The organism is Paenibacillus sp. FSL E2-0178, from assembly GCF_038593005.1.
Lineage (GTDB): Bacteria > Bacillota > Bacilli > Paenibacillales > Paenibacillaceae > Paenibacillus_AQ > Paenibacillus_AQ phytohabitans.
In genome coordinates this window covers 1,095,759-1,153,429 of the sequence record NZ_CP151953.1, presented here as the reverse complement: position 1 = coordinate 1,153,429, position 57,671 = coordinate 1,095,759, and the positions used below count along the sequence as shown (strand labels likewise).

At 51.2% G+C, this 57,671-nt stretch carries 60 protein-coding genes; 42 read left to right on the top strand and 18 right to left on the bottom strand.

The window, feature by feature from the left end; translation table 11 throughout:
• Positions 1–53 precede the first annotated feature (53 nt).
• Positions 54–983 carry a C40 family peptidase gene (locus MHI42_RS05175; RefSeq protein ID WP_171716426.1) on the bottom strand — a complete coding sequence of 310 codons (930 nt, stop codon included), beginning with the start codon at positions 981–983 and terminating at the stop codon, positions 54–56.
• A gap of 326 nt (positions 984–1,309) precedes the next feature.
• Between MHI42_RS05175 and MHI42_RS05170 the strand changes: the two genes are divergently transcribed.
• The 3 genes from MHI42_RS05170 (at position 1,310) to MHI42_RS05160 (ending at position 4,159) form a co-directional block, all read left to right on the top strand.
• Positions 1,310–2,383: an ABC transporter substrate-binding protein gene (locus tag MHI42_RS05170; protein ID WP_342423012.1), complete on the top strand. Its 1,074-nt coding sequence runs from the start codon at positions 1,310–1,312 to the stop codon at positions 2,381–2,383.
• A 68-nt stretch (positions 2,384–2,451) separates the two neighbouring features.
• Positions 2,452–3,378: an ABC transporter permease gene (locus MHI42_RS05165; protein ID WP_342423011.1), complete on the top strand. Its 927-nt coding sequence runs from the start codon at positions 2,452–2,454 to the stop codon at positions 3,376–3,378.
• A complete protein-coding gene (locus MHI42_RS05160; protein ID WP_039298046.1) occupies positions 3,365–4,159 on the top strand; it encodes an ABC transporter ATP-binding protein in 795 nt (264 codons plus the stop codon). Before MHI42_RS05165 ends, MHI42_RS05160 begins: the two co-directional genes overlap by 14 nt.
• A 110-nt stretch (positions 4,160–4,269) precedes the next feature.
• Here MHI42_RS05160 and MHI42_RS05155 read toward each other — a convergent pair whose 3' ends face one another.
• On the bottom strand, positions 4,270–4,755 hold the full coding sequence (locus MHI42_RS05155; protein WP_342423010.1) for a DinB family protein: 486 nt from the start codon (positions 4,753–4,755) through the stop codon (positions 4,270–4,272).
• Positions 4,756–4,949: 194 nt separating this feature from the next.
• Here MHI42_RS05155 and MHI42_RS05150 point away from each other — a divergent pair, with 194 nt between their 5' ends.
• From MHI42_RS05150 to MHI42_RS05135, 4 genes are all read left to right on the top strand, one after another.
• A complete protein-coding gene (locus MHI42_RS05150; RefSeq protein ID WP_342423009.1) occupies positions 4,950–5,741 on the top strand; it encodes an SDR family NAD(P)-dependent oxidoreductase in 792 nt (263 codons plus the stop codon).
• A 224-nt stretch (positions 5,742–5,965) separates the two neighbouring features.
• Positions 5,966–6,691, top strand: coding sequence for an MgtC/SapB family protein (locus MHI42_RS05145; protein ID WP_042136622.1), 726 nt, complete (start codon positions 5,966–5,968; stop codon positions 6,689–6,691).
• 86 nt (positions 6,692–6,777) lie between these two features.
• On the top strand, positions 6,778–7,767 hold the full coding sequence (locus tag MHI42_RS05140) for an aldose 1-epimerase (RefSeq protein WP_042136624.1): 990 nt from the start codon (positions 6,778–6,780) through the stop codon (positions 7,765–7,767).
• A gap of 424 nt (positions 7,768–8,191) precedes the next feature.
• The gene (locus MHI42_RS05135; protein WP_342423008.1) at positions 8,192–10,003 is read left to right on the top strand and encodes an LTA synthase family protein; all 1,812 of its coding nucleotides are present in this window, start codon (positions 8,192–8,194) and stop codon (positions 10,001–10,003) included.
• 15 nt (positions 10,004–10,018) lie between these two features.
• Here MHI42_RS05135 and MHI42_RS05130 read toward each other — a convergent pair whose 3' ends face one another.
• The 4 genes from MHI42_RS05130 to MHI42_RS05115 form a co-directional block, all read right to left on the bottom strand.
• Positions 10,019–11,005: a hypothetical protein gene (locus tag MHI42_RS05130; protein WP_342423007.1), complete on the bottom strand. Its 987-nt coding sequence runs from the start codon at positions 11,003–11,005 to the stop codon at positions 10,019–10,021.
• Positions 11,002–11,994: a hypothetical protein gene (locus MHI42_RS05125; protein ID WP_342423006.1), complete on the bottom strand. Its 993-nt coding sequence runs from the start codon at positions 11,992–11,994 to the stop codon at positions 11,002–11,004. Before MHI42_RS05125 ends, MHI42_RS05130 begins: the two co-directional genes overlap by 4 nt.
• On the bottom strand, positions 11,984–12,904 hold the full coding sequence (locus MHI42_RS05120; RefSeq protein ID WP_342423005.1) for a WYL domain-containing protein: 921 nt from the start codon (positions 12,902–12,904) through the stop codon (positions 11,984–11,986). Before MHI42_RS05120 ends, MHI42_RS05125 begins: the two co-directional genes overlap by 11 nt.
• 126 nt (positions 12,905–13,030) lie before the next feature.
• Positions 13,031–13,219 (bottom strand): hypothetical protein, encoded by a 189-nt coding sequence (locus MHI42_RS05115; RefSeq protein WP_042136633.1) that lies wholly within the window; start codon positions 13,217–13,219, stop codon positions 13,031–13,033.
• Positions 13,220–13,487: 268 nt separating this feature from the next.
• On the opposite strand from MHI42_RS05115, the gene MHI42_RS05110 reads away from it, so the two are divergent.
• The 10 genes from MHI42_RS05110 to MHI42_RS05065 all read left to right on the top strand — a co-directional run bounded on the left by MHI42_RS05110 (position 13,488) and on the right by MHI42_RS05065 (position 24,992).
• The gene (locus tag MHI42_RS05110; protein ID WP_342423004.1) at positions 13,488–14,501 is read left to right on the top strand and encodes a substrate-binding domain-containing protein; all 1,014 of its coding nucleotides are present in this window, start codon (positions 13,488–13,490) and stop codon (positions 14,499–14,501) included.
• Positions 14,502–14,531: 30 nt separating this feature from the next.
• Entirely contained in the window at positions 14,532–16,397 is a 1,866-nt protein-coding gene (locus MHI42_RS05105; RefSeq protein WP_342423003.1) for a sensor histidine kinase, read from the top strand.
• Positions 16,398–16,418: 21 nt separating this feature from the next.
• Positions 16,419–17,654, top strand: coding sequence for a response regulator (locus tag MHI42_RS05100; protein ID WP_342423002.1), 1,236 nt, complete (start codon positions 16,419–16,421; stop codon positions 17,652–17,654).
• A 36-nt stretch (positions 17,655–17,690) separates the two neighbouring features.
• A complete protein-coding gene (locus MHI42_RS05095; protein ID WP_341068173.1) occupies positions 17,691–18,023 on the top strand; it encodes a hypothetical protein in 333 nt (110 codons plus the stop codon).
• 200 nt (positions 18,024–18,223) lie between these two features.
• Positions 18,224–19,312, top strand: coding sequence for a multiple monosaccharide ABC transporter substrate-binding protein (gene chvE, locus MHI42_RS05090; protein WP_342423001.1), 1,089 nt, complete (start codon positions 18,224–18,226; stop codon positions 19,310–19,312).
• 156 nt (positions 19,313–19,468) lie between these two features.
• Positions 19,469–20,998: a multiple monosaccharide ABC transporter ATP-binding protein gene (gene mmsA, locus MHI42_RS05085; protein ID WP_042136642.1), complete on the top strand. Its 1,530-nt coding sequence runs from the start codon at positions 19,469–19,471 to the stop codon at positions 20,996–20,998.
• A 6-nt stretch (positions 20,999–21,004) separates the two neighbouring features.
• The gene (mmsB, locus tag MHI42_RS05080; RefSeq protein ID WP_171716413.1) at positions 21,005–22,168 is read left to right on the top strand and encodes a multiple monosaccharide ABC transporter permease; all 1,164 of its coding nucleotides are present in this window, start codon (positions 21,005–21,007) and stop codon (positions 22,166–22,168) included.
• 151 nt (positions 22,169–22,319) lie between these two features.
• Entirely contained in the window at positions 22,320–22,988 is a 669-nt protein-coding gene (locus tag MHI42_RS05075; protein WP_342423000.1) for a TraX family protein, read from the top strand.
• Positions 22,989–23,081: 93 nt separating this feature from the next.
• A complete protein-coding gene (locus MHI42_RS05070) occupies positions 23,082–24,590 on the top strand; it encodes a copper amine oxidase N-terminal domain-containing protein (protein WP_171716411.1) in 1,509 nt (502 codons plus the stop codon).
• Positions 24,591–24,665: 75 nt separating this feature from the next.
• Positions 24,666–24,992, top strand: coding sequence for a hypothetical protein (locus tag MHI42_RS05065; protein ID WP_342422999.1), 327 nt, complete (start codon positions 24,666–24,668; stop codon positions 24,990–24,992).
• Positions 24,993–25,021: 29 nt separating this feature from the next.
• Here the strand turns inward: MHI42_RS05065 and MHI42_RS05060 are convergent, their stop codons facing one another.
• The gene (locus MHI42_RS05060) at positions 25,022–25,375 is read right to left on the bottom strand and encodes a DoxX family protein (RefSeq protein ID WP_342422998.1); all 354 of its coding nucleotides are present in this window, start codon (positions 25,373–25,375) and stop codon (positions 25,022–25,024) included.
• Positions 25,376–25,512: 137 nt separating this feature from the next.
• Here MHI42_RS05060 and MHI42_RS05055 point away from each other — a divergent pair, with 137 nt between their 5' ends.
• The 9 genes from MHI42_RS05055 to MHI42_RS05015 all read left to right on the top strand — a co-directional run bounded on the left by MHI42_RS05055 (position 25,513) and on the right by MHI42_RS05015 (position 31,441).
• Positions 25,513–25,857, top strand: coding sequence for a helix-turn-helix domain-containing protein (locus MHI42_RS05055; RefSeq protein ID WP_342422997.1), 345 nt, complete (start codon positions 25,513–25,515; stop codon positions 25,855–25,857).
• 137 nt (positions 25,858–25,994) lie between these two features.
• A complete protein-coding gene (locus MHI42_RS05050) occupies positions 25,995–26,495 on the top strand; it encodes a MerR family transcriptional regulator (RefSeq protein ID WP_342422996.1) in 501 nt (166 codons plus the stop codon).
• Positions 26,496–26,497: 2 nt separating this feature from the next.
• Positions 26,498–26,929 (top strand): SRPBCC domain-containing protein, encoded by a 432-nt coding sequence (locus MHI42_RS05045; protein WP_171716405.1) that lies wholly within the window; start codon positions 26,498–26,500, stop codon positions 26,927–26,929.
• An 11-nt stretch (positions 26,930–26,940) separates the two neighbouring features.
• A complete protein-coding gene (locus tag MHI42_RS05040; protein WP_342422995.1) occupies positions 26,941–27,387 on the top strand; it encodes an SRPBCC family protein in 447 nt (148 codons plus the stop codon).
• Positions 27,388–27,513: 126 nt separating this feature from the next.
• Complete coding sequence (locus MHI42_RS05035; RefSeq protein WP_342422994.1) at positions 27,514–28,653, top strand: 5-methyltetrahydropteroyltriglutamate--homocysteine S-methyltransferase; 1,140 nt, start codon at positions 27,514–27,516, stop codon at positions 28,651–28,653.
• A 95-nt stretch (positions 28,654–28,748) separates the two neighbouring features.
• The gene (locus tag MHI42_RS05030) at positions 28,749–29,069 is read left to right on the top strand and encodes a hypothetical protein (protein ID WP_342422993.1); all 321 of its coding nucleotides are present in this window, start codon (positions 28,749–28,751) and stop codon (positions 29,067–29,069) included.
• A gap of 201 nt (positions 29,070–29,270) precedes the next feature.
• Positions 29,271–30,245, top strand: a complete 975-nt coding sequence (locus MHI42_RS05025) for a phosphotransferase (protein ID WP_342422992.1) — start codon at positions 29,271–29,273, stop codon at positions 30,243–30,245.
• A gap of 102 nt (positions 30,246–30,347) precedes the next feature.
• Positions 30,348–30,500 carry a hypothetical protein gene (locus MHI42_RS05020; RefSeq protein WP_342422991.1) on the top strand — a complete coding sequence of 51 codons (153 nt, stop codon included), beginning with the start codon at positions 30,348–30,350 and terminating at the stop codon, positions 30,498–30,500.
• A gap of 146 nt (positions 30,501–30,646) precedes the next feature.
• Complete coding sequence (locus tag MHI42_RS05015) at positions 30,647–31,441, top strand: DUF5984 family protein (RefSeq protein ID WP_342422990.1); 795 nt, start codon at positions 30,647–30,649, stop codon at positions 31,439–31,441.
• Between the two features lie 388 nt (positions 31,442–31,829).
• Here the strand turns inward: MHI42_RS05015 and MHI42_RS05010 are convergent, their stop codons facing one another.
• Complete coding sequence (locus tag MHI42_RS05010) at positions 31,830–32,045, bottom strand: DNA-binding protein (protein ID WP_342422989.1); 216 nt, start codon at positions 32,043–32,045, stop codon at positions 31,830–31,832.
• A gap of 29 nt (positions 32,046–32,074) precedes the next feature.
• Positions 32,075–33,433: a metallophosphoesterase gene (locus tag MHI42_RS05005; RefSeq protein ID WP_342422988.1), complete on the bottom strand. Its 1,359-nt coding sequence runs from the start codon at positions 33,431–33,433 to the stop codon at positions 32,075–32,077.
• 331 nt (positions 33,434–33,764) lie between these two features.
• Here MHI42_RS05005 and MHI42_RS05000 point away from each other — a divergent pair, with 331 nt between their 5' ends.
• Both MHI42_RS05000 and MHI42_RS04995 read left to right on the top strand, forming a co-directional pair.
• Positions 33,765–34,364, top strand: a complete 600-nt coding sequence (locus MHI42_RS05000) for a nitroreductase family protein (protein ID WP_039298087.1) — start codon at positions 33,765–33,767, stop codon at positions 34,362–34,364.
• Between the two features lie 79 nt (positions 34,365–34,443).
• Entirely contained in the window at positions 34,444–34,638 is a 195-nt protein-coding gene (locus MHI42_RS04995; RefSeq protein ID WP_039298089.1) for a hypothetical protein, read from the top strand.
• A gap of 99 nt (positions 34,639–34,737) precedes the next feature.
• Here the strand turns inward: MHI42_RS04995 and MHI42_RS04990 are convergent, their stop codons facing one another.
• Entirely contained in the window at positions 34,738–35,979 is a 1,242-nt protein-coding gene (locus MHI42_RS04990) for a peptidylprolyl isomerase (protein WP_342422987.1), read from the bottom strand.
• A 253-nt stretch (positions 35,980–36,232) separates the two neighbouring features.
• Positions 36,233–36,568, bottom strand: a complete 336-nt coding sequence (locus MHI42_RS04985) for a LytTR family transcriptional regulator DNA-binding domain-containing protein (protein WP_039298093.1) — start codon at positions 36,566–36,568, stop codon at positions 36,233–36,235.
• A gap of 199 nt (positions 36,569–36,767) precedes the next feature.
• On the opposite strand from MHI42_RS04985, the gene MHI42_RS04980 reads away from it, so the two are divergent.
• Positions 36,768–37,874, top strand: coding sequence for a lactonase family protein (locus tag MHI42_RS04980; RefSeq protein ID WP_342422986.1), 1,107 nt, complete (start codon positions 36,768–36,770; stop codon positions 37,872–37,874).
• Between the two features lie 157 nt (positions 37,875–38,031).
• On the opposite strand, the gene hfq is transcribed toward MHI42_RS04980, so the two are convergent.
• The gene (gene hfq, locus MHI42_RS04975; protein ID WP_039298097.1) at positions 38,032–38,253 is read right to left on the bottom strand and encodes an RNA chaperone Hfq; all 222 of its coding nucleotides are present in this window, start codon (positions 38,251–38,253) and stop codon (positions 38,032–38,034) included.
• 162 nt (positions 38,254–38,415) lie between these two features.
• Between hfq and MHI42_RS04970 the strand changes: the two genes are divergently transcribed.
• The gene (locus MHI42_RS04970; RefSeq protein WP_342422985.1) at positions 38,416–39,045 is read left to right on the top strand and encodes a phosphatase PAP2 family protein; all 630 of its coding nucleotides are present in this window, start codon (positions 38,416–38,418) and stop codon (positions 39,043–39,045) included.
• Positions 39,046–39,077: 32 nt separating this feature from the next.
• Here the strand turns inward: MHI42_RS04970 and MHI42_RS04965 are convergent, their stop codons facing one another.
• The gene (locus MHI42_RS04965) at positions 39,078–39,578 is read right to left on the bottom strand and encodes a hypothetical protein (protein ID WP_342422984.1); all 501 of its coding nucleotides are present in this window, start codon (positions 39,576–39,578) and stop codon (positions 39,078–39,080) included.
• A 228-nt stretch (positions 39,579–39,806) separates the two neighbouring features.
• On the opposite strand from MHI42_RS04965, the gene MHI42_RS04960 reads away from it, so the two are divergent.
• Both MHI42_RS04960 and helD read left to right on the top strand, forming a co-directional pair.
• On the top strand, positions 39,807–40,862 hold the full coding sequence (locus MHI42_RS04960) for an aromatic acid exporter family protein (protein WP_342422983.1): 1,056 nt from the start codon (positions 39,807–39,809) through the stop codon (positions 40,860–40,862).
• A 236-nt stretch (positions 40,863–41,098) separates the two neighbouring features.
• A complete protein-coding gene (helD, locus tag MHI42_RS04955; RefSeq protein WP_342422982.1) occupies positions 41,099–43,456 on the top strand; it encodes an RNA polymerase recycling motor HelD in 2,358 nt (785 codons plus the stop codon).
• Positions 43,457–43,683: 227 nt separating this feature from the next.
• Here helD and MHI42_RS04950 read toward each other — a convergent pair whose 3' ends face one another.
• From MHI42_RS04950 to fsa, 3 genes are all read right to left on the bottom strand, one after another.
• Positions 43,684–44,895: an MFS transporter gene (locus MHI42_RS04950; protein ID WP_342422981.1), complete on the bottom strand. Its 1,212-nt coding sequence runs from the start codon at positions 44,893–44,895 to the stop codon at positions 43,684–43,686.
• Between the two features lie 12 nt (positions 44,896–44,907).
• The gene (locus MHI42_RS04945) at positions 44,908–45,345 is read right to left on the bottom strand and encodes a MarR family winged helix-turn-helix transcriptional regulator (protein WP_171716392.1); all 438 of its coding nucleotides are present in this window, start codon (positions 45,343–45,345) and stop codon (positions 44,908–44,910) included.
• A 146-nt stretch (positions 45,346–45,491) separates the two neighbouring features.
• The gene (gene fsa, locus MHI42_RS04940; protein ID WP_039298111.1) at positions 45,492–46,139 is read right to left on the bottom strand and encodes a fructose-6-phosphate aldolase; all 648 of its coding nucleotides are present in this window, start codon (positions 46,137–46,139) and stop codon (positions 45,492–45,494) included.
• A 208-nt stretch (positions 46,140–46,347) separates the two neighbouring features.
• Here fsa and MHI42_RS04935 point away from each other — a divergent pair, with 208 nt between their 5' ends.
• Both MHI42_RS04935 and MHI42_RS04930 read left to right on the top strand, forming a co-directional pair.
• Positions 46,348–46,821, top strand: a complete 474-nt coding sequence (locus MHI42_RS04935) for a hypothetical protein (RefSeq protein WP_342422980.1) — start codon at positions 46,348–46,350, stop codon at positions 46,819–46,821.
• Positions 46,805–47,359, top strand: coding sequence for a macro domain-containing protein (locus tag MHI42_RS04930; RefSeq protein ID WP_342422979.1), 555 nt, complete (start codon positions 46,805–46,807; stop codon positions 47,357–47,359). The genes MHI42_RS04935 and MHI42_RS04930 overlap by 17 nt, the downstream gene beginning before the upstream one ends.
• A gap of 61 nt (positions 47,360–47,420) precedes the next feature.
• Here the strand turns inward: MHI42_RS04930 and MHI42_RS04925 are convergent, their stop codons facing one another.
• Positions 47,421–47,618 (bottom strand): hypothetical protein, encoded by a 198-nt coding sequence (locus tag MHI42_RS04925; RefSeq protein ID WP_039298117.1) that lies wholly within the window; start codon positions 47,616–47,618, stop codon positions 47,421–47,423.
• A 72-nt stretch (positions 47,619–47,690) separates the two neighbouring features.
• On the opposite strand from MHI42_RS04925, the gene rpiA reads away from it, so the two are divergent.
• From rpiA to MHI42_RS04895, 6 genes are all read left to right on the top strand, one after another.
• Positions 47,691–48,371: a ribose-5-phosphate isomerase RpiA gene (rpiA, locus tag MHI42_RS04920; RefSeq protein WP_171716542.1), complete on the top strand. Its 681-nt coding sequence runs from the start codon at positions 47,691–47,693 to the stop codon at positions 48,369–48,371.
• Entirely contained in the window at positions 48,355–48,846 is a 492-nt protein-coding gene (locus MHI42_RS04915; protein ID WP_342422978.1) for a VanZ family protein, read from the top strand. Before rpiA ends, MHI42_RS04915 begins: the two co-directional genes overlap by 17 nt.
• Before the next feature lie 136 nt (positions 48,847–48,982).
• Positions 48,983–49,423, top strand: coding sequence for a GNAT family N-acetyltransferase (locus tag MHI42_RS04910; protein WP_342422977.1), 441 nt, complete (start codon positions 48,983–48,985; stop codon positions 49,421–49,423).
• Between the two features lie 211 nt (positions 49,424–49,634).
• Positions 49,635–50,087, top strand: a complete 453-nt coding sequence (locus MHI42_RS04905) for a MarR family transcriptional regulator (protein WP_042136684.1) — start codon at positions 49,635–49,637, stop codon at positions 50,085–50,087.
• Entirely contained in the window at positions 50,084–53,242 is a 3,159-nt protein-coding gene (locus tag MHI42_RS04900; protein ID WP_342422976.1) for an MMPL family transporter, read from the top strand. The genes MHI42_RS04905 and MHI42_RS04900 overlap by 4 nt, the downstream gene beginning before the upstream one ends.
• 266 nt (positions 53,243–53,508) lie before the next feature.
• A complete protein-coding gene (locus MHI42_RS04895) occupies positions 53,509–54,930 on the top strand; it encodes a sigma-70 family RNA polymerase sigma factor (protein WP_342422975.1) in 1,422 nt (473 codons plus the stop codon).
• Positions 54,931–55,013: 83 nt separating this feature from the next.
• Here MHI42_RS04895 and MHI42_RS04890 read toward each other — a convergent pair whose 3' ends face one another.
• Positions 55,014–55,688 (bottom strand): tetratricopeptide repeat protein, encoded by a 675-nt coding sequence (locus MHI42_RS04890; RefSeq protein ID WP_171716384.1) that lies wholly within the window; start codon positions 55,686–55,688, stop codon positions 55,014–55,016.
• 240 nt (positions 55,689–55,928) lie between these two features.
• Between MHI42_RS04890 and MHI42_RS04885 the strand changes: the two genes are divergently transcribed.
• Together MHI42_RS04885 and MHI42_RS04880 are read left to right on the top strand one after the other, a co-directional pair.
• The gene (locus MHI42_RS04885; RefSeq protein WP_042136690.1) at positions 55,929–56,930 is read left to right on the top strand and encodes an aldo/keto reductase; all 1,002 of its coding nucleotides are present in this window, start codon (positions 55,929–55,931) and stop codon (positions 56,928–56,930) included.
• 315 nt (positions 56,931–57,245) lie between these two features.
• The gene (locus MHI42_RS04880; RefSeq protein WP_342422974.1) at positions 57,246–57,608 is read left to right on the top strand and encodes a hypothetical protein; all 363 of its coding nucleotides are present in this window, start codon (positions 57,246–57,248) and stop codon (positions 57,606–57,608) included.
• The last annotated feature ends 63 nt before the right edge of the window (positions 57,609–57,671 follow it).

The window sequence follows — 57,671 nt, the reverse complement described above, 5'->3', positions numbered from 1 at the left end:
CGGCGCTTCTGCAGAAGCCCGTAACCTTCCTTGCATTTGTTATATTTAGGGGATTATAACACCCGCTGCATGTGCAGAATAACATTACTCCAGTACCCGCTGTCCAGGTCACTGATCTGTACTCCGGGATCGCCCCAAGTATGAATGAAACTGCCGCCCCCCATGTAGATGCCTACATGACCGGGAATGGCGTCGCTCTCGAACCGGCCGGGTACCGTGAAGAAAATTAAATCCCCGGGCTCCAGCTCGCTCCTTGATATGCGTCTGCCGATATTATCCTGATCTTTGGCCAGCCGCGGGAGATCTACGCCAAATTTCTTGAATACATGACGGGTGAAGGATGAGCAGTCAAACCGTTTGGTCTCCTCATAAGGTCCGGCACCGAAATCGTAGGGTACGCCGAGATACTTCTTGGCATAGGCGATCAGTTCACCGGTATCCACATTGGAGACGCTCTGGATCCGCAGCGGCTTGGCTGCTTCACCTGCACCTGTATTGGCGGTAGTATCCCTGTCAGAAGGGGCAGCAATATTGATCTCTCCGGTGCTCGGGTTCCAGCCAACCTCGGTCTGCAGCAGCTTGGATAATGAATTAGGCGTGATGTAGATCTGACCTTCGCGGCGGATGGGAACGTCCGGCAGGGTGATCTTCTCCCCCAGGGAGAAAACCTGGCTGGAATCCGGACGGAGCATGTACATTACATCGCTGTAGCCCAGCTTGGTATATCCTCCGCTCGAAGTGTCGTCTTTCATTCGGTATCCTATGGAGGCAGCGGCTGGCTTCAACGGAATCCAATACTTGCCTTCTTTGTCCGTGATGGAATTCTTCTCATAGTAGCTTCCGGCAAATGTTCCGGTTGGCGTAACCGAATTCACCTTCGGGGTAGTGTCCTTGCTGGAATAGCTGCAGGCGGTTGAGCCAAGAATGACGGCAGTAAGCACTGCGGCTGTGGCCGCAGTTTTGGATGAATTGATTATTGGCATTTGGCACGCTCCATCTTCAAACTTTAAGTAAAGTTTGTGCAGGGCGGCTTTTTTTATGTGGAAAAGGCTTTAGCAATCAATGTCAAGAGCAACAGGCTTGTTCTTGTCGAAACATCAGCCCATTGTGCGTTTTTTGTAAAATATGGAGCCGTGATAAATGATTGACGGAAAATCAACCTACATATAATATATGTTTAATAGATTGCGGCAGTGGATGCGGAAATGGTGCGGGCTTTTGCTTTAATGCTTTCAAAGATGAAAGCGATAATGCTGAACCGCTAACCCAGGTTCGCGCGCTGAATCCGTAAAAGAAGAGGGGTTATCTGATGAAGAGAAAGAACATTTGGCTTGGCCTGAGTATGTCCTTGATGCTGGTAGCAGCAGGTTGTGGTAACAATAATGCAGCCGTAAATAATGGAGCTAACGCAGGAAATACTCCGGCAAACGCAACCAGCGCTCCGGCAGACACCGGTTCTGCGGACACGAAATCCTATACGATTGCCATCTCACAGTATGTAGAACATCCGTCGCTGGATGCTACACGGGAAGGCTTCCTGGCGGCACTGAAGGATGCCGGAATCGTAGAAGGTGAGAACTTGAAGGTGGATCTGGAGAATGCCCAGGCGGATCAGGCGAACAACCTGTCCATTGCCCAGAAGATTGCGGGTGACAAGAATGATCTGGTGCTGGCGATCGCCACTCCGTCCGCACAATCCATTGTCCAGAAAGTGAAGGATACGCCGATTCTGTTCGCGGCAGTCACTGATCCGCTGGATGCCAAGCTCGTAAGCGACCTGGAACATCCCGGCGGCAATGTCTCCGGCGCATCCGATACGAACCCTGAGTCAATTACACGACTGATGAATTTCATCGCAACGCAGTTCCCGGATGTGAAGAAGCTGGGGCTTGTCATTAATGAAGGTGAACCTAACGCAGTAGTTATGGCGGATATCGCCAAGGAAGAATTGGACAAGCACGGGATTGAGCTGGTGAAGGCAGCCATCACGAATACGTCGGAAGTGAAGCAGGCGGCTGAATCCCTTATAGGACGTGTGGATGCCCTTTACATTACACTTGATAACTCCGTCGTAAGCGGTGTGGATACGATTATTCAGACAGCTAATGACAACAAGCTGCCGTTCTTCTCGGCAGACCGTGATACGGTTGAGAAGGGTGCTTTTGCCACTGTGGGCTTCAAATACTATGACCATGGCTACCAGGTTGGCGAAATGGCAGTGGAAGTACTTAAGAACGGCACAAGTCCAGGCGACATGAAAATAACGATGCAAGAGAAGCTGGATCTCATTCTTAACCTCAAAGCGGCAGCAGCACAAGGCATTGAAGTAACGGATGCTATGAAGGCTGAAGTTGCAGATCCTGACAATAACATTATTCAATAACATACAGTTATCATAACGGGGCGTTTCCAATGCGGGCGCCCTTTGCCGCTTGAAGGAGGAAGTCATCTATGTATAGTTCATTAATCGGCGCCCTGGAAATGGGCCTGTTGTACGCTTTTATGGCACTCGGGGTGTATATTACCTTTCGTATTCTTGATTTCCCGGATTTAACTGTGGATGGAAGCTTCACCACCGGCGGCGCGATTGCAGCGGTCATGATTACCCATGGTTATTCTCCGCTGCTTGCAACATTCTGTGCCCTGCTCGGAGGGATGGCTGCAGGCATGTGTACAGGTCTGCTGCACACAAAAGGGAAGATCAACGGCCTGCTATCCGGGATTCTCATGATGATTGCGCTATATTCCATCAATCTGCGGATTCTCGTGCGGCCGAATGTTTCCTTAATGGGTGAGGTATCCCTCTTCAGCTCTATTAATCCTTTGCTGGTTATGCCTTTTGTGGTTCTGCTGGTCAAGATTCTGATGGATCTGTTCCTGCGTACAGACCTTGGACTTGCCCTGCGTGCTACAGGAGATAATTCCCGGATGATCCGCAGCTTCGGTGTCAATACGGATACTACTACGATTCTCGGCATCAGTCTTGCGAACGGAATGGTGGCCCTCTCGGGTGCGCTGATCGCCCAATATTCTACGTTTGCCGATTCATCCATGGGTATAGGCATGATTGTTATCGGGCTTGCTTCGGTAATTATCGGGGAAGCGATATTCGGTGCGGGCAACGTCTTCCGTGCTACATTGGCCGTAGTGCTCGGCTCCATAGTCTACCGGATCGTTGTGGCGCTGGCTCTGCGGGTGCCATGGCTCAAGGCTTCGGATCTCAAGCTGATTACGGCTATTATCGTTATCATTGCCCTCGTCTTCCCGTCCGTTCAGCGGTTCCTGAAGCAGAAGACGATGGCCCGCAGACGGACTGAAGAGCTTGCGGAGCTGACGCGCAGCAGCAAGAAAGGAGGGGCAGCAGATGCTAAAGCTTGATAACGTATCCAAGCTGTTCAACCCGGGTTCACCTGACGAGAAGATCGCCCTGCTGGGCATAGATCTTGAGCTGAGTGCCGGAGATTTCGTGACCATTATCGGCAGCAACGGGGCCGGTAAATCGACACTGATGAATATTATTTCCGGTGTTATGAAGCCGGATCTCGGTGAAGCGCGCATTGAAGGCAGCTCGATCAGCAATCTGGCCGAATACCAGCGTGCACGCTGGATCGGCCGGGTCTTCCAGGACCCGATGGCCGGTACGGCGCCTCATATGACCATTGAGGAGAATCTGGCCATGGCTTATAAGCGGGGCCAGAGCCGCGGGCTGTCCTTCGGGGTGAATGCGGCCAGACGCACGCTGTTCCGGGAGCAGCTCAGCAAGCTGGGCATTGGCCTGGAGAACAGGCTGCGCGCTAAGGTAGGGCTGCTCTCCGGAGGCGAGCGGCAGGCGCTTAGCCTGCTGATGGCGACCTTCACCCAGCCGCAGATTCTGCTGCTGGATGAGCATACAGCTGCGCTGGACCCTTCGCGCGCTGAACTGATCACGAAGCTTACGGAATCCATTGTACGTGAGATGAAGCTGACTACACTGATGGTCACCCACAACATGGATCAGGCCATCCGTTTAGGCAACCGGCTGATTATGATGGACAAGGGGTCGATCATTCTCGATTTTGATGAATCCCGCAAGAAGGATCTGACGGTAGAACGGCTGCTTGGTGAGTTCGAAGCCATCAGCGGCCATAAGCTGGCGGATGACCGGATGATGCTGGGATAAGCAGGGATTGAACTGAAGAAGGCTTGAGTGCTGTCTGTTAGCTGGACAGCTGCTCAAGCCTTTATTGTTGTGTCTTTGTCTTTACATTTTTAATGGTGCAGAGAATGGGGTCAAATTCCATCCAGGGCTTCCTTCAGCTGAGCCAGATGACGTTCTTCATGAATGCCGATGAAATCCACCCACTGGGCGACATCCATCGGGCCGAACACCGGGTGGGGATACAGCTTGCGGTTCCACAGGCTCTCTTCACTCTGGCCCAGCACCGACTTCAGGTCAGAACGGGACTGGTCCAGCCGGGCCCGTACATCGCCAAGCGGGATGAATTCCTCGGACGGTACAAGATGGGGCGGGGCATCAATGAACCGGTTGCGGTCCAGCGTCAGCTGATAGGGCTTCGGCTCTGTGACAGCTTCTTCCGTGGCAGCAAGCGCCTGCATGATCCCGGCGGTGATCGCTTTTTCCATCAGATACAGATGCTCCAGCACTTGCACAGGTGACCATTTGCCTTCGGCTGGCTTCCGGTTCAGGGTCTCGGACGAGAGGCCGGAGACTGCAGCGCAGATCTGATCACGAATCTCTTCATTATGGTTCATCATGAGTAATAATCTCCTCTGTGTAGAAAATAAAGGCATGTCTAAAGTCAATTTCATTAATGCCTCTTAAATTATATCCCCAAATGAGGATGGGCAAAACAGCAGGGCAGCCGATTCACAACGCGGTATGAGAGGTAAAGTTTAAGGAGAGAACTTGACTTGAACAATAACAACGACCTTGGGAGGAGACTACACTTATGACCACTAAGAAACTGGAAGGCAAAGTAGCAATCGTAACCGGAGGCGGATCGGGGATCGGCCGGGCGTCGGTGCTGGAGTTCGCCAGAAACGGAGCCAAGGTGGCACTTCTGGACCGCACAGTGGAGAACGCAGAGAAGGTCGCACGTCAGGTGGTGCAGGAAGGCGGAGAAGCCGCTGTGTTCGAATGCGACATCGCAGAGCCGCAGCAGGTGGAGGAAGCCGTGAAGCTGGTTGTGGCCAAGTGGGGGCAGCTGGACATCGTGTTCGCGAATGCCGGAATTAATGGTGCGATGACACCGATTGAGACGATGGATATCGAGTCCTGGGACCAGACCATTCAGATCAATCTGCGCGGTACGTTCGCTACGGTTAAATATGCCATCCCCCATTTGAAGGAGCAGGGCGGCAGTATCCTGATCAACAGCTCCATCAACGGTAACCGGGTATTCTCCAACATCGGGTTCTCGGCATACAGCACCACGAAGGCCGGGCAGGTCGCTTTTATGAAAATGGCGGCGCTGGAGCTGGCCCAGTACAAAATCCGCGTAAACGCCATCTGTCCTGGTGCGATCACCACCAACATTGATGACAATACGTACCCTTCGGATGATCTTAAGGAAGTGCAAATCGAGGTTGAATTCCCGGATGGCGGACAGCCGCTGGAGAAGGGGCCCGGGCGACCTGATCAGGTAGCCAAGCTGGCGCTGTTCCTGGCTTCTGCGGATTCGGATCATATTACCGGAACGGAAATCTATTGTGACGGAGCAGAATCGCTGCTGCATGGCTGATTCTTCTAATCGTACTTTAACACTCATATAATGGGTGAAGTACAGCCTTTAACTGAAGCGGACGTTGTCCCTTTGCCGGAGCTCATCAGAAACCGTTTGATGACCGGCTGCAGAGGTGCAGGCGTCCGTTTATTCTTTTGAAATCAGCTTGCGAAAAATTACAGTAAAGCTTGCAGTGATTTTCAGGTATACTGTTTCTATCTGTCACGGAGAGGAGGACAACAATGAACATTGATTTACACACAGAATCGATTGTGAAGCTGCTTGTGGCCATGCTGTTCGGGCTGTTCATCGGGATTGACCGGCAATTGAAACAGAAACCGCTGGGAATCCGGACCAGTATGGTCATTAGTATCGCCAGCTGTCTGGTAACGCTGGTCTCGATTCATGCTTATGATAAATTCGGCGGGCCGGAGCATCCCAATATGGACCCGATGCGTCTGGCGGCGCAGATTGTCAGCGGGATCGGTTTTCTCGGGGCAGGCGTTATTCTGCGCAGAGGCGGAGATGCGATATCGGGACTGACATCAGCGGCGCTCATCTGGACGGCTTCCGGTATCGGAATTGCGGTCGGCGCGGGATTCTATGTAGAAGCGGGTTATGCAGTGGTGCTGCTTATGTTCGCGGTAAATGCGGTGCCCCTGCTAATTAAGGCCATCGGCCCGGAAGTGCTGAACAAACATGAGATATCGATTAAAATCATCATGGAACCGAACTATATTCTAACCGATGTGATCCAGAAAATTGAGCAGCGCCATATCATCGCCGAGCAGCGTAAAACGCGTAAAACCGGACGGACGATCCGGCGGATGAAGATCAAGGATCTCGAAGACGGGAGACAAATGATTGATATGGTGATCTCCGCACCGGACCGTGATTATGCTACGGAAATCTATTATGATGTGAAGAAAATTGAGCATGTCATGAGCGTCGAAGTGGAACAACTGTAAAAATGACATGTTGCCGATCCGGCAGATGTGGTACTCTATCTATGAGAGAGTCATTATGAGCTTATGGAAGGGAGATTAAAATTATTATGTCGATTACTGCATTTGAAGGACAATATGAGGGAGAAGCCGCAGTCTGGCTCAAGGCCGGACGTTATGAGGCAGCCGTTCTGCCGGGCATCGGAGGCAACCTGATCTGCTTCCGTGATACTGAGAGCGGTTACCGTTTCCTGCATGAGCCAGGCGCAGAGGAAATGGAAGCCTTCAAGGCAAGCCCCGGGATTCACGGTATCCCTGTACTGTTCCCGCCGAACCGTTATGAGGATGGAGAGTTCCCGTGGAATGGACAAACCTACCGTTTCCCTGTTAATGAAGCCAAGACTGGCAACCATTTGCACGGATTCCTACATACAGCGGCCTGGGAGGTCGAAGAATTCGGCAGCGGCAAAAGCGAAAGCTTCGTCACTGTAGCGATTAAGGTGGATGAGAATCATCCTTCTTATCAATATCTGCCGTTCAAATACACCGTCAAGCTGCGCTATACTCTGGGAGAAGGCGGCCTGTCCCAGCAGTTGCTGGTCCATAATGACGGTGCAGAGCTGATGCCTTGTCTGCTGGCGTTCCATACTGCCATTAATGCACCGTTCGCACCCGGCAGTACGCCGCAGGATTACCGCGTGAAGCTGACTATCGGCGAGCGCTGGGAGCTTAGCGACCGGATGCTGCCGACCGGCAAATTCCAGGAGCTGACTGCGGATGAAGTGGCACTGCGTGATGAGGGCTTGTATCCGTTCTATGCGCCAATGGACAACCACTATACCGCTGTAGCCCAGAACGGCCGCAACCGCATGGAGCTTACCGACAGCAAAGCTGGCGTTACGCTGGTGTATGATGTGGGAACCTCTTATAAGCAGTGGATGATCTGGAACAATGGAGCTACTGAAGGATTCTTCTGTCCGGAGCCGCAGATCAACCTGGTTAATGCACCGAAGGTAGATCTTCCTGCCGATGACATCGGATTGTTTGGTCTGGAGCCGGGAGAGTATTGGGAGGAGACTAGCCGCCTGTATGTGAAGTAGGGGGGTATAAACTGAATTTCAGAAGTTAACATAAAGCTTCGGCGTCACTGCGGTGAAGATTTGGACTTCCGGCCGCTGTTGTCCCCAGATTTCTTGATATATACCGCTGCCCGCGGTTGAAATCCGGTGACAAAGGCGGACGCTACCGCTCCTACAGTTCCAAATTTCCCCTCCGGTCCTTTTGCTTTTTGTTATTTCTTTTTTCAGTTTATATAGTTGTAGAGTTAGCAGAATGAAGAGCAGCGAAGTTCGCTGCTCTTTTTTGCGTGAAATACCATGCTGATAAACTCGTATCAGGGGATTATGGAAGAGGCTGTAAGGTGCATAATACGAAGATGTACTTCTTTTGGATACTGAATTTTAAGGCGGCTTTAAGCTAAAAGGCGTATACTACTCCTTTAATCAAGTATAGGAGTGAATCCATTTGTCGCGGTTATTGCCTTCCAAACGTTTGTCTTATTTGCTGTTAGTCCTGCTGGCCGGGGGATTTGTGCTGAATTATTTCCTGCAGGCGGCTTCCTTTAGTATGAATTTGACAGGTGCTCTGCAGTGGATCGGCAGGTACCCATGGCTGTATGGTGCAGGAAGCTTATTCATTTTCTTCATCCTGCTCTTAAGTTCAGTGATATTGCCTAATACATATGCGGGGCCAGCGGTTGTCAGTGTACTATGTCTGCTGCTGGGTATTGCCGATTATCAGAAGCTTGTTACGAGGGGCGAACCTCTTTTTCCATGGGATCTCATGCTGGTCAAAAATGCCGGCGAAATGAGCAAGATTACCAAAGGTATGATCTCACCACTAGCGGTAATAGCTGCGATATTAGTGGCTGTTGGTCTGACGTACATGATCCGCAAGCTGCCCAGGAACAGAATCAACCTGCCTTTACGCCTAAGTCTAGGCGGGATCTCTGTGGCGCTGAGCGCAGGGTTTCTTGTGCTTGTCTCGGGCCATTCATCTGTTGTTACGGCTATGAACTACCAGAACATCTTCTGGAACCAGAAGGTGAACTATACGCAGAACGGATTCATATTTGCTTTTGCCGGGAATTTGCGCCAGAGCCTGCTGGAGAAGCCGGAGGGGTACAGCCGTGAAGCGGTTGAAGCGGTGGCATCCAAGTATTCGGCATTGCCGGATGCACCGGCAGTAGCTATTCCAGGGGAAAAGCCGAATATTCTGTTTATGATGGACGAGGCTTTTTTTGATCCTACGCGTCTTCCGGGGTATACCTTAAGCGAAGATCCGCTGAAATTCATTCATGCGGCGGCGGGGGAGACTCCGTCTGGTTATTTGCTGTCACCGGAATTCGGCGGCAATACGGCCAATGTTGAATTCGAGGCCCTGACCGGGCTGTCGATGTATTTCCTTGGAGACGGAACCATTCCCTATCAACAGCGGATTGTCAAAATGTCCTCACTGCCGTCGATCGTCAGTATTCTGAAATCGCGGGGCTATCAGGCACTGGCGCTGCATCCGTTCGATGAGACCTTCTATAACCGCAACCGGGTCTATCCGGTACTGGGTTTCGACAGCTTCATCAGTGAAAAGGATCTGCCGGATGCTAACCGTATCACCCCGGATGGCTATATCTCCGACAAGGCTGCTGTACAGGAGGCTGTCCGCGAGCTTAAGTCGGCGTCCGGGCCGGCCTTCCTGCATCTGGTGACGATGCAGAATCATTTCCCCTTTACCAAAGGGGTGAACGGACCGAACACGATTACCGTAGAAGGCGGACAGCCGGCGCAGAAGGACGAGCTGGAGACCTATGTGCAGGATACTAAGCTGACTGATGAGGCACTGGCTTATCTGCAGCAGGAGCTGCTGACGATTGAACGTCCAACCATTGCTGTATTCTGGGGTGACCATCTGCCGGCGCTGACCGCCGGGATCTATACAGAGGCTGGCTGGGATCAGGAGCCTAGGCTGAAGCACGAGACACAGCTGCTGATTCTGGCTAACTATGAGATCGGGAATGAGACGCTGGGGACACTTAGCCCGGCTTTCCTTGGCCCGACCGTCTTTAGACTATCCGGCCAGCCGCTGCCTGCTTATTACAAGCTGCTGAAGCAGGTGCAGGAAGAAATCCCCGGTCTCAGCAAGAATGTGCTGGTCGGGTCCGGCAGCAGCGGAATCCTGAGGGGATTGACATCCGGGCAGCAGGAGCTGCTCAATGACTATCGCCTGATCGAGTATGATCTGCTGGAAGGGGAGAAGTACGCGGAAGGCTTAATGTTCTAACCGGAATGGCTAGAATCAGCGCAGCCCCACATCATGGAAGCGGTTCTCGATCGGCTCGCGCAGCAGCAGGCGGATGGACTGGATCGCTTCGGTCTCGGTATGCTTAGCCTCGCGGATGAGAGGAAGCAGCCTTTGTTGCCGTAGAGCTGGAGTGTGTGACGCGTCCGGGCTTAATAGAGCCGCAATTTCATGATAGACAGCAGAGAGACGCTCATAATGGCTGGCGGTAGACTCGAGCTCAGGCCAATATTCGCAGGCTGCTCTGGTGTAGCTGGACGCGTCTTTCTTAGAGGCAGCATAGAACACCAAGGTTTCATATGCACCGGCAGCATCATATGATCTGCCTGACAAGGCGTCCAGCATGGCATCATAAGCCTGCAGACCGCAGGCATACTGCGATTCCGGCAGCATCGGATCATGTACCTCTGCCTTGTATACAGCCTGGATGAAGGATTCTCTGATCACCTGCCGTATGTCCTTCTGGATCTGTCCTTCGAAGATCTGACAGTGCCAATAAGGGCCTACATTTCTTCCCAGCTGATCATAAGGCAGCTCCAGTTCTGCTCTTGAAGATATTTCGTTGTAGCAGAATACCTGCTTCTGATCATCGGAGCGGGTTATCACCACAAACTGATCTTTCCAGCAGATGACGCCTGTGCCTTGCTTAAGCGATTTGCGGATTGCCAGGATAGCCTGCTTCTGATAGAGCGGAAACGTAGGGGTGAAATGAAACCCTGCCGCTTGTGCAGAGACAATGCCGATTAAATCTGCTGCCACCGTGTGCTCAGCCATCCAGTTATAAGCCATTGGTGAGTCACGGTGAAGCTGTCTATGCAAGGACAGACGGAAGCAGGAGGCAGTCATTCCGGATAACATATATTTGGGCATTGTGAACCAGCCGTTAGCCGACAGAACCTGGTACATGGCATCTACATAAGAATGAGACAATTGCGGAGGATGCACGGCCGCCGGTACTGAATCCAATTCTGTTCTGTTCATCATCTGGCCGTATGCGCCCCCCATCTTGGAATAATTGAACGTTTCCGGTCCGGATACCGCCCGGAGATAATTCTAAGCTGCTGCATAGCGCGTTCCTCCAGCTCAAGCGCCTGCTGCAGGGTGGTACAGAGTGAGGGAAGCTGCTGGTGTACCAGCGCCCGGCTGCTGTTAGTCAACGGAAGTGCAACCTTCAACTGCCCGCGCACCATCTCTTCCAGCTCAGCATAAATACTGTGTACCTCGTTCAGGCCCGGCAATACGGACTCAACCTCCTGCAGATAACTCGTGATCTCTGAGCGCGCCGTCAGGTAAGATTCGAGAATATAGACGGCCCCGCTGCTGTCGAACTCTCCCTGCTGAAGAGCCCGGATCAGGAAGCTGTAAGCCAGTCTGCCTGATGCAATGCTCTGATCGGGCAGTGTTTTGTACGGAGTCTCCCAATCCTCAAGGGCGAGCCTCAGTGATTCCAGTACTGCGTCACGCAGCGGAATATCCACCTTATCTCCGATATACTGGCAATACCAGAACGGGGTAATGTTGAGGCCGAAATTATCATAGAGCACATAACGGGTCCCGATGGACGATCCATCCTGCACATAGAACACCCGGTCGTCCTCATCATAGCCGTGAATAACGCCGAACTCCGGTATCCAGTAGACACAGGCGAGTCCGCGGTCCAGACTATGCTTCACATCTTCAATGGCGGCCTGCTGATATACGGCGAACGAATCATGTCTTGTTCTGCCTCCGCTATGTCCGGTAAGGATGCCGAGATTATCGATGGCCGGTCCATGCTCTTTGCCCCACTGTCCATACGCAGTAACGGAGAAGGGGAAGAGCTTCTCATGTACAGAGAATTTGAAGGCCATACCACTGAGCCCGGAGAGCATGAATGTGGGTCCATGGAATAACCCGGAGGCAGTGAGAACGGCATAGAGGGCATCGGTAATAGATTTGGATTCGCGCTTCATTTGTATTCCGTTAATGATCACTCCGACCCTCCTGTTCATTCAGCAGATTCAGTACGTTCTGGCATCTGATTCTTACTTTCTCTTTCAGCCATTTGGGGGACAGGATTTCGGACCATTCCGAGCTGAACAGCTGCCCCACAAAGGCCTCCGTGTCAAAAAATTCGATTTCATAGACTTCTCCATCAGCGGATCGGATCGTATACCCTCCCCATGAGGAATCCGCAGGCATCCCGCTCAGCCGGATTCTGGCTGTGAACGGCTTCAGCTGTCTATTCTGTTCCGGCGGAGCGGCTGAGAATTCATCGTCCGCTGCGAAATATCTGTCCGTCAGCTTCAGCTGCAGGATCTCGGTCAAGTTAAAAAACTCTGTCCGGGAATTCCCTTCTATGGCAGCAAGCACATAATCTTCCTCCAGACGGCGGCTCAGCTTCATTGGACAGAGATATAATTCCCGGGGGTGATCCGGCTGCTTCCGGCAGAGGATGTGTACTACCCTGCGGGCTTGAATAGCTTGCTCTAAGAGTCCGATGACCTGCAGACGCCGGGCATTTACTTCAAATACAGGCAGCTTGAATTCCCCTGCCTGCAAGGGCTGGTCTGTGAACCGTTCCAGCAGGCCACCGACTCTCCGGATAGTCTGGCCGTTCTCATAATCATAATGGCTGTACCGGTAAGCCAGATATTTCAGTACCTGCTGCTCTTCGTCCGTGATGTACAGATGAGGCAGGACAAAGCTGTTATCCTCATACATATACCCGCGCTGGCTGGCCACGTAGCGGAGCGGAGCCCGCAGAGATTCCGCCATATATTCAATATCCCGCTGCGCCTGGCGCCTGGAGATTTCGAATTGCTCCGCAAGAATATTGCTGTTCGGATAACAGGCATTTCTGATTTGCTGGTCAAACCACTGAATACGGTGAATATGGCTCATGCGGCTCCGCTCCTTTCTGTCAGATTTCAGTATAGCGTCTGATGAACTTCCACCGCAACAAGGCAAAGATGCCGCCCTGGCATCCATGCATGAAGCATGAAGCCGGGCGGACATCCGGGTTGTGTTTTACTTGGCTACGGCATCTACTTTGGCTTGTGGCGCCTTGTCACAGCGCTTGCAGACCTTCAGGGTTCCCCCGTCAGACTTTACTTTTGTGTAGAGCAGCTTAATTCTGGTTGTTCCGCAGACCGGGCAGGTGCCGCGGCCATGGGAGGGCAGGGTCCAGAGTACCCGTCCGCGCTTTGTTTTTACCATTTGTGTAGTCCTCATTTCAGCAATTTGAATGTTACTGTTCCAGTATAAAACAGCTGGTACGACATAAAATGTCGTATCAGATTCATAAATCTAAGAGCAAGGCTTCCGGGTTGTCCAACCCGTGCTCCAACTGATGCTCCGGCCGTAGCAGATCAATCCAGCGGATCGTAATTGACGGGAAGCCTGCCGAGCCCTTAGACTAGACTGGACATCGGTCAGGGCAAGTGGACGGTGTCCTTTACTTCTTGTTTTGAAAGGGGTTACATACGTGAAAAAACTCTGGCTAGTCTATGTGCTGCTAATCGGTATCTTCCTGATCTATGTGCTGAATTATAAGCAGCAGGGGGATTCGGCGGACCCGTGGGAGACAGCCGGACTGCGCGGGAATATTGAAGATAAATATGTGATGGTCACATTCCAGATCGGCATCGACTACTGGAAAAGCGTGCTGAAGGGCTTCGAGGATGCGGCAGAGGAGCTTAATGTGTCCGTGGAATACCACGGCTCGACCCAGCATAATGCCAATGAACAGATGACCGTGCTGGAGCAGACCATCGCCAAGAAGCCGGCGGGGATTGCGATTTCGGCGGTGAATTCCAAGCTGCTCACGGCGACGATCAACAAGGCGGTGGAGGCCGGCATTCCGGTGGTATTATTTGATTCGGGAGCGCCGGACAGCAAGGCTTATTCCTTCCTGGGAACGGATAATTACAATGCCGGGACCCAGGCCGCACACAAGATGGCTGAGCTGACCGGCAACAAAGGCGAAGTGGCCATCATCACCACACCGGATCAGCATAATCATCAAGAGCGGACCGATGGCTTCCGGGATACTATCCGAAACGAGTATCCGCAAATGAAGCTTGTAGCCGTCAAGGATGGCCGGGGAGACCAGGTGGCCTCGCGGGAAGCTGCCGAGCAGCTGCTGGCCGGGTATCCGCAGCTAGCCGGGATTTTTGCCACGGAATCCAATGGCGGGATCGGTGTGGCAGAGGCGGTGGATGCTGCTCAAGGCAGCGGCCTTGCACCGCAGATTATTAGCTTCGATACCGATAAGGGCACGCTCGATCTGGTGAAGGAAGGCAAGATTGCGGCAACCATGGCACAGGGGACCTGGAATATGGGCTATTGGTCGCTGACAGAGCTGTTTCATCTGCATCGTGATCTTGAAGCGGACCCTGAAGTGTATGCGAACAATAAGCCCGTACCCGTGCCGGATACGGTTGATACAGGGATAGACGTGGTCACACGGGTGAACGTGGATAACTATTATGCCAAGTAGGCTGCTGCTGCGGCAGAGGGGGAGCATGTGATGCGCAAGGGCAGCCTGAACATGGAGAAGCTGAAGCTGAATAATATGCCGATCCGCTACAAGCTGATTATTCATTTTTTGCTGATCAGCATTCTGCCCTCCATCGGGCTGGGGCTGCTGATTGGCTGGACGGTTGACCGGATCGTGGAGGAACAGAGCAACGAGAACACGGTGCAGCTGATCGGCAAGGTGAATACGGCCATAGAGAGCGATGTAGAGAATCTGCAGAAGATCACCTATCTGATTTCGTTTGACCCCGGTGTGCAGAAATTTCTGAAGGGGAATGTGACGGGTAACGGGCAGCGAGGCAGTACTGAGGACAACGGGGAGTCGGCGGAATATAACATCCGCAAGTTTCTGCAGGGCTTCACTACACTCAGCTCCGAGATTGCCGGGATTATGCTGGTCAATAGTGAAGGCGATTTCATCAGCAATGAGATGTATACCCGTTCCGGTACCCGGCTGACGGAGGAGGCCTGGTACAAGCAAGCAGCGGAGAATAAGGGGATCTTCAAAATTGTCGGGCATCCTTACGGCCGCGCTGTAATGTCCCATGTGGATTATAAGGAGAGCGAGGTGGTCTCCGCCGTAAGGGCAATTGTTGATCCTGAAACGCAGGTTGTGCAGGGAGTGGTGCTGGTCGACCTGAAGCTGCGGGTCATTGCCGAGACAGCCAGAGATGTCACACTGGGCAAGACGGGCTACCTGACGGTGGTGGACGACAACGGGGAGATGATCTACGCGCCGCAGCACCCTTTTATGCAAAAGATTCCGGCAGGCCTGTTCACCGAGTCTTCGGGCATCACCTCGGAAATCGTGGACGGCCGCCATTTGCAGCTGATCTACCGGACCTCTCCCTTTACAGGCTGGACAACGATGGGCGTGTTTCCGATGGATGAGTCAGCCTTTGGGGTGCGCGAGATTACCTTCAATGTCGTAACCTTCGTGTTTGTAGTCTGTATGCTGGGGATGACGGCTTCCTTCTACCTCGCGTATTCCATTTCACGTCCGATCGGACAACTGGCTTCCTTCATGAGCAAGGCGCAGTCGGGCGATCTGACGATCCGCTACTGGGGGAACCGTTCTGATGAGATCGGACTGCTCGGGCGCAGCTTCAATACCATGCTGGCCCAGATTGGCCGGCTCTTGTCCCTGACAGAACTGCAGGCGCGGCAAAAGAGGGAAGCGGAGCTGCGCAGTCTGCAGGCGCATATCAAACCGCATTTTCTCTACAATACACTGGATACAATCCACTGGATGGCCCGCAGCAAGGGGGCGGAGGATATTGCCGAGGTGGTGCAGTCCCTGTCCAAGCTGTTCCGGCTGGGCTTAAGCAAAGGGAGCGATATGATCCCGCTCTCCGATGAGCTGGAGCATATCGTCAGCTATCTGAAGATCCAGCATGTCCGCTACAGCAGCAAGCTGACATATTCCATCGAAGTGGAGCCGCAGCTTCAGGAGCTGTATGTGCTTAAGCTGCTGCTGCAGCCGATGGTGGAGAATGCGATTTATCACGGCATTAAGGAACGTCGCGGTCCCGGACATCTATCTATTGTGGTCGTGGAAAGGGAGAATGAGCTATACCTTACAGTTCGTGATGACGGTGCAGGGATCACTCCGCAGCGGCTGAGTCTGCTGAAGCAGCGGCTTGAGGCTGTAGGAACACAGGACAGCGGGCATATGGAGACAGAAGCGCCGCTGCCGGACAGCGCGGGAAGCGGCTACGGAATTCTGAACGTGCAGGCACGGATTAGACTGACCTATGGGAAGCCGTATGGAATTACACTTGAGAGTGAACCCGGAAGCGGAACGGTCGTAACCGTCCGGCATCCGGTGGTCCGTGACAGTTATCCTGCGAAGGATTAAGGAAGAGGAGGATATCCGAACATGCTGGACAAATGGAAAGTAATGATTGCCGATGATGAGGGGATCATCCGCGAAGGCATCCGGCAATGTGTGGACTGGGACGGTCTGGGGATGACTGTGGTTGCCGAGGCAGAAGACGGGGAAGAGGCGCTGGAGCTGGCGGTACAGCATTCCATTCATATTGCGCTGGTGGATCTTAATATGCCGATTATGCATGGCATGGAGCTGATGAAGCGGCTGAGGGAACAGCTGCCCGGCTGCAAAATCATCGTCATCACAGGCCATGATGAATTCTCATATGCCCAGGAGTCGATCCGTCTGCAGGTGAATGACTATATTCTGAAGCCAGCCGAGCCGAAGCAGCTGATGCAGGTGCTCCGGGGTGTCAGGGATGAGCTGGAATCGGAGAAGCAGCAGAGCCAGCATCTGCAGCAGGCCTCCCGGCAGCTGCAGAAGAATTTCCCGCTGCTGCGCGAGCGCTTCTGCCAGGAATGGCTGGACGGGAATCTGAGCCAGGCGGAGATCAGGGAGCAGCTGCAATTCCTGCAGCTGCCGCCGGAGCGGCCGGAGCGGATCGGCATTATCCGCTGGAGATGGGAGGGCCAGCATCCGGGGATGAAGGAGAACGAACGCCAGCTGTTCCTGTTCGCGATCGAGAATATCATCACGGAGCTGCTGGAGCCGTATACCAAGGTGATCTTCCGGGACACCGCCGGACTGGTCGTTGCACTGCTGTGGGATGACGCAGGCGAGCAGGTGTTTGCCGGGGTAGAAGGTGCTGTGCGCAGCAATCTCAAAATTGCTGTTGAAGTCGGCACCCGGCTTGTACTGGGGGAGATTACCGAGCTGGCTTCAGCCTACCGGAGCTGCCGGGTGGCGCTGGCCAAAGAGCAGCCGCTGTCACCGCTCGTCCGCCGGGCGAAGCAGTATATACAGGAGCATTACAGCGAATACGGGCTTACCCTGGAGGGGATGGCCGGCCAGCTTCTGGCGTCACCTGTATATCTCAGCCGCCTGTTCAAGCAGGAGCTGGGCGAATCCTTCGGCATGTATTTGACGCAAATACGAATCCGCCGGGCCGCCCAGCTGCTGCATTCAACAGAGCTGAGCATCCATGAGGTGGCTGAGCAGTCGGGGTATGAGACACAGCATTATTTCAGCACAGCTTTCAAGAGGCAGACCGGCGTGTCGCCCCTGCAGTTCCGCAAAGGGGTGCAGCCTGAGAATGGAAGTGACGGCAGGCGCAGAAAAGAGTAGGATGTTCATATATACATACCGCAAGGGGTGCGCAATTTGGAAGAAGTCAATGCTGTGAGCAATACCGGAACGGCCGGAGAATATAGGCAAGCTGCACTGGGCAGCATCGTAGTTCTGGAGTCGTGTCTGGAGAAATTTGCGTTCACCGAGCTGACCAGACAGCAGATGAATCAATTTTTCAGGCTGTCCTCAGGGCCTGCGGAAGCGGAGAATATCACCAGAAGAATCTCGGGTGTTTATATGGCTTTCTTAAGCAAGACCAATTTCAAACACAAGACTGCAGAGAGTAACCGTCTCCTGTTCACCCAATTGAAGCAGGAGCTGGAAGAGATCAAGCAGGCGTTAAGCGATTTGAATCAGCCCGTATAACTCCATTGCTTCACCCTTAACCGTGTGCGCCTCCGGGCTGCATGCGGTTTTTTGTTGTACCCTCCGATTACAAAAGTTGGAATTTTATAAAAACAGTAGTCTGAGTGTAAATACGCCCCATGGCCTCCGTTGCTATACTCAACATGTCACACGGGAGCACCCGTGGAAGACAACAGAATAGTCCAGGGGGTAGTGCAGGAATGAAAAAATATTCAGTGATCACATTGCTACTAACACTCGTACTCATCTTATCCGCATGCGGCAACAGCGGGAATTCCGCAAGCGGCGGAGACTCTTCCAAAGGCAAGGTCGGTATCGCCATGCCGACAAAATCCTCCGAACGCTGGGTGAATGACGGCAACAACATGGTGAAGGAGTTCGAGAAGCTGGGTTACGGCACTGATCTGCAGTATGCAGAGGATGTCGTGGAGAACCAGGTATCCCAGATTGAGAATATGATCACCAAAGGCGTGAATGCGATTGTAATCGCTTCAATTGACGGAGAGGCCCTGACGGATGTGCTGCAGAAGGCGCATGATGCGGATGTCAAAGTCATCGCTTATGACCGTCTGATCAAAAAAAGTGAATATGTAGACTACTATGCAACCTTCGATAATTTCAAGGTGGGCGTGCTGCAAGGCTCTTACATTGAAGAGAAGCTGGGCCTGAAAGACGGCAAAGGCCCATTCAATATCGAGCTGTTTGGCGGATCGCCGGATGACAACAATGCCTACTTCTTCTTCGATGGTGCGATGTCCATCCTGAAGCCATATATCGATTCCGGCAAGCTGGTCGTCCGCAGCAAGCAGCTTACGATGGATCAGGTCGCCACGCTGCGCTGGGACGGTGCTGCTGCCCAGGCGCGGATGGATAACCTGCTGAGCGCCAACTATGCCAGCGATAATCTCGACGCTGTACTCTCTCCTTATGATGGCATTAGCATCGGCATTCTCTCCTCCCTGAAGGGCGTGGGCTACGGCTCGGGCGACAAGCAGCTTCCGGTAGTTACCGGACAGGATGCCGAGCTGGCTTCCGTGAAATCCATTCTGGCCGGAGAGCAGACGCAGACGGTATTCAAGGATACCCGTGAGCTGGCCAAGAAGGCGGTGGAGATGACTGAAAGCGTGCTGAAGGGTACGGAAGCCGAAGTCAACGATACCACAACCTACGACAATGGTGTCAAAATCGTTCCGTCCTACCTGCTGGAACCAGTGTCTGTGGATGCAAGCAACGTAGACAAGGTGCTGGTAGACGGCGGCTACTATACCAAAGATCAGCTGGGAGAGTAACCGGCTGCACAGAGTGAACTTAAGAAGCAGGCAGAGATCCTTCTTAAGTTCAGCTTATATGGCAGTTATTAGCAGCGGTAAACCGGCGGCAGCCAGGATTCAGGACAGCCGCTGGCAGCCGCTGCACAGTCACAAGGAAAGCTGGGTGAGAGACACTTGAGTGAATATATCTTGGAGATGAAAGGCATTACGAAGACATTCCCCGGCGTCAAAGCGCTCGCGAATGTCAATCTGCAGGTTAAGGCAGGCGAGATCCACGCCCTCTGCGGGGAGAACGGGGCCGGTAAGTCCACGCTGATGAAGGTGCTTAGTGGAGTGTATCCGCATGGCACCTACGAAGGGGATATTTTGTATCAGGGGCAGGTATGCCAGTTCAAGGATATTAAGGACAGTGAGGGCCTGGGTATCGTCATTATCCATCAGGAGCTGGCGCTGATTCCGTATTTGTCGATTTCGGAGAACATCTTCCTCGGCAATGAGCAAGCGCGGCGCGGGGTGATCAACTGGAACGAAACGACGGTGAAGACCAAGGAGCTGCTTACAACCGTCGGCCTCAAGGAATCGCCGTTTACCGGAGTATCAACGATCGGCGTCGGCAAGCAGCAGCTCGTAGAGATCGCCAAGGCGCTCTCCAAGGAAGTGAAGCTGCTCATTCTCGATGAACCGACGGCGGCGCTGAACGAGGATGATAGCGAGAACCTGCTGCTGCTCATTCTGGAGCTGAAGAAGCGGGGGATTTCCTCGATTATCATTTCCCACAAATTGAACGAAATCGAGAAGATAGCGGATTCTGTAACGATTCTGCGGGATGGGCAGACCATTAAGACGCTGGATATGAAGCGCGATGCAGTCACTGAAGATGTGATTATTAAGGGCATGGTCGGGCGCGATCTGACGAACCGTTATCCGGAGCGGACGCCGGAGCTGGGGGAAACCATCTTCGAGATCCGTAACTGGGAAGTATATCATCCCACCCAGCAGGACCGCAAAATGCTGGATCAGATCAATCTGCACATCCGGCGCGGCGAGGTTGTCGGCATTGCCGGGCTGATGGGCGCTGGACGAACGGAGCTGGCCATGAGCGTGTTCGGGAAGTCTTACGGCAAGAGGATCAGCGGACAGACCTTTATGCACGGCAGAGAGGTACACCTTAACAATATTACCCAGGCAATAGAAAGCGGGCTAGCCTACGTCACTGAAGACCGCAAGCAATACGGCCTCATTCTGATTGACGATATCAAACGTAACATATCACTCAGCAATCTGAAGAAGCTCTCCCGCCGCGGGGTGATCAATGAGAATGAGGAAGTGCTGGTCGCCGAGGAATACCGGAAGAAGCTGAACATCAAGACGCCGAGCATTCTGCAAAAGACCGTCAATCTCAGCGGCGGCAACCAGCAGAAGGTGGTGCTCAGCAAATGGATCTATGCCCAGCCGGATATTCTGATCCTGGATGAGCCTACACGCGGGATTGATGTGGGCGCCAAATACGAAATCTACTCGATTATTAACGGTCTGGCGGCAGAAGGTAAGGGCGTGCTGGTTATCTCGTCCGAGCTGCCGGAAATTATCGGGATGTGTGACCGGATCTACACGATGTGCGAAGGGCGCATCAGCGGGGAAGTGGAGCGGAAGGATGCATCGCAGGAGCTGTTGATGAAATTTATGACACGAAGCAGGGGGTAACACCGCATGGGAGCCATTACTGAACTTTTCAAAAAGAATATCCGCCAATATGGCATGATTATTGCGTTGATCTTTATTTCTATTTTCTTTCAAATTATGACGGACGGCATTCTGCTGAAGCCGCTGAACGTAACCAATCTGATTCTGCAGAACAGCTATATTCTGGTGCTCGCCATCGGGATGGTACTCGTCATTATCACCGGGCACATTGATCTGTCAGTAGGTTCGGTGGCCGCCTTCATCGGCGCACTCTCGGCCATTATGATGGTCGATATGAAGATGAATCCTGTGCTAGCTGTGATTCTTTCGCTCTTGATGGGCGCTCTGGTCGGTGCCTGGCAGGGCTTCTGGGTCGCTTATATCAAAATCCCCGCGTTTATCGTCACCCTGGCAGGGATGCTGCTGTTCCGGGGCCTAACGATGATCGTGCTTAATGGACAATCCATTGCACCGTTTCCCAAGGCTTTTCAGAAGATCAGCTCGGGGTTCCTCCCTGATATCGCCGGCGGCAGTTCGCTGAATGTGCTGACCCTGGTCATCGGAGTCCTCCTGTCGGTTCTGGTTGTCTATCAGGAATACCGCAGCCGCAAAATTACCCTCAAATACGGATTTGAACAATCCCCGGTGTGGATTTCGGTTGGCAAGGCGGCGGCACTGGTCATTGTAATCAACCTGTTCACTTATGTCATTGCCCAATATAACGGGATTCCGAACATCCTCGTCATTCTGCTGGTGCTGATCGCGATTTATTCATTCGTCATGAATCACATGACGATGGGCCGGCATATCTACGCACTTGGCGGCAACGAGAAGGCGGCAAGCCTCTCCGGGGTCAAAACCAAACGTGTCACCTTCTGGGTATTCGTCAACATGGGTGTACTGGCCGCATTGTCCGGCTTGGTGTTCGCTGCACGGCTCAACTCGGCTACACCCAAAGCAGGCACCAACTTCGAGCTGGATGCCATTGCCGCCTGCTTCATCGGCGGAGCTTCCGCTTCCGGCGGGATCGGGACCGTGGTCGGCGCAATCATCGGCGGTCTGGTCATGGGGGTCATGAACAACGGGATGTCGCTCGTTGGCCTCGGCGTAGACTGGCAGCAGGGCATTAAAGGTCTGGTGCTGCTGCTGGCAGTTGGCTTTGATATTTATAATAAGTCGAAGACGGCTTAGGCTTGAAATGCCGCCAGAATTGCTCCCAGGCAGGGGGCAATTCTGGTTTTTTGACATAAAGATCCCATGCAACACTTGCAGCAACCCGTCCGGCCATGGATAATAGCATCTAAGGCGTAAACTAATACATAACTGTGACAGGAGGCCACAGATGCAGATTATTGCCATGCTGACCATGCTGATCGACCACATCGGCTATATTTTTTTCCCGGGCGAGCTTGCCTGGAGGTTTGTCGGGAGAATTGCTTTTCCGATTTACTGCTACGCGCTGGTGCAAGGGCATATACATACTTCATCGAGACCCCGCTATCTGCGGCGGCTGCTGGTGATCGCTCTGCTTGCCCAGATTCCGTACAATTTGGCACTGGACCCCGGCGGATGGAATGTGGTGTGCACCCTCCTGCTGTCTGCTGCCGTGCTGACGCTGCTCGATAAGCTGCCGAAGCTGTGGTACGGGATTCCGGTAGTTATCCTTGCGGTGCTGCTCATGGATCTTCTGCCGCTGGACTATAATGCGTACGGGCTGCTTCTGGTCCTGATTTTCCGTTATACCCGCTCGTATTGGCTTGTGCTGGCACATTTTGCACTGAATGTATTCTATTTGTTCTATTATAACTGGCTGGTGCAGATGGCTAGTATTGTGCCTACCCTTCTCATTGCGCTGACTCCGGGCTTCTGGATATTACTGGAGCGGAAACGGCTGCCGCGCTGGGTCTGGTGGTCATTTTATCCCGCACATTTAGCGGTACTTGCGTTGGTAAAGATTCTCTTTTTCCAAGATTGGGTATCTATAGAGTGGCGGAGTTTATTTACCCTATGAAGGGATAATAGAATCCGACCTCTACATTTACAAATCCTTCCTCCTTTGAGATGATGGATACGTTACCACATTATGAGCTAGAGGAGACATGCTATGAAGAAAATGAAAGCAAGAACTAAATGGCTGGTGCCGTTTCTTGCACTGCTGCTGATCCTGGCAGGCTGCCAAACCGTCGGTGGATTTGATGTCAACAAGGCATTGCTTGGGGATTTAGATGTGAAATCCTCAGAATCAAGCACAACGCTTAGCTTAAGCGCTGTTCCGGCAGTAGGCATCCGTGCAGAGGATCAGGAGATTGTTGATCTTATTAATTCATTATCCCTTACGCTTGGAAGTGTGAAGCTGCAGGACAACGGCAATGTCTCGGCATCGGGTATTGTCGGGTATAAGCAATCCAAAATTCCGTTCTCCTTCTTCATGGATCAGGCGAATATTGTATTTACGGCTGAAGGTGCGAAGCAGCCGTTCTACTTCCCGATTCAGGGATATGAAGACACACTCGGCATAGAAGGTCTGGATCAGACGAAGACACTGGAGCTTTCCAAGCTGATCTCCCAGTTCGTGGTGAAGAACCTGCCGAATCCTGGAGCAATTACAGTTGCCTCAGTATCGGAATCTGTATATGGCCAGCAGACCAGCTTGACGAAGCTACATACCGAAATTACGGGTGAAGAGCTTCCAGTCCTGCTGAAGAGCTTCCTGAGATCGATCTCCAAAGACACTGAAGGCTTCACTGCCCTGATCAGCGGCCTCTATGATTATCTGTATCCGCTGCTGGAGGCTTCAGGTGAAGATCTGAATAGTCTCGGCTTCGGAGAGATCCCGCTGGATGACAAAGAAGGCGTAGTCACTGTAGCGCATGATGCTGCCAAGCTGGCAGTGGATGCTCTCCTGTTGGTCTACGACAAGCAGCTCGAGAGTCTCTACGAGAGTACTCCTGAACTTAAGACTGTTCTCGGCAAAGACACGAAGCTGACCGTGGACCTGTTCGTGGACAGCGGCTTCCATGTCCGTAAGCAGAATATTGATCTCAAGGTTGCTCTTCCGGCCAGTGAAGATCTGCCGCTGCAGAGTATCAATGTGAAGCTGGTTTCAGAGACCTGGAACGTGAATGGTCCTGTAACTGCTGATCCGATCAGCACAACCGGCGGCATTGATTACTCGTCAGCGCAGCTTACACCGGGTGAGACGCTGAGAAGCTTTGAACAGGGTTCTGCGGTCTATAACCTGCTCAAGGATGATATGGGAATTACGTATAAGAGCCTGATGATCGCACCGGATGATGATTACTATTATCCTATCGTGGACAATGGCACCACTTATGTTCCGCTGCGCTATATTGCAGAGGACCTGGATGCTTCTGTTGAGTGGGATGCGGCTAATCGTGCGATTAATGTAACCGATGATGTCTACGGCGATCTGCTGGTATTCAAAATCGGCTCCGCACAGGCACAGATTGCCGGCGCTACCGTTAAGCTTCCACAGCCTGTATTCGTGGATGAATACGGAGATGCTTACGTGCCGCTGCGTGTTCTGGCACAAGGTCTCCATGCTACCGTTGAAGTGGATGAAGACGGATATATCTGGATTGACCGTCCGTAAGGTTTAAAGAGGTAAGCATGAAGCCGGAACCCCTAAGAAATTAGGTGGTTCCGGTTTTTTTTATATTCAGGTATAGTGAAATTAAAGAAAAGGATAAAATTTCAGATAAATGAAAGGGCGGCTAGGATGCAGCGGATCATTCTAATCTACAAACAATTCTTAACAGAACCTATGTGGTTTAAGATTCTTATTATTACCACATTGCTTGCGGCCGTTATATTTAGCAGCTCCTCTTTTCCGCAAAATGGTTATTATCAGCTAACCTCTAAATTAGCAGCAGCAATCTTTTTTACAGCCTATGGCGTTAATTTCCGTTCAAACACCCGGGTTTCTGCTGTTTTTTTTGTAATGGCGGCGGTATGCATTTTTCTGTCCTGGAATATCTGGACGGGCCAACTGTAAGCTGAGTAGGACTATCTTGATATTCTCGTTCAGAACCGTCCAACCGCGACAATTAGAGCCAACACGATAAAGATTATGTTCACGCCGATCTCCCGGTATTCCTTGCGTTTGATATGGAAAAGGGCGCCGCCTAGGACAGTCACTGCAAGAGCTGCTGCGGCAACCGGCGTTAACACAGGTACAATATTCAGCGAATAAGGAAGTATCAATCCGCCTGCGCCTAATAGTTCGGCTACCCCTATAAAGACCACTAATGCCTTGGGAACATCCGATACCCATCCCCAGGATTTTTTCGCCTGCCCGTACCGGAATGCCTTAAGCCAGCCCGAATATACAAAACCTGCTGCTGCAATTCCCTGTACAATCCACAATGCAATATTCATGAATGACTCCTCCAGATTACTTATTTGCCGTTCGTTACTGGTATAATAGCCCCAATGAAGCAGTACGCGAAAGTAGGCACTTTTAATAAACATAGTTAAGAAAAAGTAACCATACGCAGGATAAGGAGCTGGAGGCTGTGGAATCGTATTGTAAGTTTGAATCGGCACTGGACATTCTGATCGGCAAATGGAAGCCTGTTATTCTGCTGCAGCTAATGAACAAAGGCACCATGCGATTCGGAGAACTGCAGAAATCCATTCCGGATAATAACAAGAAGATGCTCACCCAGCAATTAAGAGAACTTGAGTATAACGATATCGTGCACCGTGAAGTGTACAATCAGATCCCGCCAAAGGTTGAATATTCAATCTCGGAATATGGGAAAGGATTAAGTTCTGTGCTGCAGGTATTGAATGATTGGGGAGTTTCTCATATGGAGCATATGACGAAGCTGTATGAAGCGGATCGTTCAGGGAGTTAAACGGGATTTTATCGGTGACCAACCGGTGCAGCCGCTAAAAGATATTTTTTAGTAGATATTTTCGCTTGCATCTTACGTTACGTCATCTTTTATACTAAAAACACCGGTAAACCGTTAACGTTAACGAAGGAGTAACTATGGAACGACACTGGAAAGTGGGGGGATTGGCCAAGCTGACTGGCTTGACTGTCCGGACGCTGCGGTTCTACGATCAGACCGGCTTGTTCTCGCCATCCGGCCGGACCGATTCCGGTCACAGGCTGTACAATGAAGCCGACCTGTCACAGCTGCAGCAGATTGTTTCACTTAAGGAATTGGGTTTATCCCTTGAGGAGATTAAGTCCATACTGGGCGGTGAACAAATCAGCGCACTAGAGATCGTAAACCTGCAGACGGGCCGGGTGAAAGAGCAGATCAGGCAGCAGCAGATTCTATTGGAGCAGTTGCAGCATGTATCTAAGCTAATGCAGGGCAAGACAGCGCTAGCGGTCGAAGATTTCACCCGGCTACTGCAGGCGATGAAAATAAGCCATGAGAAGCTGGTTGTTGAACGGCATACAAGCTGGGTGTACCGGCTGGATTCACTCGGGGATTTTCTTGCCGGAGCAAATAATGGATTGGAGTCAGAGGAGGACTAACCGTGACAGAACGTTTTGTTAAACATGCTACTTTTGTAGTCGAGCGGACATACGCCGCATCACCAGAGAGGGTCTACCAGGCTTGGGCTGACCCGGCTGCCAAGTCAAAATGGTTCTCCAAACCAGAAATTTTTGATTTTCGCGTCGGAGGTCGCGAATTCAGCAGAGGAGGTCCGCCGGACGGGCCGGTCTTTACCTTCGATGTATGCTACCAGGAGATAGTCCCACAGCAGCGGATTGTCTATACGTATACTCTGGATTCGGATGGGACTCGAATCTCCGTTTCAATTACAACGGTTGAGCTCATCCCGGTTGATGGCGGCACTACGCTGATATTCACTGAGCAGGGAGCGTTCTTCGACGGCTACGATACTCCAGAAGTGCGCGAGCATGGAACGAAGGAAATGCTTGATACTTTAGGCACTATACTCTAGGAGGCCGTGTTATGACAGGTGATATAGAGGAGAACGAAGTTATCAATTCACGCCGGTTCAATTATCCGCGGGAGGCCGTCTTCGGGGCTTGGACAAACCCTGAGCAGCTGGCCCGCTGGTGGGGGCCGGAGGGTTTCAGCAATACGTTTCATGAATTTGACTTGAGACCTGGAGGCGAGTGGCGGTTTGTTATGCATGGACCGGATGGGAAGAATTATCCCAATCACAGTGCTTTTGAAGAGATCGAACCTTTTGAGCGCATCGTCATCCATCATCTAAATGAACCTGAATTTCAGGTTACAGCAATATTTCAAGACAGTAACGGCGGGACAACTGTGATATTCCGTCAAGTATTTGTGAACCCGACATTCCTCGCAGGGGCCAGGCCGTTCCTGATGGAAGCTAATGAACAGAATTTCGACCGGCTGAATGAACTGTTGATAGAATTACATGGCTAATGAGGGCAAATAATCTACCCTGGCTATAACAAATAATTATAACCAATCATAACGGATGAGTAGAACGGTATAGCTGACCTTCTATGCTATATTGATTGTATAATTATTCAGCGAGGAGATTACCTAATGAGCACTCAAACCGAACCTTTGAAACGTACCACTACCCCTTTCCGATATGATATCGTTGGCAGCTTCCTGCGCCCTGCCGCGCTTAAGGATGCCAGATTACAATACAAGAACGGTGAAATCATCGCCAGCCAGCTTACAGAAGTTGAGAATGCTGAGATTGTTAAGCTCGTGCAGAAACAAAAGGAGGTAGGACTTCAAGCGGTTACCGATGGTGAATTCCGCCGCTCCTGGTGGCATCTGGACTTTTTCTGGGGCTTCGATGGTGTAGCACGTACAATCATTGATCAAGGCTATAATTTTAATGGTGCCGAATCGAGACCTGAAACAGCCCGCCTAACCGGTAAAATAGGCTATAGCGGCCATCCATTTGTCGCGCATTATGCTTTTCTGAAAGGAATTGCTGGTGATGACGTGGTTGCACGCCAATCGATTCCTGCAGCTGCGCAGTTCCTGTTCGAGCTGGACCGGGCGGAAAATAAGGAAAGTACAAGCGCCCTATATCCTGACCGCAGAGAGCTTGTTGCCGATATTGCCAAGGCGTACCGTGCAGCGATTATGGATATCTATGCAGCGGGTTGCCGCAGTATTCAAATTGACGATTGCACATGGGGAGCCCTGTGTGACGAGCGATTTGTGGCTGTCATGGAGCAGATTGGTGTGAATGTTGCTGAGTATGCGAATGAATTTGCAGAATTGAACAAAGCGGTTGTAGCCGGTCTGCCGGAGGATCTGATTGTGACTACACATGTATGCCGCGGCAATTATGTATCCACCTATGCAGGTGTAGGCGGAGGTTATGAGCCGATCGTACAAACATTGCTCGGCATCGATAACTACTCGGGATACTATCTGGAGTTTGATACCGAACGTGCTGGGGACTTCAAGCCGCTCCGCTTCCTGAAGGATAACCAGCAGGTTGTGCTTGGCGTATTCTCTTCCAAGTTCGGTGAGCTTGAGATCAAGGAAGATATTCTGAAGCGGATTGAGGAAGCGAAGCAATACGTTGATCTGAACCGGATATGCCTGAGCCCGCAATGCGGATTCGCCTCGACCGAAGAAGGCAACCACCTGACAGAGGAACAGCAATGGCGCAAGCTTGCTTTCATCAAAGAGATTGCCGATGAGATCTGGAAGTAAGCGTTAGGCATCTAGTATAATAAAATTGACTAATAACCGTACGGATGCTATCCGTACGGTTATTAGCGTCTGATGGGGCGGAGGGGAGACGGGTAATGAAATTACATATCGAAGGTGTATACCGCGCGTGGGTAGGGCCAATTTTACTGGCTGCGGACAAGGTCATCGTGCTTATGACACCTTTATCCGTACAAGAAGAGCGGATATGTAAGAGGCATGAAGAACGCGTATCCGGAGCGGCCGTATCTAACAAGCGTGAGACTATTGAAAGTGTCCGGGAGCTGATAGAGTGGAACAGAGATTATAATCTCGTGAAGCTTCCCCGGTTTATTGAGAGCAGTGAGTATAAGGATAAGCTGATTATCGTAAACAATAACCTGGATATTCTGGAGCTGCTCGCAGTCCAAACGGAGTAAGAGAACAGGGGCTATATCCGGGGAAATACAGCAAATACAAAACAGTCTTTGGAAGGATTCCAAGGACTGTTTTGTATGCCGATTTTATTCAAGACCTAATTCAACATAATAACAGAACTGAAAGAAACAGTCTATATTTTTTCCGGTAAATATAATACAGTGGGGTAGCCGGCAATAAATGAAGAAGCGGAGTGTTGTTCCTTGGAAAATTATTGTCATCTCGATCCTGCTGCCTTACAGGCGTATGTAGAGAAGGTCTTTGGCACAGGTTATTTTGTTGCAATGGTTACAAAGATGCATGGAGGCGCACAAAAGGTGGTCTATAAGATAGATTGCACTAATGGATTTTCTTGCGTGCTGTATGTGTGGGATATAACCATGAATTATTTTCAGCAAGAAATTGCCGGTCAGAATACCAATGTACAATCTTACGGCAGCGAACAATTTGAGATAAACAACAGATACTTACTCGAACATTCTATCCGGACGCCTGCCCTCTATGATATGAATAAGGACAGGAATCCTTATGATTTTGATTATGCGCTTGTTGAGTATGTAGCCGGGCAAGCTGCCGAGGCCTATTTCAGTCATTCCGATTCCAGGGTTAAGGATACTATCTTTCAACGCCTGGGAGACATGATTACGGGCATGCATGCGGGGGAAAGCAAAATTTACGGAAAACCTGATCAGACCGAGCACGACACGGGACAATGTCATCTTATCCAATTGCAAAATGCTATAATTCAGTTGACTTATGCCTCTGAATATATTGATGTAATCCGCAGGAATCAGGGTAAGCTGCTCGATATGCTGTACAAACTTGAATCAAGAGTAGAACCCAGAAGCCGTTTTGGATATATCCATGGAGAGCTCGGTCCTAACCATGTGCTGGTTACGGATCAGCTTGAACCCTGTTTAATTGATATTGAAGGAGCCGGATTCTACGATATTGAGCACGAGCACAGTTTTATGGAATTCCGTTTTGGCGATTTCTACCGGTATCTGAAGAATGATAATCTCGATGTAAACAGGAAGCTGTTCTATCAATATCATCATCATCTTTCCTTGATCTCGGCTGGCTTAAAGCTGGTCCAGAGATGTTATCCGGATCAGCAGACTGCAAAGGGAATCTCTGATTATCATACCAGACGTGCTTTGCAGTTTATAGAATCTTGAGGGGAATCATAGATGTAACCGCGAAATAAAAAATACCGCGGACTCCTAACAGAAGTCTCTCTCCACGATGTGGATGAGAGACTTCTGTTAGGAGTTTAGAACATGGACAAAGCAAAAAGAGAACTTTTAATGAATATCTGCCTCATCTCGCCAGTGTTAAGTGTGTTATACGGCATAATGGTCACGGGCATCGATAATTCATTAGTGTCGCATATCCTGCTTAGTATCGCTGGTAAAGCGGCTTGTTATCTGTAATGCAACAGGGCTTGTGGTTGTCGGAGCCATTTATTATATTACACAAGAAATTGAAGCGCTCTGCCTGATTTTCTCTCTGACGGTTTTCTCTATGGTAACGAATACATCTACTAATTTCTAAATTACTATATCATCGAGGTGATATTTTGTTAAAGTTTATACTAAAGAATATTGAAGACATAGCCCCATGGAGTTACAATGGAAAATCAACGCTAAGCTGGTTCGCTTTAACCGATTCTTATTACTGGTTTGATTTCGCTGGAGTTCAGTTTCCCCAGTACAATGAAGAGTTATTGAAGAATCATAATAAGGATAAAATAGTACCTTTTATAGACTATCCGTTTGCCCGAATATTCAGTGACATTTGTGATATTCTTCCTTATATCGCATTTCCCGTACCTGATGAAGTTTTCGAATATGTGAATTCAATTGAAAAAATAGAAGATTACCGAAAATCGTTACAGCAGTGGTTAATGAATACTTGGGATGAGAGTGACGAGCAATATGATCTATTCATGGAATCTGCCCAAGGATGGTTGTTCTCCAGAAAGCTGGATTTTGGATATCTAGTAGGCGGACCGGATCTTTTTATAATAAGAAATAAAAATGAAATCCATTTTTACTGGACAGCTGATTTTATAGATGAGAATGGAATATATTTTTGGAATACTAAACGAGGTAAGTATAGCTGTGGGTATAATGAGTTTGTTGGGGAGCTGCTACAATGTTTCCGGTCATTCGGCTATGAAATGCAAAAGCAAATATTGCAGTGTGCTAAGAAACCTCTTGGTGTAGAGATCAACTTAGATCAATTACAACAAAATCAAATTCAATATGAAGATATAATCAGCTCAACTGAAAGTGGGACAATCCTGCTTGCAGATGAACCTGATTGGAAGAATATTTTGGAAAAGATTGAGAGTATAAGGAATTACATATAGATCAACTTGAGAATCGTGGTAATAACTGTAGATGCTTATATTACAAGGTCAGATCTGAAGTAGGAAATGAGGAGCGCATGGCAGATAACTGCATTTTGTACAATTAAAAGACGGCGAAAGCCCGTTTATGCAGGAATAGCTGTATTCTGTACAATTAAAATTGAGCAAAGTATTCTTCTTCGGCAAAAATGAATTATATAAGTGTACAGAGTGCAATTAAAACTCCTTCTGAGGCATATGGGCAAGCTTTAGTTGTACAAAATACAGTTAAAGCTGGCTCATGTCTCCGGCTAAGCCAGTACAAACATAACAGCGGCAGCTCAGGACTTCATTCCGTCCATGGCTGCCGCTGTTTGATGTATCACGTTGAGCGTCACACTAGCCCCGCTTACTTGGCAAAATCAAGCCCTTTGTCTGCAAGCGCCTGCCGGAGGATCCGGATGCCCTTGGGACCCATACCGTGCAGCTTCAGCAGCTCTGCTTCGGTAATTGTGGTTAGCTTCTCGAGATTTACAATACCGGCTCCGGCCAGCGCCCGGTGCGCCGGCTTGGAGATGATCTCAGGCAGGCTGCTGCCTGGCGGGGATTCATGAGTATCTGTCACTAAGCATGCTCCTCTCAAAATAATGTCGGTTACTGTGTAGTCAGAACCATCTCCAGCGACACATTGCTCTGTTCTGAATGCTCGGCCATACTGCGGATATACCCGGACATGAATCCGCCCTCCATACTCTCCCACAGTTTATATCCCGGCATGGCTTGGATCTCGTCCAGTGAGTCAGCGGCGGTGCCGGCGAAATATTTCACGTTCAGCTTGGACATGACCTCGGCCATTGACTGCTTCTGAGCTTCTGTAAAGGTGCTATCCTTCAGTCTGGTCATTGCCTTCTCATAAGATTCACCTGCAAAGGTCTCCTCAGCATACGATTTGAAGTTCAGCAGATGAGGATCGGTAATATCCTTCGCTTGAGCCCAGCCCTCCACGTCGACTGCGGCCGTATTATAGGTAAAAGCCCGGGAGACCGGATCAAACGTCATCGCGCCGTACTGATGGGGATTAACCGCCATTGCGCTTGTAGCAATATCGTATACAGGCATGGCCGGATCAATAGAATCCTCGGCAGGGTCCCGGCGGATATCCTGCATATGGATATGCCCGGATAAGACCAGATTGAGGCCATCCTTGCGGAGCGTCTTCATGGTTTCCTGGCTGTTGTTAAGCTTGAAGCCGGATACCGCCATGGAGGTGTGGCTTAACAGGTTATGATGCATTACAGTAATGATCGAGGCATGCTCCTGTGCGGCCAGCTTCACGTTCTCATCCATCCACGACAAGGTTGAAGGTAAGATCCGTCCGTCCGTCTGCGGGAAATTATATTCTTCATTATGCGCATACTGGGCGCTGTCAATCATCAGAAGCCAGAGGCCTGGGGCGGCCTTAACCACATAGCTTAGGCTGTCAGCATCCCGGGATAGCGCCTCATGGTAACCGAAATCCTCATAGGTCGCGAGGAAATCCTCCACATTAATATGCTCTGCAACTACCTGCTTGTCACCGTCAAAGGATCTGGCCCAAGGGTTATTGATATCGTGGTTGCCGGGAATAACATATACGCTGGTGCCCATTGCCTCAATCCGGTGCAGCTTCGCGGCTAACTCTTTATGGCTGCTTGCTTCACCATTGTTGGTGAGATCGCCGCTGAGAATGAGGAATTCAGGTTTCTTTTGTTCCACATCATAGACAAGAGCCTCAGTTAATTCATCACTGTAGGGAAGCATCTTACCGTCTCCGCCTGTGACATAGGCCTGGAAGGCTTGACCGCCATCCTCAAGCGCTTTATCCAGATAATGTGTATCGGTAGCGACCCAGAAGGACACAGGTGCAGTGGAATCTATAGCTGTCTCAGGTTCTGCAACCGCGGCCGCTGTATTTAATGATGTCGAAGCTGTGTCTTTGCAGCCGCTTAGAATCAAGGCAGAACTTAGCAGCATTAATAATGTGAATTTCATTGTTCGTTTAGTTCCATCCTTAAGAGGGGAGCTCATAAATGACCTTCTTTCTGCACTTTTGCTGAATCATTGTAGCGTATTTATTGACAGGTTGTATATACGAAAAGTTAGTGCCATGTTTCTAAACGTGAAGATCAGCTTATAGAAAATAGTGGAAGGCGCATAATTACTGCGAATACAGCGACACTAAGAGCTGATATATAAGCATAAGTAAGCAGACAGGAAAAAGTTGTGAATAAGAGTTGTATTCCGGTAGGAAAAGTGTTAAGATTTATAAAAGTAAGTTACTTAATTAAATGGAGGTAGTTATTTTATGTCTAAGAACTTTTTCGAAGCGGTAAAAGGCAGACGTTCCGTATATGCAATCAGCAAAGAATCCCCAATCTCTGATGAACAGATCCAGAAGATCGTTGAAGAGGCAGTATTACATAGCCCGACTTCCTTCAACTCCCAGAGCTCCAGAGCCGTGGTTCTGCTGGGTGAACAACATGATAAACTGTGGGATATCACTGCAGAAACCTTGCGTAAAATCGTTCCGACTGAACAATTCGAAGGCACTGCCCAGAAATTAGCTTCTTTCAAAGCCGGTTACGGCTCCGTGCTCTTCTTCGAAGACCAGGCGGTAGTGAAGCATCTTCAGGAAAACTTCGCGCTGTATGCAGAGAATTTCCCGATCTGGGCCAACCAGTCCTCAGGGATTCTGCAGTTCGTAGTGTGGACAGCTTTCGCAGAACAGGGTCTGGGCGCTTCGCTTCAGCATTATAACCCGCTGATTGACGATGAAGTCAAAGAAACATTCGGTATTCCGGCAGAGTGGAAGCTGATTGCACAGCTGCCATTCGGTACAACTGTAACCCCTCCGGGAGAGAAAGAATTCCAGCCGATCGAAGAGCGTGTGAAAGTCATTAAATAAGGAAACATTACAATAAGTGGTTTAGAACCTCCCTGATCCGGCTAAGTATGAGTATAGTCAGATCAAGGAGGTTTTTGTTATGCCATGGAATAAGGGAGACTATCCGGATTCTCTGAAGAACTTCACTGCACCTGTGCGCAACAAGGCTGTGGAAATTGCCAATGCGCTGCTTGAGGATGGTTATGAGGAGGGGCGGGCGATTGCCATTGCCACCGCACAGGCCAAGGAGTGGGGCGAGAATCACGACAAACAGATCCGTAAAAAGAATCATTGACGGCTGCGTCCGGGCCTAAGGCCGGACAAGCAAAGAGGACAGGCGGGGGAATCCGCCTGTCCTCTTTAGGTATGTGTGTATTATGCAGGAATGAATAGATTACTTGGCTGGAGCTTCTGTTGCAGCAGCTGCAGGGTCTGCACTGGCATCTGGTGCGGCAGATGCTGCCGGAGTAGCGGATGCATCAGGAGTATCGGTCAAAGTATTGGTGATGGTGGCATTCTTGGTCAAATCAGCCAGCCAGGTAGAAGACATTTCCGAGACTTTCTGCGCTTTCAGAGTCTTGGTGATTTCCTCTTTCTTCTCAGCAAGCGTGTATTCATGTGCTTCTTTACGGTCAGTAACCTTGATAATGTGGTAACCGTAATCGGTCTTCACAGCGCCGCTGGTTTCACCAACCTTCAGGTTGAAGGCCGCATCGGAGAATTCAGCAACCATATCGGCACGTTTGAAGAAGTCGAGGTCTCCGCCATTGTCTTTGGAACCGGTATCTGCAGATTTCTCTTTAGCCAGTGTGGCGAAGTCTGCTCCGTCTTTCAGCTGTTTGACGATGGCATCAGCTTCTTCTTTGGTTTCAACGAGGATGTGGGAAGCGCGAACTTCTTCTTCCTGATTGAAGGTAGCTTTGTTCTCGTCGTAATATTTGGTGATGTCCTCATCCGTAATGGTAACCTTCGGTTCAACCAGCTTGCGGATCTCAACCTGCAGAGGCATTTGCTTCTTCAGGTCATCCAGAGTCATGGAGCTCTGCTGCAGAGCAGAATTCAGAGCTTCCTCACCTCCGAACTGGGTGGTCAGATCTGCGATCTCCTGATTAATATCTTCATCGGTTACGGTAATGTTGGCTTTCTTCGCTTCCTGATCCACGAGAGTGGTAGTAATCAGGTTCTGCAGCGTGGATTCGCCGCCTGCTTCAACCAATTTATCGTAGAGCTGTGCTTTCGTTATATCCGTTCCGTTAACGGTAGCAACAGCGATCTTGCTGTCGTCTTTCTTGAAAGGCTGCACAATCAGGACTACGATTAATGCCGCTGCCAAAATGATGGAGGCAATCATCCAGCCTTTGCCGCCTGCAGGTGCTGCCGGCTTGGACGGAGGAGTACCGTCGCCTACCTTGTTCATTACGGGAACGCTTTCTTCAATTTTCGGAGAGTGTACGCTGCCGGAGCTTTCTGTTGCAGCTTGTACAGGTGCTGCCGGAATAATTACTTCAGCCTGAGGTTCAGATACAGCCTCCGCAGGTTCAATTCCATCTTCCGGGGTAACTACAGAAGTGTCGTTCTCTTCCGGCGTTCCGCCGTTTTCAAGCTGTCCATTTTCGTTGAAATCTTTTTTGTCCATTATAATTAATGACTCCCTTCAATATAGGTGGTGCCTGTCTTTCTACAACTTTACCAGAAAACAGAATTCCAAACCTTAAGAAAGTATAAAAAAGCATAATAACTTTTTAATATTCCATTAAGAAACAGGAAAAAGCCGGAGCAGCAATAGGTTTCCCCATGCGCGCTCCGGCCAGATGAGAGAGACATTGAATGCGTAAAAATGATTCCATGCTGTATTCTACGGATTAGCAGGCAGCGGATATGTATCCGCCTTAGGAGCTAAGTCCTCTCAGCAGATGGCGGATGCTTTCCTGTTTGCGTCTGGGAACGCGTACAGATTTCGCATACAAGCCCATTTCACCGAAATAGATACAGTCATCTTCGATGGAGCTGATCTTGTTCAGGTTAACGTAGCAGCCCCCGTACACATGATAATAGCTGTTGCTTGACAATAAGCGGTTCAGTTGCTCGGCAGTCATTCTCTTTTTAATGTTGTAGTTTCTGCCGTGAAAAATGACAAGGTCATGGTCCCCGACCTTAAAGAACAGAATGTCTGTCTCCACCTCGAAGTCCTCATATACATTTCTGGCTTCCAGCAGGCTGCTCATTCGTGTTCCCCCTTTATACATAATTAACATTGATGTTAGCGCTTTCATTATAGCATACTCTTTTTGCTTTGAGAAGTCTTATTTTTGAAATGTTTTTTGTCATTTTTTCCGTTGCATTTGTCATACCTCACGAAAAACTGTAAATTATATAGATGGCTGATATGCATCCATAACCACAAGTTGGAGGAGGATTACCCAGATGAATGAGAATACGAAGCTGCTGTTGTTTACCGGCTCTTATGCAACGGCTGAGGAGAGCGGAGTTCAGGTGTTTGCTTTTGACGGTGAAGCCGGAGGTACACTTGAACGGCTGGATACAGCTGATGGCATAACGAACCCGACGTTCGTAAATGTGGACCCTTCCGGGCTGAAGCTGTATGCGATTGGCGAGAAGCCAAGTGGGGAGGGCGGCAAAGAGGGAGAGATTGTAACCTTCGCGATTGAGCCGAAGACCGGCAAGCTGACTGAATTGAAGCGGACTCCGACGATGCCTGCCGCAGGCACGGGTCAAACCACGACCTGTAATATCAATAGAGATGCTGAAAGCGAACATATTGTAGTATGCAGCTATCACGGGGGAACGGTAGGACTGCTCACCCTGGATGCAGACGGGATACCCGAAGCCCTGACGGATATTGCAGTACATACCGGACATAGTGATCTTCCGGGCCACGACCGGCCGCATCCGCATTCGGCCATCTTCAGTCCGGATGAGCGCTTCCTGTTTGTGTCTGATCTGGGGCTGGATCTGATCCGGACCTACCGGATTAACAAAGAAGCGAAGAAGCTTGAAGCGCTTGGAGATACTGCACTGCATGTAGGAGCGGGACCACGCCATTTCGTGTTCCATCCGGATGGCAAATCCGCTTATGTGATCAATGAGCTGGATTCCACCGTAACTTCCTTCCTATATGATGCTGCTGCAGGGACTCTACAGACGGCATTTACGGTATCGACACTTCCTGAAGGTTACCCGTCAGAGAAAAACAGCTGTGCCGAAATTGCATTTTCCAAGGATGGCAGATATCTGTACGGCTCTAACCGCGGCCACGACAGTATTGTGGTCTACGCTGTAAATCCGGCATCGGCTGAGCTTACATTGGTGGAGCATGTATCCACAAGAGGGGGGCATCCGCGCCACTTCACGGTCACGCCGGACGGAGCCTATCTGATTGTAGCCAACCGGGACGGCAATAATCTGGTGGTCTTCTCACTGGATGCTGCCGGCGGGCGGTTAACCTTCACAGGAAATACGGCGGAATTGTCCAAGCCGGTCTGTGTCATGCCTGCAGTATTTGCCGGATAATTATTTCGGACCGGTTACTAACTGCAAAGTGTAATGCTTGTCCTGCCAGGCAACAATGGCAAAAGGAACACCGGAATGGCTTGCTCCGGTGTTCCTTTTGAATTCGGGACGGTTAATTTGTAGGTGTTAGGCCCAGAGATGCGCCGGGCGGGACTGCTTATTTGAGTGAGACGGGCTTCAGCGGCACTACCGTGGAGACTGCCGATTTGAAGAGTACGTTCTGTCTGCCGTCACCTTGACCCTGCAAGGTGATAGTATAAGCGTCATAAGAGGTTACGAGTCCCTGCATTTTGACTCCGTTAGTTGTAAAAATGGTCACGGGCACTTTTGTTGAGATACACTGGTTCAACAATCGTTCCTGTAATTTTAGACTTTCCACTTTGGCAGCACTCCATCTTTAGTATGAATTAACTTCTTAGGCAATTATAACACGGGAGAGACTCTTCCAGGAAATCTGTCATCAGGCGCGGAAATAGACAAGGGGGTAGTTATGCTTTATTATCATTACTGGTCCGGCGGATTTCGCCGTTTTATATGGTTTTTGCTGGGATTTATCCTGATCGCTGTATTGGTTAAGCAGGGCGGAGCTGCTGGCTTTGACCGTGCCGTTATACATATCGTGCAATCTATGGAGTCGCCGCCGCTCACTGCGCTGGCCAAAAGCTTATCGCTCGTCGGCTCCTCGAGGCTGGCTATCGGGATTTCGCTGCTCACGATGACTATATTATTCTTCGCCTTGAAGCACCGGATGGAGCTGGCATTGTTTCTGTGGGTGGGCTTAGGCTCGCAATTGCTGAATACACTGCTGAAGCTGTGGTTCCACCGCGAACGTCCCACTATACACAGACTCATTGAACAGGCCGGGTACAGCTTTCCGAGCGGACATTCTATGGCTGCCTTCTCTTTATACGGAGTGATTGCCTATCTTCTCTGGAGGCATATGCACAACAGACGTGAGCGATTCATCCTGATTCTGTTCACCGTACTGATGACCGGCGGGATCGGCTGGAGCCGGATATATCTGGGCGTGCATTATCCCAGTGATGTGATCGGCGGATACGCAGCCAGCGGCGCATGGCTGATGCTGTCTGCCGCCTGCTTCGAGGCTTACCGGAACTCCAGGGAGCGCAAAGGGGCAGGCCCGCACGGCAAAAAGGATGCCCGCAAATAATCTGCAGGGCATCCGCATTATTGACTGGTGCTTTAGCGTGTCTTCGGCGCAGCAGGCTGCTGTGAAGGCTTGGCCTGATGAAACTGAGCCGCACGGCTAAGGCTCAGCTTGATCATAACAGGCAGCCCGGCCTTTAGCTTGTCGGCGTCCTCTTTCGTAATCCGGCCGTCCTTGACCGACTCGTCGACCTTGAGGCTGGCGGCTTCACTCAGCTTCTGGATGTACTGATCTTCGCTCCAGCCCTTTTTCTCCTGGGCGAGGGCAGAGAGTGTCTTGCCTGCCTTCAGGCTGTCTATGAGCTCTGAGCGGTCCATCTCAAGCAGCTTAGCCGTTTCATTGATAATGAAATGGCCTCCGGCCCGGAAGTTCTTGTTCCCGCTGTGAGGATGCCCATGCTCCTTGCCGGCGTGTATGGAATCCGGTGCGGAAGTGGGTGTGCCGGCAGACGGATTCTCTGCATAAGCGGCAACCGGTGCCATAGTGAGCATTACGGCTGCAGTGAATGCAGTAATTCTTTGGATAGGGTTGTTCATGATTCACCTCTTCTGAGTTGTGTGTTGGCTGACATGTATCCAGTATTCCCCGAAAGCTGAAAGAATCCTTAAACCCGGCTTAAGCCATACTAAAATTCGCCAGCGTGCTTCATGGGTAATAATGTGTGTGCAATTATTAGAGATTTACCGAATACCTTCAGGATATACATAAATTTTTAATCACAGCATCTATATTGAAATAGATCAAGCTCTTTAGGAGGGATGGATTTGGCTTTTGGTGCCCGCATACTCAAAACAGGAATGGCAGTCACGCTCGCACTTTATCTGTCCGTTCTATTTAATTTCGCCTCCCCTGTCGGTGCGGCTATAGCGGCTATTTTTGCCATGCAGCCATCCATATACAGATCATGGAGGTATTTCCTCGATCAGATTCAGACCAGCACCATGGGAGCGGTGATAGCACTGCTGGGCGGAATGCTGCTGTCCAATGAACCGATTGCGGTCGGGCTGGTATGTATTCTGGTGATTATGATCAGCATGAAAATGAACCGCGCCGATACGATCGGCCTGACACTGGTTACCGTGATCTCCGTAATGGAGGCTTCCGGGCAGTGGCAATTTGCGCTCACCCGCTTTCTGCTGACGCTGACCGGTATTCTGTCGGCATTCATTATTAATATCGCAGTCTTTCCGCCGAAGCCGCGCAAGCAGTACATCCAGCAGATTGAGAATGTATTCACCAGCCTGTCACTGCTGCTAAGGACTGCAGTATCGCATGAAATGAAGGAAAGTGTATTCCGGGATGAGAAGAATAGTCTGGAGGGTTCCATTAAGGCGCTGGCTGACAAGTATGCATTGTTCGAAGAGGAGCAGAAGCAGCTAAGAAGGGCGAAATACAGTCAGACAAGGCAGATGGTGGTGTATAAGAATCTGCTCAATTCTCTGCAGAAGGGGTTTCAGGTGCTGGAGGCTATAGACCGGCATTACTTCCAGGCCGAGCGGACAGATCGTACCGATGAGCTGTTTGACCGGCATCTGGAGCAGCTGATTAAATATCATGAGTACATCCTGCTGAAATTCGAGGATAAGCTGAAGCCGGGTGCGAATGATTCTGAACTTCTGGCAGAGGACAACGACCGTTTTCTGGAGGCGGCTATCCACGGATATGATCCTGAGAAATCCGGGCAGCTGCGGTTGTCCGTGGTGGCAGCGGCAATATATGATTACGGCTATCAGCTGGATCGTCTGGATAGGGTGGCTGATCAGATTAACCGGATGAACACGGACGAGAAGGACACTGCCGATATGACGGGGAAAATATAAAGAACAAAAAATCCGGTCCCAGAGGGGCCGGATGAATATATACATCATAAGGTTATGTATTGCGTGAAGCAATTCTTATCTTATAAAAAAATTGTGCCGGAAACTTGTAAAAGCGCTAAAGAGTTGGTAATATAAAAAGATATCAAATAAAGTTTAATTCAAAAAAACATAGTTATTCAATTTAATTATAACATGTAGAATAATGAATGTCAACCTTCTGAAGGGGATGAAATGCATTGGATAAACATGATCACGAGTGGCAAGAGGAGCAGGAGCGGGTAACCGGAATTACCAGGCAGTTATCTACCCACATCCGGCTGCTGTCGGAGGAGCTTGGACTCCACCGTACGGATGTCGTGGATATGCGTAAGGACTTCTGGGAAGAAGTTACCGTGAACTTCAGCAGTCCTGACGATCTGGGCGAGACCTCAACAAGCCTGCGGCAGCAGGCGCAGATCCTGAACGAACGCGAACGCCATCATCTGCAGTCCAGTAAAGCACTCAAAAAATATAAAAAGCTGGTTGTATCCCCCTACTTTGGCCGGATTGATTTCTCGGAATCCGCTGATGCTGCGGCAGATAAAATCTATCTGGGCATCGGTTCACTGATGGAGGATAACGGAACCTTCCTAATCTACGACTGGCGGGCCCCGATATCGAGCCTGTATTATGACGGTGCGCCGGGTCCGGCGTCCTATGACACGCCGGGCGGACTAATTACGGGGAACATGGAGCTCAAACGCCAGTTTGTAATCGATAATGGAGAGATCGAAGTGATGTTCGATACCGGCGTAACGATCGGCGATGAGCTGCTTCAGCAGGTGCTGAGCCACAGCGCCGATGACCGGATGAAGAGCATTGTAGCGACCATCCAGAAGGAGCAGAATGCGGTGATCCGCAACGACAGAAGCCGGATGCTGGTTGTGCAGGGTGCGGCCGGAAGCGGCAAGACCTCAGCGGCGCTGCAGCGGGTAGCTTACCTGCTCTACAAATACCGTGAGGTGCTGCAGGCAGACCAGATGCTGCTCTTTTCACCGAACCCGCTGTTTAACAGCTATGTATCAACCGTTCTGCCTGAACTCGGTGAAGAGAATATGCAGCAGACTACCTTCCAGATGTATCTGGAGCACCGGCTCGGACAGGAGTTTCAGCTGGAGGATGTGTTCAATCAGACGGAGAGCCTGCTGAACGCGCCGGATGGGCCGGAAGCCTCCATACGCAGAGCAGGGATCACCTATAAATCCTCCGTATCGTTCCTGGATGTCATAAGGCGCTATGTAAACCTGCTGGAGCACGAAGGCATGATGTTCAAGCCGCTGATGTTCCAGGGGCGTGCGGTTGTCGGCAAGGAAGAGATGGAGCGCCAGTTCTATAGCTATGACCCGGGTATCAAGCTGGCTAACCGGATCGAACTGATGACCGGCTGGCTGCTCAAAAGAATAGCAGCATTTAGCATTGAGGAACGCAGTGCATCATGGGTCGATGACCAGATTGAGCTTATGGACAACAGCGACTATCAGCGTGCTTACAATATGATGCGCCGCAAGGGCGGAGGGCATAATGATAGCTTTGATGATTTTGAAACGGAGAAAATCATGCTCGCCCGTTATATCGTCAGCCAGCGCCTCAAGCCGCTGCGCGGCTGGACCAAGCGCGGACGGTTCGTTGATGTGAAGGGGCTGTACAGCCGGCTGTTTGCCGACCGGGAGTTAATGGACAGCCTGAACAGCAGCCAGGTTCTGCCTGATGTATGGGATGACATCTGCAGCTTCACGCTGGCTACCATTGCCGGGAACGAACTGGCCTACGAAGACGCGACGCCATTTCTGTATTTGAAGGAGCTCAGTCAGGGCTTCCGCACCAATACACTGATCCGTCATGTGATTGTCGATGAGGTGCAGGATTATTCGCCGTTCCAGCTGGAATTCATGCGCCGGCTCTTTCCGCGGGCCAAAATGACTGTACTGGGTGATCTCAACCAGGCAATCTATGCGCAAGGTGAGGTGCTTGGGGATTTGGCCGGGCTGGTCAGCATCTATGGCGAAGAGAACACGGAAGTGATCTCATTGACCCGCAGCTACCGCTCTACCTATGAGATTGTCGAGTTTACACGGGCGATGATTCCCGGAGGGGAGAAAATCGTACCGTTTAACCGGCGCGGCGAGGAGCCTTTGCTGACGGTCGTGGACAGTGAAGACGACCTGCTGGCCTCGGTGGAGCAGGATGTGCTGAATCTGCATGCACAGGGCTATCATTATGTAGCTGTTATCTGCAAAACAGCGGAAGAAAGTGCACGTGTGCATAATGAACTGCAGAGCAGGCTGCCGGTAAGGCTGGTTACCAAGGAAACGCCTAATTTCCAAAAGGGCACTCTGGTGCTGCCCGCCTATCTGGCTAAAGGCGTGGAGTTCGATGCGGTAATTATCTACGATGGCTCGGCAGAGAAATATGGCCGTGAGCATGAACGCAAGCTTTTCTATACAGCCTGTACCCGGGCGATGCATCTGCTTCATATCTACAGCCTGGGCCAGCCTAACCCGTTCCTTCCGGCTGCGGTACGTGAGACTGTATCAGCAGGAGCTTTACAGGACTGAGAGCAATGAATTGTCTGCAGAACCGTCTAAGCGTGTAAACGCCGGGCGGTTTTTTTGACGCTGGCGAATATCAGACTTCAGAAATAACCACAATAAAAGGTGTTGTGAACGATGAGTGCCGCCCTGTACAGCAGCATTCGGTTCACCGGAGTGGAACTTGGACCGCCGATGGTTCGCTGCTGCTGATGTCATGGGGGCATTGGAAGGTATTTGGACTATTGCGGGGGTTACGTGTGGCTGATCACATCCTGTGCATGGGAGTGGCGTCTTCTGCTGCGCTGTGATGCATAGACGAAGAGGTAGATTACGAGCAGCAGGACAGGTGCGATTATGGAATATCTGTACATAACGGCATAACTTGTATACAAGGCAATTGCACCAAGCAGTAAGGTGCCGATGGCGACTCCGAGATCAAGGGAGTTAAAGAACATGCCGTTAGCCAGTCCGCGCTGGCGTGGTTCTACGGATTGGATCATCCAGGTCTGGAGTGCAGGCTGCATCGACCCGAAGCCGAAGCCGTAACATAAGGCGGCAGGGAACAAGGCAGCTGTCGTTGATGCAAAAGAGAGCAGCAGCAAACCGCCGGCGATAAACAGGCTTCCCGGGATGAGCAGTGCTGCCGGGCCAAAGCGGTCATAAATCTTGCCGGACAGCGGACGGATAATCACAATTGACACGGCATTGAACAGGAAGAAGTAGGCTACGTGGGACAGGTTCTTCTCAACTCCAAAGAGCGCCAGGAAGCCAATCAGTCCGCCATAGGAGATGGATAACAGGAAGTTAAGCAGGCAGGGAAGAAACAGCCTGCGGTATGCCCCGCCCCCGGAGGCTGAAGCGGGTACTCCTGCGGGCTCTTTGTGTTGCGGGGGCAAGGTCTTGGCCAGGCGGTAGCCCAGCGGGAAGATAATAGCCAGCGCAGCTCCTGCGCCGAGGAGCAGGGAGCCAAAGCCGGGTCCCTGCAGCAGGCTGAGCCCGATCAGCGGACCGGCTGACATCGCCAGACTGGTGGACAGCCCGAAATAGCCCATGCCTTCACCCATCCGGCGGACAGGGATCACATCGGAGGCCATAGTCGGAAAGGCTGTACTGGCCATCCCGAAGCCAACACCGAATAACATCCGGAGCAGCAGCAGGGCAGCGATACTGCCTGCGAAGTAATAGCCGGCTACGGCCGCGAGTGAAACGGACAGTCCGAGGAAGATCAGCAGATTACGGCCGCCCTTCTCCATGGCTTTGGCCGAGAATAGACGGGAAGCGATAGCGCTGAGTGCGAACAGGCTGGTTACGAGGCTGACCTGCACGGAAGTTGCATGCAGTGTTCCTTCCGCATACGCCGGAAGGGTGGACAAGGTCATCTGCAGGCCGGTGAACAGCAGCAGATTGCATAGGGTGAGAGTAATGAAGGACTTGGTCCATAGACGTTCTGTTGAATTGCTCAAAGGTGTGTGCTCCTATTCTTGATGGTTAGTGTTGTGGTAGATCAGCTCCAGCATGCTGCGGAGCTCTTCAAGCTGCTGCGGATTCAGCCCGGCCACGGCAGTATTAATGGTCTGCTGCTCCAGTTCGAGCGTATTTCCGATAAGCGACTGCCCTTCTTCTGTGGCGTAGAGCTGAAAAGCCCTGCGGTCACCGGGATTCATTGACTTGCTGATGAACCCTTTCTTGAGCAGGAGCTCAACGATCCGTGCAGTGGTCGGCTGGTCCTTGGCGGCAGCAGCGGCAACCTCCTTCTGGCTGATCCCGCTGCGGTCACAGATCATGAGCAGGACCGACCATTGCTCGGGTGTAATATCATAAGGCTTCAGAGCCCTGGCAAAGCCGGTGGTAATCCTGCGGTGGGTGGAGCCCAGCAGGAAACCGAGAAATTGCTGCGGAGAAGAATGCGGCATGAAAAATGCTCCTTCAGAAAATTAGTTGTTATGACAATTATAATCACAACAATCAAATTGGTCAAGGCATTTGCGTGACAGCAAATAACAAAAAGCCCCGCTCCGCGTTAGCGGAAGGGGGCTTAAACTAATAAACCGTTATAATTTTAAACTTGCGGCACTTTCTCCCAATCCTTCAGGAAACGCTCAATACCGTTGTCTGTCAGCGGGTGCTTCCAGAGGGAAGGCAAGAGTGAACCAGGGATGGTAGCAATATGAGCGCCGGCAATAGCTGCTTGCTCTACGTGGGCGATATTGCGGATGCTGGCTGCAATGATTTCGGATTTCAGGCCATAGTTAGTGAGAATGGTCTTCAGATCCTTGATCAGCTTCATGCCGTCAACGCCGATATCATCCAGACGTCCGACGAACGGGCTAATATAAGTAGCTCCCGCTTTGGCTGCCATGAGGCCTTGAGCAGCGGAGAATACGAGCGTAACGTTAGTTTTGATGCCTTTCTTAGTCAGTTCATAACAAGCTTCAAGGCCATCTTCAGTCATTGGCAGCTTGATTACGACGTTCGGAGCCCATTCAGCGATTTCGTAAGCTTCCTTAAGCATTTCTTCTGCTGTGAGACCGATAACTTCGGCACTGACCGGACCGGGAACAATCGCCACGATCTCTTGGATAACATCTTTAAACAATCTGCCTTCCTTGGCGATCAGCGACGGGTTCGTCGTTACGCCATCCACTAATCCGAGGCGGGTAATACGTTTGATTTCCTCAATATTTCCGGTATCCAAGAAAAATTTCATTTCCAGGTATCCTCCCTTGATTTCGTATGGATTGACAAATCAGTTTGCTCCACTTCATTATGAGACATGCCACGGGAAGTTTCAACTGTTAATTTGAATATCTCAAAATAACTTTATAGATGAAACGCTTAAATAAACATTTCTTGCCTCTGGGCCATTCCCGGCAGACTTCTCTACATGATAATATAGAAACGGTATTGTCCATTTCATGCGATTGGCGGTGAAGGGAATATTTATTTTGATTGGAAGTGTGGTGCTGTTTCTGCTGTTCGCCGCCGGAATTATTGCCTTTCAGAACAGCAGAATGCTTGCTGAACGGGAGAATGATTCATCCAGAGCCTATACCGGCCATTTGATGTATTCTGTATATCATCAGACTTTCTCTCCGAATGAGGAGTTGCCGGAAGCAGTCCCTTTATTTCAATTCACGCTGTTTGACGGGGCTGACGGAGAGTCCTTCATCACGCATGCGCTGTGCAGGGTTGCTGCCGGACGGGGCGAGATGGTGTTGTCCGACGCGCAGAATTATATGCTCAGCAATCTCCGCCAGGCCGCGATGCAGGGAGTCCGGTTTGAACATTTATCTTTTCCGGGCAAGGCTGTCCGCAGGGGGGAGAAGGAATTGATTAAAGCGCTGGAGACTGCGGCGAAACAGGAGGCCGAACATGCAAATCACAGTTAATAATGTAGTGATTTCAGTAAGTGAAGGCGATATTACTGCCTGGCAGGGTGAGATGATTGTGAACGCATCCAACTCAGGCCTCTACGGGGGCGGGGGAGTGGACGGGGCGATTCACCGGGCGGGCGGACCCCGGATTGCAGAAGAATGCGCTGTAATCCGGCAGAAGCAAGGCGGGATACTCCCCGGACAAGCCGCGGTAACGACAGCAGGTCTTCTCCCGTTCCGGGGAGTCATTCATACCGTAGGACCGATTTGGAAGGGGGGCACTGCAGGCGAGACGGCTATTTTATCCCAATGTTACCGCAGCAGCCTCAGTCTGGCATGCTCTAACGGAGCACGGAGTGTCGCCTTTCCGAACATCAGTACCGGAATCTATAACTTCCCCAAAGAGCTGGCCTGCAAGACGGCGCTGGGTTCAGTCGTGACTTATGTGCGTGAACGGACATCAGTGGAGCTCCCGCTGCAGCGGATTGAATTTATCTGCTTTGAACATGACAATGCCATATTATATGAGGCCATGCTCAAAGAATATAGCTGAGCTGACAGTGTAGGCCTGCCTGCTGATCTGTTCGGGCTTACATATTGTCCTTAACTATCCGTTAGGCGTGATATTTACCCGTGGGTGCGTTCAGTACCCATTCGAGCATCATCATCATATCTTCCAGCCGGGTCAGCTGGACATTCAGCGCTGCCCGCTGCGGATCACCGGCAGACAAGGGTGCCAGCCGCGACTCCAGAGATCTGCGCTGAAGCGTCAATTCGTTGATTTTGGATTGAATCTGATTTTCGGTTCTCATCCGGAATCCTCCTGGTGTGCATTATTGTACTTGGTTCATTATAACGGATAACATGGGGGTAATAAAATGAGTATCAATGTTAAGCAGCTGGCAGCAGAGAAAGCCGTCGAGTACGTACAGGACGGAATGAAGGTAGGGCTGGGTACCGGTTCTACGGCTTACTGGGCCATCCGCAAGCTGGGTGAACGTGTGAGTGAAGGGCTGAAGATCACGGCAGTGGCTACCTCGCAGGCTTCGGAGGATCAGGCCCGTGAGCTGGGAATTCCGCTGGTTGCTTTTGGCGACGTGGATTCTCTGGATCTGACCATTGACGGTGCGGATGAGCTTGATGGTGCACTGCAGCTGATCAAAGGGGGCGGCGGCGCGCTTCTCCGCGAGAAGATTGTTGCGATGGGCAGCACCCGTATGATTGTGGTCGCAGATGAGAGCAAGGCCGTGACCACACTTGGCAAATTCCCTCTGCCGGTTGAGATCGTGCCGTTTGCCTGGGAGTGGACTGTCGCTGACCTGGCCAAGCTTGGCTGTAAGCCGGAGCTGCGCCGCAGCGCCGGTGAGCTGTATAAGACGGATAACGGCAACTATATTGCCGACTGCCGCTTCGAGGCTATTGACTCGGCTGCTGATCTGGCGCTTGCCCTCCAGCGTATTCCGGGAGTCGTGGAGCACGGGCTGTTCATCGGCATTGCCGATATGGCAGTGATCGGCAAGAATGACGGCACCATTGAAATCATTGAAGGTGAGAGCAATCTCTAACACGCGTAAACACCGCCGGAAAAGAAAACCGGCGGCAAATAGACAGAAGCTGCCCCCGGGGCGGCGGATACTGGCCTGGCTGCTGCTACTCATATACAGTGCAGTGCTGATCTACTGGATGTTTCTCGGCTTTGGACGGACGCTTCAGACAGAGGGGCCGCTGCGCTACAATCTGGAGCCGCTGCGCACCATGCGTCTGTATTTTGATATGAGTAACGGAGTGTCTTACTCGGGGCGGCTGGTTAACCTGCTGGGTAATGTGGCCGTGTTTGTGCCTTTTGGTATCCTGCTGCCTCTGGTTAGCACCGCTTACCGCTCAGTGCTGCGGTTAACGCTTGTATCCGTTCTATGTATAATAGTGCTTGAGCTGATGCAAATGCTGCTGCGGGCGGGTAGCCTGGATATTGATGATCTGCTGCTTAACCTGCTGGGGGTATGGGCGGGATATGCACTGCTGCGGCTGGTGCGGGGATAGGCGGAGGCTGCTCTGAACCTTTGATCTCACCGGCAACAGGAGAACCTTCTCCACTTAAGCATGTGCTTTCGAAGCAGGCTTGCAGGAAGCCGCTTAATGGTGGGAAGTGCTATACAAACTTTTAGGAGGTCAAATAATGTTGATTGATTTGAAGCCGCTTGTCGGAACCCCTGAGGTGAACGAGCTGCTGGCTTATGCGGTTATAGATGATCCGGATGCGCTGGAGCGCACGTCGGCAGAATACCGGGAGCAAACGGCACTGCAGCTATGCGGCTGGGAGGAGGAAGGGCTGCTGCTCGGCCTCACCGGCTTTGAAGAGACTGAGGACGGATCGCTGGATATCCGCCATATTGCAGTGCTGCCGGAGAACCGGGGCAAGGGCTATGCGCGGGGGATGATTCTGGAGCTGGTGACGACCCGTCAGCCGCGTTATCTGGTGGCGGAGACCGAAGATGAGATTGCCGCGGATTTCTACCGCAGCCTTGGATTTATGTTATACAGTCTGGGCGAGAACGCAGCCGGAATCGAAATGTTCCGCTGTGTGTACGAGGTTGAAGAGACCGAGGACGAGGAGTAAAGCGGAAGGCTGGCCTCAACGTAACAGAACATTACTGACAGATTATAGGGGAAGAGAACAGCCATTCAGCACTTTACGGTGCAGGGTGGCTGTTTTTGCGCTGGAATGTAAAATTCATGATCAGCGGTTGACTTTTTAAGAATAGGACAATATAGTTTTACTGTGAAACTGTTCTACACGTGAACTATTATTTCGTAAAGGAGGAACCCGCATGAAAAAGGATGCAGAGGAATGGATCAACCGTTACGTGGACGCTTATATGGTTGTGACCAGGCAGATTAATGCCAGACTCAGGGATATTTTTGGCGAAGGGCTGACGAATGACCAGTTCCTGATTCTCCGGCTGATTGCCGGACAGGAGAAGTGTACCTCCACCTATTTGGCTGAGGCAGTGGCGGTGGGCAAGAGCTCAATTACGGCTATCATCAACCGGCTGGACGAAGCGGGAATGATTGAGCGGACCCGTGATGAGAATGACCGCCGGCAGGTGTATCTAACGATGACGGAGCATGGCAAAAGTGTCTACAGCACTTCCGAGAAGCAGATGCAGGAGGTTATCTCCCCCTACTTGTTCCACTTCGAGGATCACGATATCGAGCGGTTCATTACGATGTTTGAGAAGCTGGCATTTCTGATGCAGGAACCAGGAGGTAGAAACAATTGAGAACCATTCTAAAAGCAAGATGGGCAATTATCGCTATATGGCTGGCGGTGGCAGTAGTGTTATTCCTGACCGCCCCGGCTATGTCCGATCTGGTACGGGAGAAGGGGCAGATCTCGGTCCCGGCAGGATACACTTCGTCAAAGGCCGCCGAGATCATGAAGGAAGTGGCAGAAGCCAAAGGCGGGGAAACGGTACATCAGGTTGCGCTTGTGTTCAACAAGCCGGAGGGCCTGCAGGCTGCGGACACCGAGAGTATTAAGCAAGGCGTTGAGAAGCTGGCCGCGAATAAGGATTCCCTGAATCTCAGTGCGATTACCGATCCTTTTACACAGCCTGAACTTAAGGATACCCTTATTGCTAAAGACGGCAATACGGTCATGGTTGCTTTGTCGGTGCAGGGCGGAGAGGAAGAGGTTAAAGAGCTGCCGGCCAAGGCCGGGACATTGCTGGGTGATGTCACCGCTGATCACTATATGACCAGTGAAGAGCTGATTACAGAAGATACGATTGCCAGCTCGGAAGCCGGGCTGAAGAAGTCGGAATACATTACAGTTGTCTTTATTCTGCTCATTCTGTTCGTTGTGTTCCGCTCGTTCGTAGCGCCGTTTGTGCCGCTGCTTACCGTGGGGCTGAGTTATATTGTGTCACAGTCGGTTGTGGCTTTTCTGGTGGACCGGTTTGATTTCCCCCTGTCCACATTCACACAGATATTTATGGTCGCTGTTATGTTCGGGATCGGGACGGATTACTGCATCCTGCTGATCAGCCGGTTCAAGGAAGAGCTTGCCCATTCCGAGGATACACAAAGTGCTATTATCTCTACTTACCGTAAAGCGGGCGGTACCGTATTCTATTCAGGGCTGGCGGTGTTCGTCGGATTCCTGGCGATCGGCCTGTCCAAATTCATGCTGTACCGTTCAGCGGTCGCGGTGGCTGTCGGGATTGCCGTGATGCTGCTGGCGCTCGTGACGATTGTACCGTTCTTCATGGCGGTGCTGGGTCAAAAGCTGTTCTGGCCGTCACGCGGCAAGCTGGAGCACAGCGAGAGCCGGATTTGGGGGGCGGCAGGCTCCTTCTCCCTGAAGAGACCCTGGGCTGCGCTGCTGATTGTGGCAGTCATCGTTGTGCCGTTCCTGCTTACATACAGCGGGAAGCTGAGCTTCAACAGCATGGATGAAATCGGCTCGGATTACGCGTCGGTCAAAGGCTTCAATATTATCTCGGAGAGCTTCGGTCCGGGTGAGTCGATGCCGGGCAAGATTGTCATTAAGAATGATGACCGGATGGATACGGCTGAATATATGGGCCTGGCCGAGAAAATCAGCCGTGAGCTGGAAAAGGTGGACGGAGTCAAGGCTGTGCGCAGCATGTCCCGTCCGACCGGGGAGCAAATTAATGACTTCCTGATCCCTACCCAGGTCGCTACGCTCGCCGACGGGCTGGATCAGAGCAATGAAGGCTTAACCAAAATTCAGAGCGGGCTTGCAGAAGCAAGCGAGCAGCTGAAAGAGAATGGGCCGAAACTTACAGAGGCCGCATCCGGGAGCGCCAAGCTGACGGAAGGTACAGCTGAGCTCAAGGAAGGCATCGTTGCGCTGGGTGACGGCCTGTCACGTATTGAGAACGGCATCCGCAGCGGATCAGCCGGTGCCGGAGAGATTAAGGCCGGCCTCTCGCAGGCGGCGGCAAGCGCGAAACAGCTGGCAGCGGCCAATACCGCGCTGCTCGAAGGCTACAAGAAGATCGGCAGCGGCCTGACGGCGCTGGATGGAGGGCTTGCCGGCCTGCAGACACAGCTTCAGGGTGTTGCAGATGCACTGACAGGTCTGGAAGGCTCCTTCGCTGGACTTGAGACTGCACATCCGGAGCTGCTGCAGGATATCAATTACCAGACGATCAAAGGTACAGTGACGCAGAGCGGCGCTGGAGCTGCAGGGCTGGCCGGAGGGCTGGGCCAGATATCGGCCCAGCTCAAAGGGGCGGCAGCGGGGCTGAGCGAAGCCAATGCCGGTTATGCCAAAGCGGCAGCAGGCCAATCCGCGCTGGCGAAAGGGCTGGATCAGCTGGTGGCCGGTATCGGCCAGCTGCAATCCGGCCTGAATCAGGCGGCAGACGGACAGGGGCAGATTGTCGGCAAGCTTCCGTCCATCACCAGCGGGCTGGATCAGCTGCAGGGCGGACAGCAGCAGCTCGCGGACGGTTTCGGTGAGCTTACAGGCCAGCTCGGCCAGCTGACAGATGGTCTTACACAAAGTGCGGATGGCCTGGGACAAATCACAGGCGGCCTGAGTTCCGCACAGGATTACCTTAAGCAGATTCAGGATGCCAAGGATGACGAGCTGAGCGGGTTCTTCGTACCGGCAGAGGCGCTTGAAGCTGACGGCATTCAGCAGGTGTTTGATACCTATCTGTCCGGAGACCGCAAGGTCATGACACTGGATGTTGTATTCGCTGAGAATCCATACAGTGCTGAAGCCATTGACAGTGTCGGGGATATCCAGGCGGCAGTGGACCGCGCCGTGGCTGGTACGAAGCTGGAGAATGCGGAGACAGCCATGAGCGGCGTGACCAGCACCTACAGCGATTTGCAGAAAATCTCTAATGAGGATTACACGCGGACGGTGATTCTGATGCTGGGCGGTATTTTCATCATATTGGTGCTGCTGCTCCGGTCAATCATTATGCCGCTGTATCTGATTATCTCCCTGCTGATTACCTACTTTACAGCACTGGGCGTAACGGAGGCGATCTTCGTCCATCTGCTGAACTATTCCGGGATCACCTGGACGACTCCGTTCTTCAGCTTCGTTATGCTGATTGCCCTCGGGGTAGATTATAGTATCTTCCTGATGGCCCGGTTCAATGAGAATAAAACATGGGATGTGCGTGAAGCCATTCTGCATGCCATGCGGAATATGGGGACGGTAATTCTGTCAGCCGTTGTTATCCTGGGCGGTACCTTCGCCTCGATGTATCCTTCAGGGGTGCTGTCGATGATGCAGATTGCCACCGTGGTGCTCTCGGGTCTGGCCCTGTACGCATTGCTGTTCCTTCCGTTCTTCGTGCCGGTAATGGTGCGGCTGTTCGGGCGGGCCAACTGGTGGCCGTTCAGTACGGCAGCTGCAGAGGAAAAGCCGAAATCCCTGAATCTCTAAGGTTCAGTATTATCTGATAGGATACAATAAAGAGCAGGCTTCCGGTTTAATGGAGCCTGTTCTTTGCTGTTTACATAAGAAGAGAAAATAATTGTTCGTACTGAGGTAACCTTATGCGCCTGTGCTTCATCTAAACAGCTATATACAACTAACAAGCGGGAAGCAGCAGCATCCCGAAGGAAGGGAGGAGATCTACCCTGGATACCGTACAAGAGGATCTGGTCCAGCGTGCACAGGCAGGCGACAGTGAGGTCTTCATCCAACTGGTGAAGAGTCTGGATAGGCGGATGTACAGTATGGCGAAGTCCATGGTCAGGAATGACGAGGATTGTGCGGACGCCATGCAGGAGACTGTGCTGAAGGCATTTAGAGCAATCTCCGGATTGAAAGAGGCGGCATATTTCAACACTTGGCTGTTTCGTATTCTGATCAATGAATGCAACATGATTCTGCGCAGAAGGGACAGGGTTGTAGTCATGTCCGATCCGCCGGAGAGTATAGAGTCCTCTTCTTCATCCGCAGAAGATATGGATCTGCGTCAGGCCATCAGCGGGCTGGAAGAGGTATCGCGTACGATTGTTAAGCTGCATTATTATCAGGGATTGAGGCTTCAGGAGATTGCAGAGCTGCACACACGTATGGAGGAAACTTACCGGATGATCGTTGAACGGGATGAGGCAAGCTTGGAGGAGGCTCCAGACAAGAACATCTCCAAACACAGGAGCAAACGTAGCTGGCTGTTCCGGCTGATGATTAGTGCCGCATCTGTGGCCGCCGGGCTGGTGATCATTGTTAGTCTGGGGTTCATCTCTCCGGCAATGGCAGAGACCCTGAAACAGTTGCCGTTCATGGAAAGTGTATTCAGACTTGTAGGGGATGCCGGGCTTCAAAAAGCAAATAAAGCAGGTCTAACCACAAATATTCAGCAGAGCGTTACTCAGGACGGGACGACGATCACTGTTTCGGAACAAATGTATGACGGAAGCCGCTTGTCATTGGTGCTTACCCGTACTCAGGCAGACGGCGGTGACAAGGGGAAATGGTTAGATTTGACCCGTATGGGTGAGGAAGCGGGAGGAATCAACAATATTGAGTTTCGGGTGAACGGAAAATCGGTGAATACGGGAAACGCCATGGCTTCGGGAGGTACGGGAGCACCTGACTCTGTCATCGTTACAGCACTGAGTGGGGTTAATCTGCAACTCCCTGAGCAATTTGATCTCACCATGTTGGTCTCTATTAATGGAATTGATCAGCCATTCCGCTTTGAGTTTCCGGTGAGCAAGAATACTTTGGGCGATCTTGTGCTTGTTCCCGGAGAGGTCAAGGTACATGACCATATTCATTTGCGGGTCACGCGGCTGGAACTAAGCCAAACATCGACCCGGCTGCTAACTGAAGTTACGGGAGACCCCGGAGCGGATATCAAGGCTATAGAGGAAGCTATTCCAGATAAATACAAGCAACAGGGGAGTTTCATTTTTTGGTTCGAGCTGTGGGATGGGCAAGGGCAAGAGGCTGTTATGGTAGATGGCAGCAGTAGCGGTAACCGGCATACGATATCACAGAGCAGTGTCTTTGAACCTTTTGAGAAGAGGCCGGAGAGTATCATAATCAAACCTTACGTCTGGAAAGACGGGCATAAGCTTTATATTCCTGAACTTGAGATAACGGTTCCTGTAAAATAACACAAACAACCTCCGGGGCACGGTAACGTGCAGCAGCCGGAGGTTGTTTGCGGTAAAGGTCCTGTATTATTATAGTCTGCCGCTCAGCGCAGCTTGGCAAAATAACTGCGCAGCGCCCAGCCGCGTTCCTGCCGTTTCTTGTATTTGGGTAATGAACGGTAAATGGCAAGCGATTCGGCAAAAGCACGCTTGGCATCTTCCCCGCGCCCCAACGCCTTGTACATGGAACCTGCCAGATAATAAGCTTCGCTGGAGGAGGTCTGAATCTCCTGGAATTGGCTCACATAGTAGAGGGCCTTGTCGTGGTCCGTATGCCGGAAGGTTTCGGCGAGCCGAAGGTAGGGCTGCCCGTATTGCGCCCTGCGGTTGATCTCCAGTCCCTTGAGCATCTGGGACTCTCCTTCGGAGAGCAGTCCGAGCTTCAGGTTCGCGTATCCCAGCTCCACCCAATACTCAGCCGATGTTTCGTAACGGTCAACAATTGCTGTCAGAAGCTCCTTGGACTCGCTGTAGCGTTTGCGCTCTGTCAGCAGCCGGGCCAGATCGAATTTGGCGGTTACATCATTCGGGTTCTGCATAATGGTCGTCCGCAGTTTGGAGATCTGACGTCTGCGGCGAAGGGGCTTCGTAACGCTGGGAAAAATCCCGACATAACGGCGGTCCAGGAAATACAGTACGACAAGCAGGATAATCAGGGCCAGAAATGGATTGCCTACCAGCTGGGACAGCAGCAGATAACCGAAAAAAAGTTTGAACATGAATTCCCTCCGTTATGGTTGTGTTTATGTAAGCTTCCTGCAAGAATTAGAGCAGTATGGCAGGGCAATTATACCATATCCTCCTTTTTTAAGGCCATGGCCTTATTATGCAGTGTTAATGGCACGATAATTGACAGCCCGTAGGGTAAGACTTAAGCTTTGTGTACAGTTATATTGTCTCATAGCTATATAAGCTCTTACATATTGTATTCAATTAATTCTCTGAGAGAAGGATGAAATATGGAGACACTCGCAAGCAAGGTCAATTTACGCCCGCTGGGGCAGTCAGATTTATCCGTATCGCCGCTTGGACTCGGCTGCTGGCAGTTCAGCCGGGGAAGCGGCATTGTAGGCCGCTATTGGAGTAATCTTACCGATACGGATATTCTGGAGATCGTGAAGATCAGCCTGGAAGGCGGTATGAACTGGGTTGATACGGCAGAAATCTACGGAGGGGGCAAATCGGAAGAGGCGCTGGCTCATGTGCTGGATCAGCTCCGGAAGGAGGGCAGTCCGCATGCCGCACCGCTGATCGCTACCAAGTGGTGGCCGCTGCTGCGGACAGCCGGCTCGATTACCGCAACGATTGACCAGCGTATCGCCTGTCTGGGGGGAAGAGGAATTGATCTGTATCAGATACACCAGCCGTTCTCCTTATCCTCCATTGCCAGCGAGATGAAAGCCATGGCAGGACTTGTGCGGGCAGGCAAAATCCGTTATGTAGGCGTAAGCAACTATTCGGCCAAGCAGATGGTAGAGGCACACCGGCTGTTGAAAACCTACGGGCTCCCGCTGGTATCCAATCAGGTCAAATACAATCTGCTGCACCGCAATATCGATCAGAACGGAACTCTGGCCGCTGCCAAGGAGCTGGGAATTTCCATTATCGCCTACTCTCCATTGCAGCAGGGCATCCTGACCGGACGCTTCCACAAGGATCCGTCGCAGATTGCTGCAGTCTCCCGGATCCGGCGGATGCAATCGGGTCTGGACGATGCCAGTCTGACCCGCAGCAAGCCGCTGATTGATTCTCTGGGTAAGCTGGCAGAGAAATATGAGGTGACACCGGGCCAGGTAGCCCTTAACTGGCTGATTCACTATCATGGCGACACCGTAGTCGCCATCCCGGGAGCATCCAAAGCCCGCCATGCCCGGGAGAATATCGGAGCCATGGCCTTCCGGCTAAATCCGGAGGAGCTGGAACTGCTGGATGAAGCGTCCTGGGCAGCAGTGAAGAAATAACGCGGAATTAGGGGCGTTTTAGCTGCATTTCGTACAATTAAATCAACTGATTATCGATTGACTGGGGGGTTAACTGTATTTCATACAGCTAAAACCCCTTCTTTCGTTAAATATGGACTTTCGGCCATTTTTAATTGTACAGAATACAGCTAATCCGGCACATTCTGTTTTTTGCTACCTTTTAATTGTATGAAATACAATTATCCGCCGTTTGGGACTTCTGAGAGTTCACATACATAATCAGGCAGGTGCGGGTGCTGGTTTTTTCTGCGTAGGACATGTTGAGAGCTAATCAGACCGAGGGAGTGAACCGGAATGAATGAGAAATGCTGGGTAGTCGTACAATATCCCTTGAAAAGCATCAAAGGGAGCCAGCGCGATGAATGGTTGAGGGATAAAGTAACGGAATATCTGAATAAATACTTGGCTGATGCTGAACTGGGCTATGTGGATGGTTATGATTTGGGCAAAACGGTGTCAGACCCGCATCAATTTGTGCTTAACATCTTTTGTGTCGTTACAAATGAACAACGGGGTATGGCTCTGATCAAAAAGGTATTAAGAGAGCATAGGCTTGATTATACCCGGATAAAAATGGCCACGATGCCCTTTGAGGGCGGAGGAACCTATACGCTGAAATATGCCTCTAAGAAAGGCGTGACTGATTTTTCGTTATAATGCCTTCATCCTACCATTCAGGGCTTGTGTATCAACGTAACGTGATGGAATAAGATTGGTTCA

Excerpts from the sequence above, each read along its gene's own strand:
- MHI42_RS05040 (WP_342422995.1), top strand. The coding sequence starts at position 26,941 with ATGACAGGTGATATAGAGGAGAACGAAGTTATCAATTCACGCCGGTTC.
- chvE (WP_342423001.1), top strand. The coding sequence starts at position 18,224 with ATGAAAAAATATTCAGTGATCACATTGCTACTAACACTCGTACTCATC.
- MHI42_RS04990 (WP_342422987.1), bottom strand. The coding sequence starts at position 35,979 with ATGGACAAAAAAGATTTCAACGAAAATGGACAGCTTGAAAACGGCGGA.
- MHI42_RS04905 (WP_042136684.1), top strand. The coding sequence starts at position 49,635 with ATGAAAAAGGATGCAGAGGAATGGATCAACCGTTACGTGGACGCTTAT.
- MHI42_RS04880 (WP_342422974.1), top strand. The coding sequence starts at position 57,246 with ATGAATGAGAAATGCTGGGTAGTCGTACAATATCCCTTGAAAAGCATC.
- MHI42_RS04995 (WP_039298089.1), top strand. The coding sequence starts at position 34,444 with ATGCCATGGAATAAGGGAGACTATCCGGATTCTCTGAAGAACTTCACT.
- fsa (WP_039298111.1), bottom strand. The coding sequence starts at position 46,139 with ATGAAATTTTTCTTGGATACCGGAAATATTGAGGAAATCAAACGTATT.
- MHI42_RS04985 (WP_039298093.1), bottom strand. The coding sequence starts at position 36,568 with ATGAGCAGCCTGCTGGAAGCCAGAAATGTATATGAGGACTTCGAGGTG.
- MHI42_RS04965 (WP_342422984.1), bottom strand. The coding sequence starts at position 39,578 with ATGAACAACCCTATCCAAAGAATTACTGCATTCACTGCAGCCGTAATG.
- MHI42_RS05020 (WP_342422991.1), top strand. The coding sequence starts at position 30,348 with ATGGACAAAGCAAAAAGAGAACTTTTAATGAATATCTGCCTCATCTCG.
- mmsB (WP_171716413.1), top strand. The coding sequence starts at position 21,005 with ATGGGAGCCATTACTGAACTTTTCAAAAAGAATATCCGCCAATATGGC.
- MHI42_RS05105 (WP_342423003.1), top strand. The coding sequence starts at position 14,532 with ATGCGCAAGGGCAGCCTGAACATGGAGAAGCTGAAGCTGAATAATATG.
- MHI42_RS05140 (WP_042136624.1), top strand. The coding sequence starts at position 6,778 with ATGTCGATTACTGCATTTGAAGGACAATATGAGGGAGAAGCCGCAGTC.
- MHI42_RS04925 (WP_039298117.1), bottom strand. The coding sequence starts at position 47,618 with ATGAGAACCGAAAATCAGATTCAATCCAAAATCAACGAATTGACGCTT.
- MHI42_RS05170 (WP_342423012.1), top strand. The coding sequence starts at position 1,310 with ATGAAGAGAAAGAACATTTGGCTTGGCCTGAGTATGTCCTTGATGCTG.
- MHI42_RS04935 (WP_342422980.1), top strand. The coding sequence starts at position 46,348 with ATGCGATTGGCGGTGAAGGGAATATTTATTTTGATTGGAAGTGTGGTG.
- MHI42_RS04885 (WP_042136690.1), top strand. The coding sequence starts at position 55,929 with ATGGAGACACTCGCAAGCAAGGTCAATTTACGCCCGCTGGGGCAGTCA.
- MHI42_RS05175 (WP_171716426.1), bottom strand. The coding sequence starts at position 983 with ATGCCAATAATCAATTCATCCAAAACTGCGGCCACAGCCGCAGTGCTT.
- MHI42_RS05075 (WP_342423000.1), top strand. The coding sequence starts at position 22,320 with ATGCAGATTATTGCCATGCTGACCATGCTGATCGACCACATCGGCTAT.
- MHI42_RS05035 (WP_342422994.1), top strand. The coding sequence starts at position 27,514 with ATGAGCACTCAAACCGAACCTTTGAAACGTACCACTACCCCTTTCCGA.
- MHI42_RS04945 (WP_171716392.1), bottom strand. The coding sequence starts at position 45,345 with ATGCCGCATTCTTCTCCGCAGCAATTTCTCGGTTTCCTGCTGGGCTCC.
- MHI42_RS05000 (WP_039298087.1), top strand. The coding sequence starts at position 33,765 with ATGTCTAAGAACTTTTTCGAAGCGGTAAAAGGCAGACGTTCCGTATAT.
- MHI42_RS05070 (WP_171716411.1), top strand. The coding sequence starts at position 23,082 with ATGAAGAAAATGAAAGCAAGAACTAAATGGCTGGTGCCGTTTCTTGCA.
- MHI42_RS04910 (WP_342422977.1), top strand. The coding sequence starts at position 48,983 with ATGTTGATTGATTTGAAGCCGCTTGTCGGAACCCCTGAGGTGAACGAG.
- MHI42_RS05060 (WP_342422998.1), bottom strand. The coding sequence starts at position 25,375 with ATGAATATTGCATTGTGGATTGTACAGGGAATTGCAGCAGCAGGTTTT.
- MHI42_RS05115 (WP_042136633.1), bottom strand. The coding sequence starts at position 13,219 with ATGGTAAAAACAAAGCGCGGACGGGTACTCTGGACCCTGCCCTCCCAT.
- MHI42_RS05165 (WP_342423011.1), top strand. The coding sequence starts at position 2,452 with ATGTATAGTTCATTAATCGGCGCCCTGGAAATGGGCCTGTTGTACGCT.
- MHI42_RS05030 (WP_342422993.1), top strand. The coding sequence starts at position 28,749 with ATGAAATTACATATCGAAGGTGTATACCGCGCGTGGGTAGGGCCAATT.
- MHI42_RS04890 (WP_171716384.1), bottom strand. The coding sequence starts at position 55,688 with ATGTTCAAACTTTTTTTCGGTTATCTGCTGCTGTCCCAGCTGGTAGGC.
- MHI42_RS05160 (WP_039298046.1), top strand. The coding sequence starts at position 3,365 with ATGCTAAAGCTTGATAACGTATCCAAGCTGTTCAACCCGGGTTCACCT.
- MHI42_RS05050 (WP_342422996.1), top strand. The coding sequence starts at position 25,995 with ATGGAACGACACTGGAAAGTGGGGGGATTGGCCAAGCTGACTGGCTTG.
- MHI42_RS05120 (WP_342423005.1), bottom strand. The coding sequence starts at position 12,904 with ATGAGCCATATTCACCGTATTCAGTGGTTTGACCAGCAAATCAGAAAT.
- MHI42_RS05155 (WP_342423010.1), bottom strand. The coding sequence starts at position 4,755 with ATGATGAACCATAATGAAGAGATTCGTGATCAGATCTGCGCTGCAGTC.
- MHI42_RS04930 (WP_342422979.1), top strand. The coding sequence starts at position 46,805 with ATGCAAATCACAGTTAATAATGTAGTGATTTCAGTAAGTGAAGGCGAT.
- MHI42_RS05100 (WP_342423002.1), top strand. The coding sequence starts at position 16,419 with ATGCTGGACAAATGGAAAGTAATGATTGCCGATGATGAGGGGATCATC.
- MHI42_RS05005 (WP_342422988.1), bottom strand. The coding sequence starts at position 33,433 with ATGCTGCTAAGTTCTGCCTTGATTCTAAGCGGCTGCAAAGACACAGCT.
- MHI42_RS05145 (WP_042136622.1), top strand. The coding sequence starts at position 5,966 with ATGAACATTGATTTACACACAGAATCGATTGTGAAGCTGCTTGTGGCC.
- MHI42_RS05150 (WP_342423009.1), top strand. The coding sequence starts at position 4,950 with ATGACCACTAAGAAACTGGAAGGCAAAGTAGCAATCGTAACCGGAGGC.
- MHI42_RS04980 (WP_342422986.1), top strand. The coding sequence starts at position 36,768 with ATGAATGAGAATACGAAGCTGCTGTTGTTTACCGGCTCTTATGCAACG.
- MHI42_RS05130 (WP_342423007.1), bottom strand. The coding sequence starts at position 11,005 with ATGATGAACAGAACAGAATTGGATTCAGTACCGGCGGCCGTGCATCCT.